This window comes from Synergistota bacterium, assembly GCA_021159885.1.
In the GTDB taxonomy this organism is placed as follows: Bacteria; Synergistota; GBS-1; order GBS-1; family GBS-1; genus AUK310.
Map to the genome: position 1 here is coordinate 1 of JAGHDO010000013.1, position 45,997 is coordinate 45,997.

Here is a 45,997-nt window from a genome sequence, read left to right on the forward strand (position 1 = left end):
CACCGAGAGAGCTCAGGTGGCAAATATCGTTGAAGTGCCTTAGACAGAACTTCCCATCCTCACTTATTGTTTCAAGGATAGAGAAACTTGCATTATCTTGCTTAAACCTCCAGAAATACGAAAGAGGGAGCTCAAGGAGCGCACAGAATATAACCTTGTTAACACCATCGTGCCCAGCTATCAGAATGGTTTCACTCCTATAGCGCTTTTTAAGCTCCTCAAGGAATGGGTTAACCCTATCGTATACCATTTTTAAGCTCTCGCCCTCAGGCATAACAACCTTCTCTGGTTCCCTCTTCCACATTTTATAGAGCTCACCGTAAGTCTGCTTAACCTCGCTTAAAAGAAGCCCTTCCCACCTGCCATGAGATATCTCCTTAAGCTCATCTCTCACAAATATGGGAGCACGATGTTCAAGATCAATGATTTTAGCGGTCTCAAGCGCTCTTTTTAAAGGACTCGAGTAGATGACATCTATTTTATAACTTGACAGAGCTTTAGCCAGCATCTCAGCTTGTCTTTTACCCTTATCATTTAGGGGGATATCAAGCTTGCCCTGATACCTGCCTTCCTTGTTCCAATCTGTCTCCCCGTGTCTAACCACTATAATCCTCATAGCGATATGAAATCCACCCTTTCAAAGCCATCTATGGATCTGATCTCCTCCAACACCTCAGGAGGTACCTTTTCATCAACACAGAGCGTCATGACTGCTTCCCCTCTTCTCTCCTTTCTCCCAACATACATGTTAGCTATATTTATGTTTCTCTCTCCAAGTATCATTCCTATCCTACCTATCATCCCAGGTCTATCATGATGACGCGTCAGAATTATATTCCCCTTAGGCTCCACATCAACCTTAAAGCCATCTATCTCTACTATCCTGGGAATGTTCCTCCCGACTAATGTTCCTGCTATTTCATAATACTCCTTTCCAACTTTAATCTCAACCTTCATGAGGTCGGTAAACTCTCCTCCGCCATCGCTTAAAGACTCGACCACCGAAATTCCCCTCTCATTCGCCATATGCACGGCGTTTATGTAGTTAACGGGTTCTCCCAAAACCGGATCAAGAAGCCCCTTAACAAAAGAAGCAGTGATAAGTGAGTATGGAAGCTTAGCCACATCTCCCATGTAAATGATGCGAATCTCATCAACGGGTCTCTTAATCCACTGACCGGCGAACTTCCCCATCTTTTCCGAAAGGTAAAGATAGGGCTTCAAGCAAGCATAAACTTCGGGAGGAACCGAGGGCATATTAACGGAGGATCTTACCGGTCCACCTTGAAGAGCCATCCAGACCTGCTCAACTACCTCAAGAGCGACTTTCTGTTGGGCTTCACAGGTTGCAGAGCCTATGTGAGGCGTAGCTATAACCTGTGGGAGCTTGATTAGAGACCAATCGATCGGTGGCTCTACCTCATGAACATCAAGAGCTGCTCCTGCTATATGACCCTCTGTTATTGCCTTGTAAAGTGCGCTTCCCTTAACTACCTTCCCTCTTGAACAATTTATAAGGTAAGCTCCTCTCTTCATCATCCTCAGTTCTCTCTCTCCTATCATGTATTTTGTCTCCTCGGTCAGAGGAACGTGAAGTGTCAAGATATCAACCTGGGCGAGAAGATCCTCAAGGGAAGGAAGAAGTCTAACATTGTATTTCTCAACATCCTCCTGCCTTATATACGGATCATAACCGAGAACTTTCATTCCAAAAGCATTAGCTCTTATAGCAACCTGTCTCCCTATCCTTCCAACACCAACTATTCCAAGAACCTTCCCATAAAGTTCAGTCCCCAAAAGCTCTCTTTTCGCCCATTTCTCACTTTTCATCAGAGAATCAGCCTTGGGAAGGTGTCTTATAAGAGCAAGCATAAGCCCCAGCGTGAGCTCAGCAGTTGATATCCTATAGCCATATGGAGCATTAAGCACAAGAACCCCATATCTGGTCGCAGCATCAGTATCTATATTATCCACCCCAACGCCAGCTCTACCTACAACCTTAAGCTTAGGAACTCCTCTGGAGAGAACCTCCTCGGTAACTCTGGTCGCAGTTCTAACGATAAGAGCATCAAATTTCCCGACCTTTTCAAGAAGCTCCTCAGGTGTTGGATGATTATACTCAACCTCCGCTCCCTTTTCCCTAAGCCACTCTATACCCACCTCATCGAGATCATCCGTTATCCATATCTTATACACCTTCAACTACCTCCTTTAAGGCATGCAGAAATGCCACCATCTCATTTTTCCCCACATATCCCATATGAGCAACCCTGAAGATCTTTCCCTTAAGGCGCCCCTGGCCTCCAGCAATCACGATATTTTTCTTAGCAAGACTTTCCTTTATATGGGAAAAACCGATTCCCTCTGGAATTTTTACCGCGCTAACCGTAGGAGAAGCACACTCCTCTGGGGGCAGAATTTCAAATCCCATTTCTCTGAGCCCGGTTCTCACGAACCGAGCAAGAGCATTATGCCTCTTCCAGGATTCCTCCAAACCTTCTTCGAGAAGAAAATCCAAAGCTACATCAAGCGCATAAAGGAGACTAACAGCAGGCGTATAGGGGGTCTGCATCGGCTCTTTTCTAAGATAGTCATCGGCAAGCTTGATATCCCAATAGTAGCTTGGAGAGGATATGGTCTGAGCTTTTTTTAAGGCTCTCTCGCTAATCGCCACGAACGCGAGTCCTGGCGGGGTCATAAGCGCCTTTTGCGAAGCCGTTAAAACCGCATCTATCCCCCACTCATCCATCTTAAGTGGGGCTCCTCCAAGAGAGCTAACCGCATCCACACAGATCAAGGTTTCAGGTAAAACTCTCCTTATAAGGAAAACAGCCTCCCTAAGCGGATTTAAGACGCCAGTTGATGTTTCATTGTGAGTCAAAAGAATTCCACTGTAGACAGCTGACTTAAGCTTTTTCTCAAGCGCGTTTAAGTCCCAGCCACTACCATACGGGAAATCTATAACATCAAGGTCAAGCCCCATTCTCCTAGCTATCTCAGCCCATCTTTCAGCGAAAACTCCATTAGATACCGATAATATTTTCTCTCCCTGCTTGAAAAGGTTAAAGAGAGCGCATTCAAGCACTCCTGTTCCCGTCCCCGGGAAGATATAAACGGGCCTCGATGTCATAAAAACCTTCTTAATTTTCTCCTGAATACCACTTAAAAGAGCGCCAAACTCCTTTCCTCTATGACTTATAACGTCCCTAAACATAGATCCTCTAACCCTCTCGGGCAGAGGTGTAGGACCTGGTACAAGCAGTATATCTCTCATTCCCCTCAGCCTGCCTTAAAGCTCAGGCTCTATAAGCCCATAGTTTCCATCTTTTCTTCTATAAACGACGCTAACCTGGTTAGTCTCAGCGTTTATAAATACGAAAAAGTCATGACCAAGAAGGTCCATCTGAAGAACCGCTTCCTCAGGAAACATAGGCTTTAAAGGAAATCTCTTAACTTTAACGATTTTGGGCTCTTCTTCAGGATGTTCCTCAACCGCTTCCTCTATAACTTCTGGTGGAATGCTCATTTTATACTTCTTAGAAAGTCTATCTTTATATCTTCTAAGCTGTTTTTCTATCTTATCGACTGCAAGATCAAGCGCTGCTTGAAAAGACTCCGCTCTCTCAACCCCTCTTAATATAACGCCATTCGCGTCCAAAGTAATTTCAACCGCAGGGGTATTACCCTCCATCTCGAGCACAACGCTCGCATCAAGTATCCTGTCAAAGTAGCGTTTCATCTTCGACAGCTTCTTTTCGACATAGTCTTTCAGTAAATCAGGCACCTCCACGCCTCTTGCGGTAATTCTAACCTGCATTGGGTTAGTCCCCCCCTTTCGAAACTATAAAACTGATTGGAAGTGTATAGTAGTATATCACAGAGAACCGCCATATTTAAAGATAACCCCTAAGGAGAGCGTTTGCTCTAAATCGGCGTTCATGATACCATAATACAAGCTTATTTGCAAAGGCATCGGGGGGAACCGCAATGGATATAGCTTTATTTGCTTTAACTTTGGCACTTGGAATAATTATAGGCAAAAAGAAATTAGCACCAGATTGGCTTATAAATAGAATAGACAAAGCCCTCACAGTAGTAATATATATTTTGATACTCCTTATAGGAATTGAAGTTGGTACCTATAAAGAAGTTTTGAAAAACATGGGAAGTATTGGTGTGAAAGCCATAGCGATAGCGCTTCTATCGATAGCGGGAAGCGCCTATTTCAGTAAGCTCATCAGCGGGAAGAGGGGAGAAGCATGAATTTAAAACCTCTTTTAGTCCTTGCTATCGGCATGCTCATAGGATATTCAGGTATCATATCTAAAAGCGTGATTGAGCTTAACTCGTCAGCCATAAGGTTAACTTTATTTGCGCTCTTCATCGTCATAGGAATAGACATGGGTAGAGAGAAAAGGCTTTGGGAAAGCCTAAGCGAGCTTAAGGGAAGGGTTTTCGCTATAGCATTTGCTGGACTTGCAGGAAGCATACTGGGAGGCACAATAGCTTCAATCCTCACGGGTACACCGTTTTCAACAGGAGTTGCCTCAGCTGCTGGAAGTGGATACTATAGCATCACCACTTTGATGCTAAAAGAGGTAGCGGGACCATCACAGGCCCTCGTAGGGTTCCTCTCAAATCTCTTGAGAGAGCTTATCGTCATCGTTGGTATGCCTATAATAGCGAAAATATGGGGTAAAGCGGGTTGTGTTGGAGCTGCTGGAGCAACGGCTATGGATACTGCACTTCCTTTCATAATAAAAAGCGTGGGTAAGGAAATAGGTGTGCTATCTTTTGCCTCAGGTGTTATAATAACCATACTTGTGCCTTTTTTAGTTCCAACTATTTACCGCCTTCTTTATGCCCTCGGCTGGTGAAGTACTCAGCGGTTGAGAGTAGGAGAGAAATAAGGTATAATCCCTCCTGAAAGGAGGAAAAAAGAATGATAAGTGTGGCGTTCTGGAAAAAGCTTGAAGGAGTGGATCCAAAGCTGCGCGGGCTTTTTCTTTCTCTTATAGAGGAAATTGAGCATCATCGTGAAGAATCCGTTACCAAAAAGGAATTCAGGGAACTTATAGAAGCACAAAGGAGAACCGAGGAAGCTATCAATAAGCTCGCTGAAGCCCAAAAGAAAACTGAAGAAGAAATAGCTAAACTAACCAAGCGAATGGATACATTCGAAGAAAGACTCGCTAAACTCGAAGAAGCCCAAATCAAAACAGAAGAAAGACTCGCTAAACTCGAAGAAACCGTCAATAAACTCGCTGAAGCCCAAAGAAAAACCGAAGAAGAAATAGCTAAACTAACACAAAGAATGAGTGCCTTCGAGAAAAGACTTGAAAAGGTGGAAGAAAGACTCGAAGGCATATCAAATTCTGTAGGCTACTCATTAGAAAACTCTGCCTACAAAGCCCTACCAAAGCTTCTTGTAGAAAGATTCGGAATCAAGATAAAGGATAGACTCATTAGACGCTATATCTCCATTAGAACCAAGGAAGTACAAGTAAACATTTATGGAGAAGCGAAAAAGAACGGCAGTGAGATCTTGATCTTAGGAGAATGTAAGGTTAGGCCATCGAAGAAGGAAATAGCGCGATTCGAGAAACATGCCAAGCAAATAGCAAGACATACGGGAAAAGAGGTATTTCTCATAATGGTGGCTCATGATTTCTCGCCTGTTATTGAAGAGCTGCTCAAAGAAAAGGGTATAGCGTATTTCTGGTCTTACGAGCTATGATATTAAGAAAGTTCCTTCATCTAACGGCAATAGCCACCATATTCACTCTTAACGCTCTCCCTTCGAATATCCATTTTCCCCTAAGCTATGGGACAAGAAGCTATGCTTGTCAAATACTCCCGTTAGCAAGCGGAGATATAAATGCTTTTATCTTAAAAGGATGGCTTTTTCCCGCAGGGGGATTATCGAAAACCCAAGGAGAGCTAACGATCAGGAAAATTGACTCGCAGGAAAGCGAAACAAGAACATTTCCTCTTATTCGAGAAAAGGCCTATTTAGAGATGAAACCAACTTTGGTTATTCTTCCCCCTGGAAACTACGAGCTAACCTTACGACTGGGAAGAGCTTTCCTGAGGTTCCACTATCCCCAAGAATAATCCCCCGCGATCAGAGACTGCCCCCGAGCATGCGGTTATCTTTGCTTTATGCACCATAAGCTCCATGAAAGTTCCTTTCAAAACCACCGGAGGAGGAACTACAATATCTCTTAGATCACGAGTTATATTTAGAGCGAGATTTTTCACCTCTGAAACTATCTCCCGCTCTCCCACAAGCGCTGGATCACATTCCAGCTTTTTTGAAAGAATCCGAGATATTAAATCCCTGGAAAAGCCAAGAATAAGCTCCTTTCCACCTTTTATACCCATACAGACCACTAAATCAGGAAGATTAAGTGCCAGCCCTTCCACGCTTGAAACGTTTTCCCATCTTACCTTTCCGAACGCTTCCTCAAGCTTAGATTTAAGCTCCTCAACCATTTTAACCTCCCTCCAAAAGCTCCCTTGCGTGCCTTAAGGCAGCATCCGATGCTCTGCCGGAGAGCATTCTCGCAAGCTCTCTTATTCTTTCCTCGCCGGTCAGCAACCTGACCCTGCTCTTAACGCTCCCTTCATCAACTACCTTATCCACAAAGTAATGATAATCTGCCTTAGAAGCTATCGAAGCAAGATGAGTAATACATATAACTTGCCTTCCCGAAGAAAGCTTCTTTATCTCCTCCGCGAGCATTTTCCCTACCTCTCCACCGATTCCTACATCTATCTCATCGAATATGAGTGTGGGAATCCCGTAGTTTCTTGATATAACACACTTTAAAGCAAAGCTTAATCGTGATATCTCCCCACCAGAGGCAATCTCACCTATGCTCTTCAACTTTTCACCCGAAGCAGGAGCCATAAGGAATCTCACCACATCAATACCGCGAGGGCCAAGTTCCCCCTGCTTAATATCTATCTTAAACAGGATTTCCCCCATGGCAAGCTTCCTTAAAACATCCTTAACCTCACTCTCGAGAAGCTTAGCAAGCTTCTTTCTCTCATACGAAATCTCACGGGCAAGCTCTCTAAGCCCTCTAAAAAGAAGATTTACCTCCTCCTCAATTTCCTGGGTCCTCTCCTCGACTTCCCTTAGCTCGCTTAGTTCCTCCTTCCATGCAGAAGCCAGCTTAAGAAGATCCGAAATGTTATCTACACCATGCTTCTTTTTTAATCTCCTTATCAGAGAAAGCCTCTCCTCAACCTCATTAAGATTCCCTTCTTCAAGCCCCAGATAATCGAGCTTTCTCGAAACAGCACTCTCAAGTTCCATCAAGAACGATAGAAAGGACTCCATTTCTTTTAAAAATGGGAGCATCTCATTCTCATAGTGGGCTATCTTCGAAAGCAACCGCTTAAGCTCGCCTATCCTCTCTATGATCCCTCCTCCCCATTCCCCCCCTTCGAGAAGAGAAAGCGCCTCTCTTAAAGAGCTTGCAAGCTCCTCAAGATTAAGAAGTCTTTCTCTCCTTGCAATAAGTTTTTCCTCCTCCCCCTCTTTAAGCGATGCCGAATCTATCTCGCTTAAGAAAAAGGATATCTCCTCTCTCTTTCGCCTAAGCTCACCTAGGTTATATAATATCTCTTCAAGCTCCCGCTTCTTTGCCAGATAAGCGGAGTAAAGCTCTTCATACCTCTTAAGCGTTTCCATAAATGCCTCTCCACCAAATTTGTCCAGAGAGCTAAGCTGATTAGATTCCTTCAGTATCCACCCATGCTCAAGCTGGCTGTGAATCTCAAACAGAGAAGAAGCCTTTTCCCTAAGGAACCCCACCGGAACCCCTCTTCCCTGATAGAACGCCCTACTTCTTCCCTCAGAATACACTTCCCGTCTTAAAATTATCTCTTCTCCGCTTTCATCCTCGAATAGTGCTTCTATCTCAGCTTTTTTAGCTCCGCTTCTAACGACCTCACCCCCCACCCTCTTTCCCAGAAGAAGAGACAAAGCCCCTACTATTATCGACTTCCCCGCACCCGTTTCACCTGTTAAAACGGTAAGATGAGGATGGAACTCTATTTCCAGCTCGTCTATTATGGCGAAATCCTTTATCCTAAGCTCTCTAATCACCCGGAACCACTCCCAGCTTGAGCTTTTTCCTTAGGAGCTTAAAAAAGCTTCTACCTTTGAATGTGATTATACACGCTGAAAATGGTGCTTTTGCTATATGTATCTCATCACCAGGGGAGAGCCTAAAACCAGCCTGCCCATCCTGAGTTAGCATTATATCCTCATGATCCGCCTCAACCTCTATTCTGACTGAGGAAGAAGAAGAAACGACTATGGGCCTGGCATAAAATGTATGCGCACATATCGGCGTTAGAACCACTGCGGGAAGACCTGGCTCAAGTATAGGACCACCCGCAGCAAGAGAGTAAGCTGTTGATCCCGTGGGAGTAGACACTATGACTCCATCAGCAGGATAAGAAGCGAGATATTCACCATTGACAAACACCTTAAGCGTTATTATCCTCGCGAATGCCCCCTTCATAACCACAAATTCATTGAGCGCATGTATTTTCTCCCCCTTGAATTGAGCTTCAAGCATCATCCTTTCCTCTATCTCATACTTTCCCTCTATAACCTTAGTAAGAGCGACCTCAAGTGTGGGAATACTCTCGGAAACAAGAAAACCAAGTCTGCCCAAGTTAATCCCCAGCATGGGAACCCCATATGGAGCCAGAAGTCTCGACGCTTTAAGAAACGTGCCATCACCACCTATAATAAGGGCAACGCTAATTGAAGAAGCAAAAGCTCTCTCTTCGAGGGAAATATCCTCCCTTTTTAAAAAAGCTCCTCCCTCTGGCAGAAGAAAGACGCTAACACCTCTTTCCTCCAGCCAAGATATTATACCGAGAGCTACCTCCCGCGCGGCTTCACCCTTCTGCGGATTTACTATTAACCCCCAAGCTGCTCGTGAGCTTCTTTTACAACCGATGTTATCATCTCCTCCTTTAAATGGGAATCTCTAAAACCTACATACAGCAGAAACTCTATATTACCCTTAGGGCCCTTTATAGGCGAGTAAGTGAGATCCAAGGGATTAAGCCTAAGCCTACATAAGACAAAACTCGCAAGATCCCTCACTACACTCTCATGAATCTCTGCACTTTTCACCACCCCACCCTTTGCCCACCTTCTCCCTGCCTCAAACTGGGGTTTAACGAGAATTACGCCTTCAGCATCCTCAGTAAGAAGCCCCTCAACTGCAGGAAGAATTTTCTTAACCGATATAAAAGATACATCTATGGCAAAAAAATCTATCTCATCGGGAACGAGATCGCGGGAAAGGTACCTTGCGTTGGTCCTCTCCATGAGTATCACTCGAGGATCGTTTCTTAATTTCCAGTGAAGCTGACCATACCCCACATCTACAGCGTAAACTTTGCGAGCTCCCTCCTTGAGCATGCAATCGGTAAAGCCACCAGTTGAAGCTCCGACATCAAGGCAGATCTTTCCCTCAAGCGATATTTCGAAGTGATCCAAAGCCCTCTTGAGCTTCAATCCTCCTCTGCTCACATAAGGGCACTCACTACCTTTAACCTTTATCTCAGCGTCAGGAGGTACCTTATCCCCTGCTTTCTCTATCCTTCTCCCATTCACAAAAACTAACCCCGCCATAAGCGCCCTTTGAGCCTTCTCCCTGCTCTCGAAAAACCCTTTTAAAACGAGGAGCTTATCTATTCTTTCCTTTTTCAGAGACGAGATACTCCTCAAGAAGCTCACTCCTCTCCCCATGCTCAATAAATTTATCAGGCAGTGCAAAGATCTCAAACTCCTTAAGCTTTATTCCCTTAGAGAGAATAATCGTCGCAATCTCTTCACCTATGCCCCCCATCCTCGCCCCCTCTTCAAAGACATAAACTCTCTTAAATCTCTCAGCCTCACTGATGATTAACTCCACGTCAAGAGGCTTCGCAAACCTAAGATCAACAACCTCAAAGCCTTCAAGACTCATGGCAAACTTATAGGTAGGCCCCAGGCAAAAGGCAACGCCTCGCGCTCCCTCCCTTAGAATTTCCCCCTTGCCAATTTCTACCTTCTCCGGAGCTTTCGTCCAATCAGGCGTTTCATCCGTTTTCCCGCGCGGATACCTTACCACAAAAGGAAGTGAGGAATCTAATGCCGTATGAAGCATATTCCTCAAAAGAACGCCATTTCTGGGACACGCTATAATAATATTTGGAACACATCTTAGGAAGACGATATCGAAAACCCCATGATGAGTAGGACCATCATCTCCCACCAAGCCCCCTCTGTCCACAGCGATAATTACAGGAAGCTTCTGAAGAGCTATGTCGTGTATAACCTGATCATAGGCTCTCTGAAGAAAAGTCGAATATATGGCAACCACAGGTCTTAATCCTCCTCTCGCGAGACCCGCTGATAGCCCGAGCATATGCTGCTCCGCTATGCCAACGTCAAAGAATCTTGAAGGAAAAGTACGAGCAAACTCCTCAAGCCCTGTGCCCTTCTTCATAGCAGCGGTCAGGCAAACTACTCTGCCATCACGAGAAGCTAGCTCCGTAGCAGTCTTTCCAAACACATGACTAAAGCTCTCCCCTTTCCCTCTTTCTATCTCTATCAGAAATGGAGGGGTACCGTGAAACCTCTCAGGATCACGTTCGGCAGGTTCATACCCCATACCCTTTTTGGTGAGAACGTGAACAACAACAGGCTTGTCAACTTGTTTGGTGCTTCTAAAAACCTCCTCAAGAAGTCCAATATCATGACCATCTATGGGACCCCAATGAATCAAGCCAAGTTCCTCAAATATAGAGCCCTTAAGAAGGAGTTTTCTCACTCTTTCTTTAATCTCCTCAAGCGCGCTTTCCGCCGCTTTTCCAAACGGAAGCCCCTCAAGAAGGGAGCGTATCTCCCCCTTTAGCTCAAGCCAGCGAGAGGCAGTCCGCAAGCGGGTCAAATGAGATGCTATAGCACCTACCCTGGGCCCTATAGCCATCTCATTATCGTTAAGTATTATTACCAGCTTCCTTTTTAAGCTTCCTATATGGTTCAACGCCTCAAGTGCCATGCCAGACATTAAAGAGGCATCTCCTATGATGGAAACTACTTCACGCTTCCCAGAAATGGCAAGCCCCAGTGCCCAAGAGAGAGAAGTTCCACTATGCCCTACGATAAATCTATCTGCTGAGCTCTCAGCCGGATTAGGAAAGCCGCTAAGCCCTCCTTTTTTTCTCAAGGTGTGGAAGGCTTCCTTCCTACCCGTTAATATCTTAAACGGATAGCACTGATGACCAACATCCCATAGAATATAGTCTTTAAATGGATCCCACACCCTCAAAAGAGCTATAGTGAGCTCCACCACTCCAAGATTCGGAGCGAGATGCCCACCATTCCTTCCCACAACTTCAACTATTAGCCTTCTTATCTCAAAGGCGAGAAGCTCAAGCTCTCCCCTGCTAAGTCTTCGTAGATCTTCGATCGTTCTCACGCTCTCCAATATCAACTTTCTCCATCCTCCTTTTTACCATAAGAGCGAGCTCAACGAGATCCTTACCCCCCTCTCCAAAGAGTTCCACCAGTGAAAGAGCTTCCTCAATAAGTCTTTCGGCTTCCGCCACTGAGTCAGAAATCCCATAAACCGCTGGATAAGTGAGCCTCTCCTCCTTACCGAAGTCCAATATATCATCCACTATTTGAAAGGCAATTCCAAGTCTTTCAGCATACTCCGTAAGAAGATGAAGTTCATTTCCGGAAGCCTCTCCCACTATTGCACCACATCGCACAGAAGCCCTTATTAAAGCCATCGTTTTCTTAGCGTGAATATCTTCTATCTTCCCTTCTGTGATGTCGAGAAGCTGACCCCCAACCATACCAGCAGGTCCCGAAGAGCTCGCAATTTCAATCAAAACTCGCTTAAGTGTACTTCCGGAAAGCCACTTCCCCAATACTTCGAAAGCATATGTTAAAAGAGCATCTCCCGCAAGAAGAGCAATTCCACATCCAAACCTTTTATGCGCCGATGGTTTACCCCGCCTAAAATCATCGTTATCCATACAAGGCAAATCATCATGAATGAGAGAGTAATTGTGAATAAGCTCTATCGCACATCCAACCGGAAGAGCCTTCGATATATCTCCCCCCACAGCTTCACATGCAGAAAGGGTTAGAAGGGGTCTGAATCTCTTACCCCCCGGGAAAACCGAATATCTCATAGCCTCAAGGAGAAGCGATGGAACAGCACTATCGCTTAACAGTTTCTCAAGAAAACCATTTATCATGGAGAGCTTTCTATCGATAGACAATCGGGCTCACTCCTCCTTTCAATAGCAATAAGGGCAATATGATTATAACAGTTTATGGTATACTTCTTAAAGAGACAAGAATAAAGGAGGGGCATTCCAATGGTAAGAATAAAGACAGCAATCTTAATCATGCTTATGCTGTCTTTAAGCATCGGTTTAGCTCATGCGATCGAAAATCCATTCCTCAAAGACGCAAAGATAAAGCTCGCTAATGCTGAGAGAATAGCGATTATTCCATTTGCAGACTATTCGCGAAATCCATTTGGAATCGGAAATAGAAGACTTCTATTCGCAATCAGGCAGAGATTCGAATCGCTCGGAAAGCTCGTGATACCAGATGAAGATGTATGGATGATCCTAAAAAAGATGGGAGTTATTCCGAAGGAAAATGAGCGCAAACTAATCCTGGAAGAACAGCTTAGGAGCTATGGCTTTAGCAGAGAGCTTGCAGAATTCATCGAGTCTCAGGACCTAAGGTACTGGAGCAAGCCATATATCCCATCTCTAACGGAGAAGCAGATTAGAGAAATAGGAAAAGCACTTAAAGCTGATATAATAGTAAGGGGCTGTATAGTAGATTATGGTGTAATAGATGTATCGAGTGGAAGCCCCATAAGCAACGTAATAGGGGGAATTGCTCCTCTTATGACAGCCCGCAGAATAGGAATTGCCCTCGCTGCCGGAAGCTACATACCATCTTCCGACAAGGAGGGCGTTGTTCAAATGACCATATATCTACAGGATGGAAGAACGGGAAGGCTTATATATGGCAAGTCTGTATTTGCCACCTATAAGCCTACCTTCTCGACTCTTAAAAGCAAGTTTGTGCTCCTAAGAGGAGCATTAAAGAGAGCGCTTGATGCCTTTTTTAACGACTTCTCAATGAATTAACGACTTTATACCGTTAAGATTGAAGTTATTGAGAAAAGACTCAGCCTCACTTAAAGACATGTTCTCAAAATTAAGAGCTACATAGGCTATCTGAGAGGGAACGGAAGCGGAGGATAAAACTACCCCTATAAAGCCTTTTTTCTCCTTCTTATAAATTTGAACAAATGCTTTAAATCCACGATACGTTGTTGTTTTAACTATAACCTCATCCGTCTCTTGATAAAACTGGGTAGGCAATCCTCCAAGCTGCGAAATATACCCTGCAACCGGTCCAAAAAGGCCAAATCCCACTATCAAGGTCGCCTTTTTACTTCCCTTTGTATATTCCCTCATGGCCATTGAAAAGGTGCTTCCGTTAAGGCTCATTGTCTGCCCCACAGGTTTCTCCGCCTTCCATCCAGCTACATCCTTAAGATATGGATAAATCTTGTCATATTTGGGAACCTTCCAAGCAAGCGCATTTCCACAAACGACTAATGAGAGAATCAAGGCAAATAAAAACGCCTTTCTCAAGTTCCATCTCACCTCCTTTCGTTAAACTCCTTCCACCGCTTATAAAGCTTGCGGTCATAAAGAGATGGGAAAAGCTTTCTTAAGAGGATATAAAACCTATATCGCGGAGGCCAGATAAGCTTTCTTTTCCCCCCAAGGTAAGCACGATAAACCGCATTTACAAACTTCACCGGGTCTTCTCTCTCTCCAAGGGGTGGATGCTTCATGGTTCCTAAAGTGTTTTCAGGAAAATCAGTCTTAATCCTACCGGCTTCTACGTTTAGAACGCTTATTCCTCTTTCTATAAGCTCTCCCCTTAAGCTTTCCATCATGGAGCTTAAAGCAGACTTGCTCGCACCATATCCTCCCATAAAGGGAACCGGAAGATAGGCGGTTATCGACGAAATGTTGATTATCCAGCTTCCTTCCCCCATATACTTTAAAGCCTCACGCGTCATTCTCCACGGGGAAAAGAAGTTTACCTCAAAGACCTTTCTCAGATCCTCCTCTCTCATTCTCTCAAAGCTCTCATATATGCCTATACCAGCGTTGTTTATAAGAACATCAATCTGTCCAAAGGCATCAAGTGCCCTCTCTACAACAATTCTTTCGTTACCCTGAAGAGCATCATAAACGCAAGTCTCAACCTCCGCTGAGGAGAGCTTCTCTTTAAGAAGAGCAAGCTTCCTCTCAGAACGTCCAGCGATAAGGAGAGAAAAACCCTCATCCTTAAACTTCTTGCTTAGAGCTCTTCCTATGCCTCCCGTTGCTCCAGTTACGATGCAAACCCTTGGTTTCATAGCATCTCATTCAAAAGGTCAAGGTAATCGACGATAAGGCGAGTTATAAGGAACCTCTTGCGAACGTACTCCTTAGCATTCCTTCCTACCTCTCTTGCCATTTCAGGATCCTTTATTATCTCCACTATCTTCCTCGCAAAGCCATCATAATCGTAAGGATCGAGAAGAAAGCCAGTTTCTCCATCCACTATTTGAATGGGAATTCCCCCAACCTTTGAAGCAACTACTGGTTTCCCCTTCCAGAGCGCCTCTGTAACGCTCAAACCAAAACCTTCCCTAAGCGACTTTTGAACGACCACTGCAGAAATTCTCTGAAGAATGTTAACGAGAATATTGTTTTCACTCGTGATAAGAATTACATCGCGCTTGCAATCGAGATTATTCCTGCAAATCTCATCTACCTTTCTCCTAACCCTGTTATATATCTCTACCCCTTCCGGATCATCGAGAGCCATGCTTCCACAAAGGATAAGCCTGCAATCCACCTCTTCCTTAACCTTACTGAAAATCTCAAGAACCCCTTCAGGATCCTTCCACTTATCGAAACGTGAAACCTGAAGAATTATGGGTTTATCCATTGGAATCCTGAATTTGTTAAGATACTTAGCCATGGTTTCCTCATTGAGATCCATATTCTTGGGAGAAAGCGGATCTATCGCTGGATGAATTATTTTTTGCTCGACGGGAAGGTCTGGGCTCTTATAATCCTCGCTCGAGACTATAACAACGTCATATCTAAGGATAAAACCCTTTAGAAAGTCCCACAGCTCCTTGTTAGGAGCTGAGAGATCCACATGGCATCTCCAGAACCATGGTTGTTTCTTCCTATAAAATGAGATCAGAGGTAGAGGTTGTGGATCATGTATCATAACAAAATCGTGTTCGATGGTGCAATAGCTCGCAAAGTCTTGATTAGTTCTAACATAAAGTTCCTTCTTTATTTCGGTCATGTTGATATCGTCCCCTTGAAGTGCGTTATGAAACTTCTTGGTGGTATCGAAAAAGTCAGGAGATCCGGGGATTATGCGCCAATCCGCCCTTATCCCAGCATCGTTTAAGAGAGGAACGAAAGATCGTAAGATTTCAGCAACCCCGCCCCCATAGTAGGTGGAGTTTATATGAAGAAATCTCGTACCGTAAAGCTTCCTCGCCTTTCTATAGATCTCAGCTATGGCTCGATCACCAACGACTCTCCTGTAATCAGAAAGCCTTCTATCCATCGAATATCACCTTCCCGATATCAGTTTTCTCAATATTCTTCTAACTTCTGTATAAGAATCAACGTAGTACTTAGCATTCGAAGCTCCAAAACCTACCTTTATGGTATAAGCCCTCTCGGGCATCGAAAAGAACATGTCCTCATCGGTCCAGTCATCTCCCATCGCAAGGATGAAATCCCAATCGGCATTAACAAGCCACTCATTAGCAGCCCTACCCTTATTCACTCCAAGATTTCTCACCTCTATTACCCTACTGCCTTCCAAAACCACAAGGTTAAAGTTTTCGGTGAGCTGAAGAAGAGCGCTTTTAAGCTCCCTCGCTCTAAATGAAGCGAGCCTTATGTCCGCTTTTCTGTAATGCCATGCGAGGGAAAATTCCTTCTCTTCGATGAAAGTACCGGGAGTTCTATCCACGTAAAACTCCAGTATGGGTTTTATCTCGGTCTTCCAGTCGTTTCTCAAAGCCTCTATCATACGCCAGCTTCCGCCTTTTTCCTTGATCCAAGCTCCATGCTCTGCAACGAGTGAGACACCAAGCTTCCCAAACCACTTCTCGAGGGTACCCCTATCTCTTCCACTTATTATAACCACCTCGTTTTTCCGCTCCGCTGAGAGTTTCCTTAATATATCTTTAAGTCTGGAATCCGGTTTCGCCTTCTCAGGTCTATCAGCAAATGGGACAAGGGTTCCATCATAATCGAGGAATAGAAGACGAGCTTCACCCGAGAGATAATCTTCAACCATCTTTTCGAGCACCTCATCTGAGAGCTTCCAAGACTGGTGTCTCTTTTGGAGATTTTTAGCATGAAAGAGTCTCTCCATAAAATCGTTAGCCCATCTTATAACCGTATATCTTCTTAATCTGTCCTGCATAGCACGGTTCCTTTCCCTCTGTTCGTCTTCTCCCATTTCAAGAGCGGTTTTTATCGCACTGATCACACACTCCTTATCCTCAGGGTTAACGATTATAGCCTCTCCTAACTCCTTAGAAGCCCCCGCCATTTCACTCAAGATAAGCACCCCGTGCCCATCAATCTTAGTGGCAAGATACTCCTTTGCAACCAGATTCATACCATCCCTTAAGGGAGTGATAAGCGCAATATCAGCTATGCTATAAAGGGCAACGAGACTATGAAACGGCAGAGACCTATAAAGATACCAAATTGGGACCCAGCCAATCGTTCCAAATCTACCGTTTATCCTTCCCACAACCTCGTCAACCTGTCTTTTAAGCTCCATATAGCGTTCTACCTTAGTTCTCGAGGGCACAGCTACCAGAAGAAAGGTAACCTTTTCCCTATAAGCGGGATATCTCTCAAGGAAAGCTTCAAAGGCAGAAAGTCTCTCCAAAATCCCCTTGGTATAGTCCAAGCGATCCATCGAGAGGACTATTATCCTATCCCCTATCTTATTCCTGAACTTTCTTATCTCTCTTTGAACCTCCCTTGTCTGAACCGCACTCGAAAATCTATGATAATCTATTCCCATAGGAAACGCATCAACCTTAACCGATCTATCCCCCGTCCATATCTGACCGAGAGTATGTTCGAGACCTAAGATTCTATGAACGCTATCTAAGAAATAAAGCGCATAATCATAGGTATGAAAGCCTACAAGATCAGACCCCAGCATTCCGCTTAAGATATCGCTTCTCCAAGGAAGAAGTCGAAAGACCTCATAAGATGGAAAGGGTATATGGAGAAAGAAGCCTATCGTTAAATCCGGCTTCCTCTTCCTGAGCATCTTTGGAAGAAGCATGAGATGATAATCGTGAATCCAGACTATATCATTATCTTTAAGTATCTTAAGAAGCTCCTTACAAAACTCCGAGTTAACCCTCTCATAATCCCGCCACATGGAAACATCGTAAATCGCATACTCAGGAAAATAATGAAAGAGGGGCCATATCGCCTTGTTTGAGAAGCCATAATAATATCCCTCTATATCTGCCTGAGAGAGAAAAACGGGATAACAGCCCTCCCTAAGAAGAAGCTCTCTAAGTTCCTCTCTCTTTCCTCTCTTCAGCCTATCAGAAGACACGCCAGGCCATCCCACCCAGAGACTATCACCAAAAGATTTATAAAATGAGGATAAACCGGTGGCAAGGCCTCCTACGCTCCTTTGAAGTTGAAACTCCCCCTTCCTAATCGACACGGTATAAGGCAATCTGTTTGAAACGATAACAAGCCTTTTCATCTAATTCCCCACCTTTCTCTAAAAGGCTATAACAATTTATAAATACAGTCAAGAGGAAATGAACTCGCTATGCTATAATAGGCATATGAAGATCGCGATCGAAAAATTAAAGGAGATTAACGCTCAGGAGATTAAGCGCGCTCTTAAGAGCATAATAGACGCGCTTGGAGGAGTTGAGAGGTTCGTCTCGCCTGGGGATAAGGTGCTTATAAAGCCTAATCTTCTTTCTCCCTCAAAGATAGAGGAGGCAAGAATAACAGATCCCCGACTTATAGAAGCAATGGTTCAGCTCATACACCCGATAGCCTCCGAGATTTGGATAGGGGATAGCTCTGGTGTTTCAACGAGGAGTGCCACACGCGAAACGATGAAAAGCGCTAAACTGGATGAACTTCCCAATCTATACCCCAAGGTAAAGCTAAGAAACTTCGATGAGGAGGAAAAAAGAATCACTAAGATAAGCCTCGGAAAAAGAGGAGAGACCCAAGTCGCTCTAGCAGAAGCGGTATTCCAAGCCGATAAGGTCATAAATCTGCCGAAGCTTAAAACGCATAACTTTACGATTATGACGTGCGCAGTAAAAAATACATTTGGGTGTCTTCCCGGGAGCCAAAAAGCGAGAATACACGCGGAAGCCAAGGATCCAATAAGCTTCTCACATGCTCTTATAGATATTCACTTAGAGGTTAAGCCTACTCTATCCATAGTTGATGCCACCCTTTCGATGGAAGGAGAGGGACCCGCTTGGGGAAAGCCCATTGAAACCGGGCTTATCTTCGGGGGAGAGAGCGCCTTCGCGGTTGACATGGTGGCTGCTAAAATCATGGGATTAAGACCGGAAAAGGTGCCAACCATAAAGGTCGCCCAGGAAAGAGGATTGAACCCCAGCGAGATAGAAATTGAGGGAGAGAGCTTAAGCAACATTAGCTTTAACTTTAAGACACCGAGAAGCGTCCTGTTTATAAGAACCCTACCTTCATTCATATGGAGAAGCTTTACTCCGAGGGTCAGAATGAATCAAGAAAAGTGTATCAAATGTGGAATATGTGCCAGTAATTGTCCTGCTAAGGCTATAGCGCTTGATCCCTTTCCCCAGGTCGATGACTCAAGATGCATTCTGTGCTTTTGCTGTCATGAGCTCTGTCCCGTTGGAGCGGTGTATATTCAGGAAAGACTATTATCCAAAATTTTACTGCGTGGGGTGATCTAAGCTGAACTTAGCTCTTAAGTTAACCTTTCTGAGAATGCTTCTCGCCATTCCGTTTATGGCATCCTGCTTATTGGAAAAGAGCGAGCTAAAGGTCATCTCTATCCTGATATTTGCGATAGCTTCCTTGACCGACTATTTAGATGGTAGGATAGCACGGGCTTATGGAATAGTCACGGATGCGGGAAAGATACTCGACCCCATAGCGGACAAAATTCTTATTACCTCCGCCTTTGTTAGTTTCGTACAAATAGACAAGATACCCGCATGGATAGCCGTAGTCATTATAGCCCGAGAGTTTCTGGTAACAGGCTTAAGAATAATAGCTGCGAAGCGAAGCTTGGTTATAGCGGCAAGCCCATTCGGCAAGGCAAAGATGGTTCTCCAAACCATTACGGTTTTCATAATACTCGGAGGATTAGGAGAAGCTATAGACCTTCTCTTTATATGGGCAACCGCCATAATTACCATACTCTCTGGAGCTGATTATTTCATAAAGAATAGAGCCATTTTGAAGGAAGCCCTCAAGGAGGGAGGATAAGCATTATGAGCGCGCTCCTTCTGGTAGTAATAGGTTTCCTTTGCGGTTCCTTTCCAACGGGGTATGTATATGCAAAGCTCACCGCAGGTATAGACATAAGAAAGTATGGAAGCGGAAATATAGGCATGGCAAACTTAAGGAGAACCTTAGGAAGAAAAGCCGGGTTGATAACGCTTGCTGGAGATCTGGCTAAGGGAGCAATACCCTATTTAATAGCATTGAAGTTAACCAGTTCATACTCTATAGCCTTATCCTCCGGCTTTGCAGCGATATGTGGACATATATGGACACCCTTTTTAGGGTTTAAGGGAGGAAAGGGAATAGCAACAACCTTTGGCGTTCTCGCAGCGGCGTGTTTACCCGTGGCTTTACTTTCGGCATTCGTTTGGTATCTCATAGTTAAGATAACGAGGTATTCCTCATTAGGATCCCTATGTGGCGTGGGCTCAAGTATAGCTTGGGCTTACGCAGTGCCTTTCTCTCCGAAGCTCCTTCCTTACTTTTCCATGATAGCTTTTTTGCTCTCTATTTATACACACAGAGCAAACATAAAAAGGCTTCTTAGGGGGGAGGAGCTAACTATAGATGGCAAACCAAAGGTTAGAAAAGCTTAAATCGCTTATCTCTCCCTGCAAGATCTGCCCTCTTAAATGCGGAGTGAACAGAAGCAAGGGAGAGGCGGGGTTTTGCAAGGTAGCAACGCTCAAACCGATGATAAGCAGTTACGGTCCCCACTTCGGTGAGGAAAGCTTCTTGGTAGGTAGGGGTGGCTCCGGAACGATATTCTTCACATACTGCAACTTAAGATGTGTCTTCTGCCAAAATTATGATATAAGCCAGCTTGGATCAGGTAGGGAAATAGAAGTAGAAGATCTCGTTAAGATAATGCTTATACTTCAAAAAGCCGGTTGTCATAACATAAATCTTGTGACCCCAACCCCACATGTCTATTCCATAGCACAAGCTATAGAAATCGCCCGAGAAAAAGGGCTTGAGATTCCCATAGTCTATAACACGGGGGGATACGACTCCGTTGAAACGCTTAGGGCTCTAAAAGGCCTTATAGATATATACATGCCCGATTTCAAGTATGGTAGATCAGATCTTGGTGAGATGTACTCCAAGGTGAAAAACTATACAGAAATCGCTCTGGGGGCTATTGATGAGATGCTATCTCAAGTAGGGCATCTGGAAATGGACCCCCGTGGGGTAGCCATCAAGGGCGTCTTTATAAGACATCTCATTCTACCCAACGATAGTGCCGCATCGTTCGAAGCTCTTAAAATCCTTGCAGAAAACTTTCCCAGAATAGCGGTAAACATAATGGATCAGTATTACCCAACTTATCTCGCAAGAAGCTACCCCTACATATCAAGAAGAATAAACGGAAGAGAATGGAGAGAGGTTTATAACTTCGCTAAGAGCCTTAATATAAGAATAGTAAGCTAACGCCTCTCACGATCATGGCTAAGATATAAGCCAAGACAGTAGTAAGCAAAACCACAAAGAGGGCTTTTCGCGTACCTATTTCCTTGAGAAGAGCTCCGAGCGTGGAGACGCACGGAAAGTAAAATACCACAAACACGGTAAATACAAGCATTTGAACCGCGCTTAGAATAGCGAGATTTCCACCGAGAGCCTGCTTTAGCATGAGCAGAGAGAGCTCCTTGCGCATTATACCGAAGATGAGGGTAACGCCCACCTGAGACGGAAGCCCCAAAGTTCCCGTTATAAACGAGAGAAAAGAGTTAAGCTTAGACTCAAGCCCATAGTATGTTAGAAGCGACAGGGCTATGCTTCCTCCTATAAGAAGAGGCCAAGCTATGACTATGAATTCTCGTAAGCGAAGCCAAGTTTTAGCCAAGACCGTCCTCAAGGTAGGAAGACGATATGGCGGGACTTCCATTATAAGCCCCTCACAGTATCCCGGCAAAAGCCTTGAAAAGATCCATCCTACAAGACCGATCATAAATAAGTTTAAAGCGTATATAAAGAAAGCCCAACCTCCACCGAGATAAAAACCAACGAGCCCCATTATTATGGTCATTCGAGCAGCACACGGAACCATAACCGCCAGAATGGATGCCACAAACCTATCTCGTGGGCTATCGAGAATCCTCACTGCCATTACCGCGGGAACATTGCAACCGTAGCCGAGAACCAGCGGTAAAACCGCCTTACCGTGGAGACCTATTCTGTGCATAAGCGCATCCATTAAAAAAGCGATTCTCGGAAGATAGCCAAGGTCCTCAAGGAAAGATAATCCCAGAAGAAAAGGTAAAAGATAGGGAAGAACTATTGCAAGACCGCCGGTGAATCCATCATACACGCCCTTAAAAATGAAAAAGGAAAGCCCCTTGGCACGGAACGTCGTTGAAATCCCGTTAAAAATAGATTCGAAAAGGCTTAACAGGGGTTCCTCAAGAAGCGCTCCGAACCTAAATACCAAGGAAAAGAACGCATAAAGGGTTAGAAAAAGAAAGGGATAGCCTATATACGGATTAAGGAGTATCGCATCTATTCTATCCCTGAAGGAGGGCTTCACTCTACGAACACGCGATACCTCCTCAAAAATAGAAAAGGCAAGCGAGTGCCTTTGTGAGGCTATTATCTCCTCAGGCGTTCTCTCATGCCCCTCGAAGAGCTTTTTTCTTACATCCTCCACAAAACCCTTAAGATCTGGAGAATATCTATAAACCATGGATGATATCTCCTCATCCTGCTCTATAAGCTTGAGAGCTATAAATCTCGAGGGAAACTTCCCAACGATCTCTATTTTCTTTAGCCTATCCTCAAGGCTGATAATATACCTTTCCACGCCCCTACAGAACTTTGGGGGAGATGTCTTAACGCCCTCCTCCACCGCCTTTAAGGCCGTCTCAAAGAGCTCCTTCACACCCTTACCTCTCTTGGCAATTGCCGGAACCACCGGAACACCAAGTATCTCAGAGAGCTTATCCACATCTATAACTATTCCCTTTTCAAGCGCTTCATCCATCATGTTTAAGCAAACTATCATAGGTAGCTCAAGTTCCATAAGCTCTATCGTAAATTCTAAGCTCCTTGAAAGAAGAGAGGCATCTATTACGTTAATATAAAGGTCTGCACCGGTTCGCAGTATAAACCTGCGTGATTCCCTTTCCGCCTCATCCGTGGGAGAAAGCGAATAGATCCCAGGCAAATCTATAAGCTCAAAGACTCTGTTGCCAAATCGAACATCGCTTATAGTATAAGAAACCGTTGTACCGGGAAAGTTAGATGTCACAGACCTGTACCCCGCTACCTGATTAAATATCGTGCTCTTCCCACAATTAGGTTGACCTACAAGAGCTATCCTCAGCTTATCCTTTCCACCCAAATTCTTGAAGCAACTCCTTTCCCAAGGGCAACTCTCGTGTTGTTAACCTCTATCATTATGGGCCCGCCAAAGAAAGCGCTTTTAGAAACGCGAACCTCTATGCCCGGCATAACGCCGAGCTGAATCAATCTCATCCTAAACCCTCTTCCTCCCATTATGCTAACTACCCTGCCTCTTTCCCCTTCACGAAGTCTATCGAGAGAAATGACGTCTTTCATCTTATCCTCACCCTCGCTCATAAACAAAGAGCGCAAAATGCTTTCCAAAAATCTTAGCTTCGTTTATTATAGCACAGAAGGTGATATAATAAGATGCATGAGCTTTGATATATTCCTGAGAAATATCCCCATTAGGATTAAAACTGACGAAGTAAGGAGGTATCTCGGAGAATACAGGGGAATAACGGTTGTCCCAGAGAGAATCAACGCGATAATAAAGAAGCTATCAGCCATAAGCAGAGCGTTCATTAATGCGTCAGCATCATCGAGAGCATTTAAGATAGCACTTTGGAGTGAAGACGGAGTTGAAACCGAAGCGATGTCTCTCCCAGGTAGGGATATATCCAAGCTTCTTAAGGAAGCAAGCGAGGTGATATTCTGCGCAACGACCATCGGAAGCAGATTAGAAAAGAAAATAAACGAGCTCCTTGAAGAGAAAAGAACGCTCGAAGCCATGATCTTAGATGCTATAGGTTCAACCGCTGCAGATACCGCCATGGACTACCTCAACAATCTACTTAAGGCCGAAGCCACAAGAAGGAGGCTAACGTTAACCAGAAGATACAGCCCGGGATACGGAGATCTTCCCTTAAGCATTCAAGGAAATCTTCTCCGAGCTTCTGGTGGAGATAAGCTGGGGATAAAAGTTTCTCCCTCCTATACGTTGATACCGAAAAAATCCGTTACTGCCGTTATAGGAGTGATGAAGATATGAAACTGAATCTTGACAGGATAATGATACTTGACGGAGCTATAGGAACGGAAATCTACAAAAGGGGACTTGATCCAACTGCCATACCCGAGGAGCTTAATTTGACGAACCCTGAAATAGTTAAAGATGTCCATGCCTCTTATGTAGACGCAGGCGCCGATATAATAACCACAAATACATTTGGAGGCAACAGAATAAAGCTACAGAGCAAGGGCTTAGAGAAAAAGCTATACGAGATAAACAAGAAAGGAGCGGAAATAGCCAAGGAAGCATCTCAGGGAAAGGCTTTAGTTGCAGGCTCAATAGGCCCCTTAGGCAGGATGATAGAACCTCTTGGGGAACTATCGTTCGAGGAAGCGGTGGAAATCTTTAAGGAGCAGGGCAGGGCTCTCTTAGATGGAGGCGCCGATCTCTTTCTTGTCGAGACGGCCATAGACATAATGGAGGTCAAAGCAGCGATATTGGGATTAAGAGAGATAAGCGAAAAAACACCTATAATATGCTCCTTAACCTTTACTGAAGGTAGTTCAACGGTAACTGGAACATCCCCATCTACGGGAGCGGTCACACTAAACTCCTGGAAGGTAGACATTCTCGGTGCCAACTGCGGTAATGATCCCTTCGTCTTTCCCGAGATAATAGGGGAAATGGCAGAATACACGGAGACCCCTATAATAGCTTATCCAAACGCGGGTCCCCCAGATAGATGGGATGAGGTCCCTCCAGAGAGATTCCTCGAGCTCGCCATTGATATATATAAAAGAGGAGCAAATATCCTTGGAGGATGCTGTGGCACGACTCCACTCCATATAAGGTTTCTATCGAGAGAGCTAAAGGGAAGAAAACCTGCTAAAAGACAGAAAAGGATAGGGATATTTTTCACAAGCAGATCCAAGCTTCTTACCTGCGATGGAAGCAGAACCATAATCATCGGAGAGAGAATCAATCCTACCAGTAGAAAAAAGCTCGCCAACGAACTTAAGGAAGGCAAACTCGAAACCCTGAAGAAAGATGCGATAGAGCAGGAGATAGCGGGAGCAGATCTCATTGACCTCAATGTAGGAGTAGCGGATGTAAATAGAAGAGAGCTTATGAAAAAAGCTACCATAGAGCTTCTAAAGATATTAAACGCCCCTATATCTTTTGATAGCGATGATCCTGAGGTAATAGAAGCCGGCTTAAGATTCTATCCCGGTAAGGCTCTTCTTAACTCAACGACTGCCAAGAAAGAATCCCTCAGAAGAACACTGCCAATTGCTAGAAAATATGGAGCTTCAATCATAGGACTTACGATAACGGAAGAAGGAATTCCAGAAACGATTACCGAAAGGCTTAAAGCGGCATACAGAATAATAGAGGAAGCTTCAAGCTATGGAATTCCCAAGGAAGAGGTAATAATAGACCCACTCACGCTTCCCGCAGGAAGTGCCAATCCGTCTATTACCTTAGAGGTCATAAGAAGACTATCGCAAGATGGAATAAGAACGGTTCTTGGCATATCTAACATATCTCACGGACTACCCTCAAGAGCGATCATAAATGCTTCCTTTCTCTCCATGGCCATAAATGCGGGACTCTCCTTCGCTATAATAAACCCCCTAAGAAATGAACTTATGGGAGCCATACTTGCATCCGATTTCCTCATCGGGAGAGATAAAAGGGGAGAAAGATTTATAAGCTTCTTTTCGCTGACAAAAGAAGAACCGAAGACGAAAGAGCAGGAGCTCACCCTAAAAGATCTCGTGATTAGAGGAGAAGCGGAAAGGGCTTCAAGAGAAGCAGAAAGGCTAATAAGAGAAAGAATCCAACCGTTTTCCCTAATAGAGGATCATGTAATACCTGCTTTGGAAGAGGTAGGAGATAGATACGAAAAGAAGATATTTTTCCTCCCACAGCTTATCGCATCTGCAGAGGCTGCGCAAGCAGTATTCGAGGTAGTCAGAAAAAACTCACCAAAGGCTGAGAAGAAAAAAGGCAGAATTTTAATGGCAACGGTAGAAGGAGATCTACATGACCTTGGAAAAAAGATAGTTGGACTCGTCCTTGAAAGCTTCGGTTATGAGATAATAGATTTGGGAAAGGATGTTCCGGCAGATAGGGTTCTAAAAGAAACCATCAGATTCAAGCCAGACATCGTTGGTTTGAGCTGTCTTATGACTACCATGCTTGAAAATATGAAGAAAACAGTAAGGCTCCTTAAGGAAAATCTTCCCGAAGTGAGAGTAATGCTTGGTGGAGCGGCAGTTAACGCGAACTTCGCGAGAAGATGTGGAGCTGATGCCTTCTCCCGTGACCCATTTCAGGCAGTTGAACTCGCAAAGAGGTGGATAGATAATGAAAAAGGAAAGAGAATTCACGATTTACAGGGGAACGCCCATGCACGCGGCATTCCCAGACGTGGAAACGGCGCCTAATGGAGATATTCTCGTCGTTTTCAGGCTTGGGAGATCCCATGTGTATGGTAGAGATGGAAGAATACTTCTATCACGAAGCCGAGATAAGGGAAAAAGCTGGCAAACTAAGGAAATCATCCACACTCCAGAAAGATTCGTGCGATACGAGGGAAGCTATGAGCTAGTCTCAGATGACAGAGACCCCTCCTTAGCAACGCTTTCAAATGGAGAAATTCTTCTCAACTGGTTTCACTGGGGAGATGGGGACAGAGACTCCCCAACAAGCTCAATATATATATCAAAAAGCAGAGATAGCGGAGAAAGCTGGAGCAAGCCCAAAATGATTTTCTTCAACGCTGCCACATCAGATGCGGTGCTTGAAATTGAGAGAGGCGTTCTGCTTCTCCCTGCTTACGGATCCTTAGGAGATGAATTCTCATCGAGCTTTCTTCTTAGAAGCGAGGATTATGGTGAAACCTGGCACGAAAAAGTTATAATAATAGCAAGAGGGAGGGATTTCGGTTTTGACTTCTACGAGCCCGCGATAACGAAGCTCAGAGAAGGAGAGCTTCTCTGCGTTTTAAGAACGAGTGTGGGATTTTTATACGAGAGTCGCTCCAGAGACGGTGGAAAAACATGGGAAAAACCAAATCCCCTTCCCTTTTATGGACACTGTCCCGATCTCCTAACGCTAAAGGATGGTAGAGTAATTCTAACTTTCAGGGATATAGAGCTATATGAGAAAGAAAAATGGTTTTGGGAAAAGCTTCTTTACAATCTTGGCTTAAGGGACATTGCACCGATATCACCGCTTCCGTATACGAGAACCCTCCCGGAAGCGGTAGCCATGGTAGAAGCCCTCCCTCCAGAATATTCTTTCACTAAGGAAGGCAAAATAATCGTATATGAACCACGGGGTTATAAAACTGAAAGTGGAGATTTATTACTTGGGGATGCTGGATATCCAAGTGCGATTGAGATTGATGAAGGTAGAGTAATGATCGTTTTCTATGAAGCTCCTTATGGATATGGAGGAAGATACGCTCCGTGGAGCGAGATCATGGGAGCTATAATAAAGCTTTAAAGGTCATCAGGGGGTGGTTCTCAATGAAGCTCGAGGATGTCCTAAAAAGCGAGGAAATCGTTGAAACGCTCGAAGCTTTTTCAAAAAGCCTTGAGATATCGGTCTGGCTTTCCGATCCCCAGATAGAGGAGGTGAATAAGATCTCCCCCGTCTGGGGTGAAAAACCGGGTAAGAAGGAGCTCACCAGGGCTGGAATGCTTAAGGCAGAGTGCAAACCTGGTAGAATCGAAATGAGAAGAAAAGCGGTCGCTCAAAGAAAGCCGATAATTGAGCTTTGTCCCCTTCAGCTTTATGTATTCACCGCCCCAATATTCATCGGCGATGAACTAATAGGTTTCTTCGAAGGGGACGGCGCTAAGGCGAGACCCATGGACGAAGAATGGAGAAAGATAGTTCAAGAAAAACAGAAGAAATATGGGTTTGATATTAAGCTTATAGAGGAGTGCGTAGGCGAAAAAACGAGGATAAAATCCAAGGAAGAGCTCGCCGGCATGATAGATGTCGTCGTAAGCAGCATCAAGCTCTATCTTGAGCTAATGAAAAAGCAAGAAGAGTTTATAAAACACCTAATAGAAATAAGCAGGGATATAACGAAAACCGCCAAAAACATTCAGACACTTGGTATAAACGCCGCGATAGAGTCAGCAAGGTTAGGAGAAAAAGGCGCTGGTTTTGCGGTAGTAGCATCTGAGATCAAGAAAGTAGGAGATCTCGTTTCACAGCAAGCAAAGAGGTTAAAGGAACATATAGACGAGCTTATGTTATAATTTCATGGGGGGGATGCCTCATGGAAAACGGCGTGGTTTTCGTCGGAGGAGGGCACGGGGCGCTAAGCCTCCTTAAGCACTTCCTCAAGCTTAACCTAAAAATCGCGGGGGTCATGGATATAAAGGAAGATGCTCCCGCCATGCTTGAGGCGAGAAAGCATGGAATATTCACAACGACGAGTTTAGATGAGCTTCTTTCCCGTCCCTTAGATCTCATAATAGAGGTAACCGGCAGAGAAGACGTGGCTGAAGAGATAGAAAGGAAAAAACCTAAGAAAGTTAGTTTGCTTCGCGCGAAGGATGCCGAATTTATCTACGATATAATAGAGCGTGAGGAGAAAGGAAAAGCCTTACTTTTAGAACAGATATCCCGACTTCAGGAAACCAAAGATAAGATAGAAAATACGCTTCCCTCATTGAATGAGCTCTCAGAAACGTTCTTCAAGGGATCAGACCAGATCAAAGGCCTCTCAGGTTCGTTAGCAAGCAGAATAGAATCACTCGTAAGTGAGGCAGAAAAGCTTAACGAAGTAACTCGATCAATCCAAAACATAGCGAAGCAAACTAAGATGCTCGGGCTGAACGCCTCCATTGAGGCAGCCCGAGCGGGGGAGCGTGGAAAAGGGTTCGCAGTCGTTGCAAGTGAGGTAAGCAAGCTCGCCGATCAAACATCAGACTCCGTTAAGGAAATAGGCGAAACCCTTGGCCAGCTTAAAGAAATGATAAACATGCTCCGCTCCCCTATAGAAGACATGACTGACACTATGGAAAAATGGATTGGTTTAACGGATAAGCTACATCAAACCGTAGGTAATTTAAATGAAGCTATAAGAGAGCTTCTTGAGATCCAGCAAAAACTCACAAGATTAGCCGAAAAAGGTTGCTAAAAGAAAAAGTGCATGATAAAATAACTTCCAGTCGGGGCGTAGCGCAGACTGGTTAGCGCGCCTGCTTCGGGAGCAGGAGGCCACCGGTTCAAATCCGGTCGCCCCGACCATTCTCTCTAATAACAGTTTACATAGATTACGTTTCCTTGAACGGAAGCAACGCTTATCGGAAGTCCCGCGCTTCTTAACGCACGCGCTATGCTTCTTAAATCTCCAGAATAGAGAAACTCTATTATCGCTTGTCCCCCTCCATATGATACTATTCTCACCTTTTTTGCCCTCGGAAAGCCAAGCACCCTCTCATATACGCTATTAACGATGCCATAGTCAGAGACTCCTCTTAAGACTATTTTCACTATCCCCCGAAAGGCTCCCGCGTATTCCCCACCTGTTAGATAAGCCCCAGCCTTAGAGGCAGCCTTAAGAAGAGCCTTTCTTTTTGCCTCGCTTGGTGTATAGCCTATAGCCTTAGCGGAAAATGCTTTGCTTAGTAAAAAGCGGGCATTTCGGGTTCTATAAGCCTGTATAGAAAGAGAAGCAGTAGCGGTATAAAGTCCAAACTCGTTCTCGCGAGCTCCGCCAATTATAGCCTTCCCCTTAACCAAGTAGGCTATTCTATAAAGTCTCCCCAGCTTCATGATAGCTTCCGCCTTACCCTGAAGCGCTAAAATCGCAGCACGACTTCTCCTTATTCTATCAAGCTGAGCCCTATCAACGACATTATAGCCGGCATTTATAAGCTTTTCCATAACCTTAGCTTCGGCAAGAGGATTATTAAACATCACTGCAACTCTTCCTCCATGAGGAAGAGTTGCAAGGGCAACCCCTCCGAAGTAGAGGATCAGAATAAGGGTTAGGGCTAATCTTCTTAGCATCAAAGGGCACCTGCCTTCGCAAGCTTCTCTCTTATGGGCTTATAATTCGGATTTATCTTCAAGCCACGCCTCCACCACTTTATAGCCTCGCTCCTTCTTCCTATCTCGTAATATATCCTGCCTATCCAATAACACGCAACATAGTTTCCCTTGTACATCTCATATGCAAGCTTATAGTTCCTTATTGCAAGCGAGTATCTTCTTTTTCTGTAGTTATAATACCCTGCCTTATGCAGTCTTATCAGATTATTCTTCAGAGATTCGCCTATAGGATAAAGCTTTATAACCTGAATGGTAGTAGAGGTATTCATTATTGACTCCGTCGGCGTAGAAGGCGGTGGTGGAGGTGGCGGTGGAGAGGACGTTCCTGCTCCTCCAGATGGAGGAGGTGGTGGAGGTGGCGGAGTGGAAGGCGTTGAGGAAGCACCTGCAAGTATTCTGGGCCTTATCTTTATCCTGCCTATAGAGGATTTATCGAAAATGGGCTCTACCTTATCCCCCCTGATAACTCCCTTGCCCTTAACTATCCTCGCTATTGAATAACGAGGATGGACCTCCTGAACCTGAAGTATGGCTATATAATACTTTTCCACGCCGAGAAGCTCTCCCTTAACGCCGTATATGGGCTCCCCCTCAACATAGACAGCGAAATAATCCCCAGGCGAAACCCCAGCATTAGATTCACCCGCATCAAGATAGACATACCCTGCCTCTCTCTTTATAACGTGATAGATCATTTTCCCGCCGCGAGCTCTCAAAGCCCTTATCTTCTTAACTATCTTCTCTATGCATTGACGTGTTGCAGCAGCAAGGAGTCCTTCCGCTTCGCTCTGGCCGTAGATCACTCCTCCAAAGGCGAGACCACCGACGCTGTGAGTTGCTCTTCCCGTTTCCTTTGCAACGAGCACTATCTCACCCGTTTCAACATTGATCATCCTGACATCGAGAGTAACAAACGCCTCCGCCTCCCCAAAAGCTATACCTCCGACGTTAGGAACAGGCAGAACCCCTCCTCTCTTTTTCAACGTAAATTGCGTTATGCTACCAGTTATTATCGCCTCAACGCCGAGAAGCTTTCCCAAACGTGCCGCTGTAGCCTCATCGACCAACCCCGACGCAGCCAACCTGTGTTCCCTCGCTATAGCCTCCAAGCGACTTCTTTCCACTATGGAAAACATTTGAGTTTTCCATAGCTCCGTTATAAACATATCAGTAATGGCACGTCTAACCGCTTCAACCTTTGGCCTCTCAGGTCCACTAACATTGTTCCTAAAGTCTATAACCGCAACTCTCATCCTACCGGCTAAGGCGAGAGCTGAAACCGAGCAGAAAAGCACCCCCATGATTACAATCAGCAAGACTACTTTCCTCATTGCCCAAATCGACCTCCTTTACTGAATCTCCACACTATACTCTAAAAGCTCTTTGAGGGGAATCTTAAGAACTATCTTATAGGTTCTTCCATCAAAGCTTTCATTCACGACATATCCCCCACCAACTATTCCCTTTATCTTAACCGTCGTATAGTTCTTGGGAATGGGATAATTAAGCTGATATAAAAGAAGAAGCGCATTTCTTTCCGCATCTATAAGCGCCGCTCTTCTCGCCAGAAGCTTAGCTTGCGCTTTACTCTCATAGCTTTTAGGGATCTTTCCCATCCCCTCTACTATAACTGCCCTCTCTTCCCAGTCTATCTTCCCCCAAGGAAATCCCTCAAGGGCTATGTTGTTTTTATTGGCCTTTTTAAGCAAAGATATGTCAACCTTATAGGGGATACCAAAGACCGGGGAGAGAAGGCAAAATATCAAAAGAACTGCTAAAGCTATCCTCACTTTGCTCCTCCTCCCTTAAACCTACAAACTATCTTATTCGCGGAAAAGTCCGTTATCTCTAAGCCAAGCCCCTCTAATCTTACCGCAAGATCCTCAGCATTTCCCTCAAAATTAACGTCAAGGGTCAGATTGCCCTCATGAAAACTTCTTTGGTAAACACCAACCACGCCCTTAAAATTTCCTATCTTCCTTTTCAGCATCATGGCACCTGTGAACTTTAATCCCTCTATCCTGACCTGAATGGTTCTACCCGGGATCCCTCTCCCGGTCTGCCCGAGCATCGCATAAGCCACCTCATAGACAAGCTTTTTAGCAGCTCGAGACGCGGCTATCTTAAGCGCCTTCATCGCCGCATCATTCACGCTTAATCCCACCTTCCTCACGGAGGGTATCGCTATCCCAAGCACCTTACCCGTCTGCGTTATAACCGCCTTTATCTGAAGTTGAGCTTGAACTCCGTAAAGCTTTTGCCCCGAGATAACCTGTGATGTGTAAGGGACCGCCATCGCTCTACCAAAGATCACGACATCCGCATCATGCCTTTTAGCAAGCTCGATTAGCTTCGTCCGATCCCCCCTCAGGCTCGCTTCAGTTGCCTCCCTTCTCCTATTAGCATCTATCTGTTTGGGGTCAACAACGTGATAGCCAGCGTTCTGAAATATGCTCAAGATAGTAGACTCACTGACCGAAAGAAACGGCGTTTTACCCGCTATATTCTCATCTATGCAGACCATAAGAACAGGATTTCCCAGGGTGTCTATCACCACGGGTCCGAGAACGTCGTTTAGCTTCCTTAAAGCAACCGTTGCGCGCATCTTCACCTTAATCACGCCATCTTCTTCCCATCTTTTTAAGATCTTATAGCTCGTTATAAGCCCCTTTGACTGCGCCATAACTTTATCCCTTATAACTTGAAAGTTTTCCATCTCAGTTATACCGTGAATCAGAACACCAAGTCCTTTCTCTATAGCGTTTCTAAAGGCGTCCCTTTTCGCCTCATCAAACGCCCTCTCCTTATCCCCTCCTATTATGGCTCCGGCTCCCTCAACCTCAACCGTTGTGGCGCTTCCCGCTGCGAGTGCGGGAAGCGCCATGTATCCAACTATAGTCGAAATCAGAAGAAAAATAAACGCAGTCTTAAAGCGCATTACCGATCACCGCTTAACCACTATTACCCTACATGCCGCTCTGAAATCATAGTTATTATGTCTTATAGCATCCGCATCTCTCTTGGATATAACGACGTCCACGTTATTTGGAGAAACCGTCTTTACCGCTTTCGCAACGAGGGGCTTGGGGCCTACCCTCGGATCACCCTTAGCCCAATTTATGTTGGTTTGATAGGCAGCCATTCCGCTTGCCATAAACCTCTCCCTATCCACATATTTGAGGGAATAAACCTCTCTACCATTTGGATCGAGTATTCTGAAGGTAGTAGCAGGAATAAGGGGAACATATCGCGCATCTAAAACCAAGCCCGTGTAATTAGCCCTCCTCGGAGGAGGAGAAACCCTTCTTCTCTTTACTCCTTTCATGTCTGCTACTATTCTTCTTATCTTCTTAAGATATATTCTTCCCCAAACGGTATAGATCTCTCCATCCCATTTCTCTCTAACTATCTCTATTCCCTTTATCCACCCGTGAACCTCGCTTCTGACCACATCGCTTTTAACCATGAAATTCTCCATCAAGGTTTCACTGTCTATTCTCACGCCCTTAATCGCCTCAAGCATATTCCTTTGAAGATCGAGAATAGCCCCTCTCTTAGCGAGAAGCTTTCCCTGAGCCTTGTTAACCGCCGTCGTGGGAGGAACCGCGGATCCGGAAGCCTCAATGTAATCATCAGTCCAATTTATAGATCCATGAGCCGTTTCCTCCACAACTTTCCCCACTTGGCTTGGCAGGTTAGCCGTGGGCTGCGATGACTGCGCGAAGGCACCTATCGTTATAATACCTACGCCCAGACATATAATCAACCAGCCTGCGATTTTCTTCAAATCCATGATCCTCTACCTCCTCTCAGTTTTATAAAATCAATTTTATCACATTCCGCCAAGTTTGAAAAACTTATTCGCGTTTTCATAAGTAATCTTAGCGAGCTCAGCCTCATCAACCCTCCTAACGCGTGCGATCTCCCTAAGAACGTGGATAAGATAAGCTGGCTCATTTCTCCTTCCTCTATACGGCTTGGGAGCGAGATACGGCGCATCAGTCTCTATAAGTAGCTTGTCTTCGGGAACAAGGCGCGATGCCTCCCTTAAATCAACCGCCTTCGGAAAGGTTACTATTCCAGCGAAGGATATGTAAAGACCAAGGCTTAAACTTCTCTCTAAGAACTTTGTTCCGCCGGAGTAGCAGTGCAGAACCCCTCCCCTCTGGGGCAAACCAACATCCCTTATGATAGAAAGAGCATCCTCGTATGCATCTCGCAGATGAATTATAACCGGAACGTTGAGCTCCTTAGCAAGGCAAAGCTGTCTCTCAAAGACCGATCTTTGAACATCCCTCGGAGAGTTATCATAATAGTAGTCAAGACCTATCTCCCCAAGAGCAACGGTCTTTGGTTGAGATATAAGTCTCTTAAGAAGCTGGATATGTTCCTCTTCTCTAAAAAACTTGGAGTCGTGGGGATGAAAACCACATGCTGCATATGCTCCATCCAGCTCCTCCGCTATCTTAACTGCCCTTTCGCTCGATGACGCATCCCAGCCAACCACTACCATCCTGCAAACGCCCACATCCTTAGCACGCTTATAAGTCTCCCTCCAATCATCTTTAAAATGCCTGATGTTCAAATGACAATGAGTATCAAACAGTTTCATCCACTAAGTCACCTTACTCCCGGGATCAACTTCCCTATCTGGCTTCAATATAATAGGCTTACCATCTCTATCGGTAGCGGCAAGTAACATACCTTGAGATATGATTCCTCTTATCTTTGCCGGCTCAAGGTTGGCTATGACTACGATTTCCCTTCCGATGATCTCTTCAGGGGAATAGACCTCGGCTATTCCCGCAACGATAGTCCTTCTTTCATCACCAATATCTATCTCGAGCTTAAGAAGCTTATCGGTCTTGGGAACTCTCTCCGCCGAGATAACCTTCGCTATACGCAGATCCATTTTTCTGAATTCATCTATGCTTATCATCTTCCTCTCCTCCTTTTTCTCAGAAGCTTTCCTTTCCGGTCTAAGCTCCACCCGGGGGAAGAGAACCTCATCAGGTTTTACCCTCACCCCAACGGGATACCTTCCCCAGACCATCTCGGAAAAGCCCGCTTCCTCAGGCGTTCCAGCTAAACCAAGTTGCTTCCAAGCCTTGGCTCCGCTCTCAGGCATAAATGGCGTTATCATTAAAGTTAAAAACCTTAACCCTTCAAGAAGCGTATAAAGAACGCTTGATAGCCTCTTCTTTTTGCCCTCTCTTCCCAAAATCCAGGGGTATGTCTCATCTATATATTTATTCAAGCGCGATGAGAAGGCAAAGATTTCCTTTAATGCTCTATCATAAGCAAAGTCGTCCATATAGGTAGAGGCTCTATTGAAAACCTCAACACCCAAGCTCGCCACCTCTTTATCTATGGGGTCTTCCTCGAAAGGCTCGGGAGCGATTCCGTCAAAATACTTCTTCACCATAACAAGCGTTCTATTAAGCAGATTTCCGTAATTATCCGCAAGCTCACCGTTTATCCTTCCTACGAGCGCCTCATAGGAAAAGTCTCCATCAAGCCCAAATGGAACCTCTCTTAAGAGGAAGTATCTGAAGGCATCAGATCCATATCTTGCAACGACCTCATTCGGATCAACCACATTGCCCTTAGACTTAGACATTTTCTCTCCTTCAACGGTCCACCAGCCATGTGCGAAAACCAGCTTCGGAGGATTAACCCCCAAAGACATAAGCATAGCAGGCCATATTATAGCGTGGAACCTTATTATATCTTTTCCCACGAGATGATGAACGACGGGCCAGTATTTATTAAACTTCTCCTCATCCTGAGAGAAACCTGCAACCGTGAGGTAGTTTATCAAGGCATCGAACCAAACGTAAATAACATGCTTTGGATCTCCAGGAAACGGTATACCCCACTTAACCGTAGTTCTTGTAACGCTTATGTCCTTTAACCCTCTCCTTATAAAACTATAAACCTCGTTAAATCGAGACTCCGGCTTAACGCAGTCTGGATGCTCGTCCATGAATTTAAGCAGCTTATCTTGATGCTTAGAGAGCCTGAAAAAGTATGTCTCTTCGCTGACCCTTTCTACCCCTCTTCCGCAGTCAGGGCATCTTCTACCCGGAAGAAGCTGAGATTCGCTCCAAAAGCTTTCACAGAAGACACAATACCAACCCTCGTAAGTCCCCTTGTATATATCGCCAGCATCGATAAGCCTCTTGAAAACCTCAACAACGACCTTTTCATGCCTCTCCTCCGTAGTGCGTATAAAATCGTCGTTGCTTATATCAAGCTTCCTCCAAAGCTCCTTAAAGTTCTCAACCACTCTATCAGCAAGCTCCTTAGGATGAAGCCCCATCTTCTCAGCGGTTCTTTTTATCTTCTGACCGTGCTCATCTGTACCCGTGCAGAATAGAACATCGTATCCCTCCATTCTTTTCCAGCGAGCCATGACATCCGCAGCTATGGTCGTATAAGCATGTCCTATGTGAGGAACATCGTTAACATAATATATTGGCGTAGTTATGTAAAAGCTCTTCAAACCTCATCCCCTCCCTTCACCCTTATAACCATCTGATAGATTTTTCTCCTGGATATTCCAGTCTCAAAGTGAATCCTCTCAGCTATGTCCTTAGCGCTTAAGCCTACATGTATAAGCCCCCTTATCCTCTCTAAGAGAAGACTCTCATCGTATTCTTCACTATCTCCGCTCTTTCCCTCCACTACTACAACCATTTCTCCCCTTAAGGTATCAGCTCTTTTCACGATCTCAGATACCTTCCCTCGAACGACTTCCTCATGAAGTTTGCTTATCTCACGAACCAGGCACACTCTCCTATTTCCAAGTATATCAAGTATATCATAGAGAGCTTCCGTTATCCTGTGTGGAGCTTCATAAAAAACGAGAGTAAACGGAAAATCGCGAATTAGTGCAAGAGCTTTTCTTCTCTTGCCCCGCTGAGAGGGAAGAAAACCATAAAACAGAAAAGGATGCGGGTCAAAAGCGGAAAGAAGAAGGGCAGGAACGAAAGCAGTAGGGCCCGGAAGAACCTCAACACGATATCCACATTTAACACACTCCCTTATAGCCTCAACCCCCATATCAGATATCCCTGGCGTGCCTGCATCGCTAACAAGCGAAACGCTCTTACCCTCTGAGAGAAAGGAAAGAAGAAAGGGTAGTCTCTTTCGCCAGTTATGCTTGTTATAGCTATAAAGCTTTTTTCCTCTTATATCGTATCTCTCAAGAAGTACCATCGTTCTTCTCGTATCCTCGGCGAATATGGCATCAGATTCTCTCAATATTCGAAGAACTCTCAGGGTTATATCCTCGAGGTTACCTATAGGAGTGGGACATATATAAAGAGGCATACTTATATCTCACCCATATATACCTTCTTGAGCTCCTCAGTATAGCTTCCATCCTCGTTGTAGAGGACGAGAGGAGCGAGAACACTAAGCGATGGAGAACCATCTCTAACTCCCTTAACCAGTATGAACTCAGCCTCGGACGCCGCACGGGAGTGCACGAATCTTAACTCCTTCGGTTCCAGCTTTAACCTCCTCATATTAAACATCAGATCCGCAAGCCTAAAGGGTCTATAGATAAGATAGAGTCTCCCTCCCGTCGAAAGCAAATACTTGGAAGCTCTCAGGAACTCCTCCAAGGTGCATCCCTCCTCAGTATAAGCCAACGATCGCATCTCATCCGATGGTAGTCTTCCGCTCCTTAAGGGAATGTAAGGCGGGTTTCCAAGAACCACATTGAAAGAACCAGCGGGAAACAGCTCCCCTATCCTTCTTATGTCCCCCTTAACTATATCTATCCTGTCCGAAAAACCATTGATTTCAACATTCTTAAGAGCGATATTATAAAGCTCTTCTTGAAGCTCAACCCCTACAAATTTAAGGTGAGGCACTCTTAAAGCCAGAAGAAGCAAAACTATCCCCGCTCCAGTTCCAAGCTCGATGACCCTATCCTTAGGTTTCAAAGTAAGGAAATGAGCGAGAAGAAGAGCATCAACACCAAATCGCGGTCCGCAAGCTGGCTGATATAGCTTGAGTCTGCCTCTTAAGATCTCATCAAGCGTAAGCTCACTCACCGCTTTCTCGCCTCGCGTATTTTCTCCTTAAGAGAGACTATAATTCCCCTTATAAGCTCTCTTCTACTGCTTAACTCAAGCATTGAAAGCTTTTCCTTTAGAAGTGATTCAATCGATGAAACGGGAACTCCATACTTCTTAACAGCAACGTTAACCAGCCAAGAAACCCTCTTAAAAGCAGGTGCTCCAAGATCCCTTATTATAAATCTCTTTACGATCTCACCTGCCCCTTCAACCGTGAAACCAAGCCATAGAAATCTGCCAAATCCCTCAAGCAGGAGCTTAACCTCCCTACCAGAAAGCCTCCATAGAAGAGAAGCCTTTATCACAGATTTAAGAGACTCCTCAAGCTTCTGAGGAGAAAGCTTCATATCCTCGGTAAGTTTGAGAGCTTCTTTCACTCCCCTGTTTACCCCATCAAAGAAAGATTTCTTGGCACCTTGAGACAAAGTAGAGAGATTTAAAAGCAACTCTTTGGTATACTCCATAACTCTATCGTAGACGGAGCCCTCATCAAAAGCGAGAGAGAAACCAGATAGGAAAAAGGCGAGTAAAACCGCACCCAGTATCGCTCTTCTCACCTTCCCACCTCCTTAAAATACCCTTTGACTATCACATATCCAAAAATCGCGGAAAAAAGAGCATCTGAAAGAAAATGATTTCCGGTTTCCAGTCTATTATAAACCACCGTGCCCATCGCAAATGGAAAGAGGAATCGATAGACTCCACCAAAGCGCATTAAAAGCCACGCAAACAAGACGGAAGCAACAAGCACGTGTCCAGATGGAAAGCTCTGATAATCGTTACTGAAAAAGGAAGCTGGAAAGTTAAAGAAGGAGTACACACCTACCTCCATATAAGGACGCGCTCTTCCAAAAAGGAGCTTAAGTAGGTCTCCAAAAAGCGCAGCCAGAACAATGAGAGATATCGCTTCCCCCACAAGCTTTTCAACCCTATCAAATCGACTAAGCAAAGCCAGGTAAAAGATCGATACAAGAAATGGTAGAACTATATCCGCATCTCCCAGTACGTTTCCCAACTTCGAGAGATAGAAAGAAAGCTTACCCCCTTCTTCCAAATGAAGAAGCGGATCCGTAAGAAGCGAAAGCAAAGAAAACCCCGCTATTTTTAACCCTACCGGGTTAAAAATAGCACGGAATACAAACCTTAAGCTTCCTCTCTTCCATTCTCTATAAAGAATTCCTATAAGTAGTAAAGCAAAAAAAGTTTTATACATCTATCAGAAGGAAATAGGGGGAGCCATGGGCTCCCCCTATTCAAAAGAATCAAAAATGAAAAAGGCTACTTGCTCCCCATAACTCTCGTTTTGAGCTCCTTGCCAACCCTGAATACGGGAACCTTTCTTGGCGGTATCTTTATCTCTTCACCGGTCCGAGGATTCCTGCCAACTCTCTCCGCCCTCTGCTTAACCTCGAATATTCCGAAACCCGCTATTTGAACTTTTTCTCCTTTAGTAAGCGCGTCCATAATAGTCTCAAAGACCGCATTAACGACCAAAGCGGTATCTTTCTTGGTCATGCCCGTTTTCTCCGCTACCTGCCTGACGAGCTCTGCTTTGGTCAAAACCTTCACCCCCCAAGGTTTTTTTCATATTATAAGCAAAAACTCCCTTGATATCAATAGCTTTCGCGTTATATCATGAAAAACCAAGAAAAAAATGATATAATTTTTAATCAAGGAGGTGAGGCAGAATGGGAACCAAAGGTAGAGAAATAGTTGGAATGGACCTCAGCGAGCTAATAGAGCTTCTTAACAAAGCTTTCGCAGATGAATGGCTCGCCTATTATCAGTATTGGATAGGCGCAAAGATAGTCAAGGGCCCCATGAAGGAAGCTGTCATAGCCGAGCTTACTCAACACGCGGGAGACGAGCTAAGACACGCAGGCATGCTTGCCAATAGAATAATCCAGCTTGGCGGAACCCCCATAGTGAAACCAGAGGATTGGTACAAGAAGACCAATTGTGGATATGACGCTCCAGAAGACCCATATGTCAAGAAAATACTTGAGCAAAACATTAAGGGAGAAAGGTGCGCCATAGATGTTTACAGGCGACTGCTTGAGATAACTAAGGATAAGGATCCCGTAACTTACAATATAGCTTTACAGATACTTCAGGATGAGGTAGAACACGAAGAGGATCTACAGACTCTGCTAGAAGATATGGAAGAAATGCTTAAGAGAGTATAGCCCCAAAAAGGACCGGCTTTTAAAAGCCGGTCCTTTTTACCTATCTACCATAACTCCGCAGGGTTTCTATCTTCCCGTTCCTCTCTCCAAGTATCCATACTCTATGCAAAGCCTGATGATCTTCGGGCGAGAATATAGCCCTGATTCCACCTAAATCAACATTTAGGTTCTGAAAAACCTTAAGAAGAGCATCCCTTGAGGGTTTTCCAAATTCACGGAGGGCTTTCCTAAGCCCCGCTATGAGAACCTTGCCCGCCATATACCCCTCGAGGCTTATTGGAGAGATTCTCACGCTTCCTATATTCTTTCTATACTCGGCTACGATAGAAAGGCTTTCATCATAGGGAGATGGAACACATGATACCCCATAAACTCGGTTTGATGCACAGCGAAGCCTTTTCATTATCTCAACGGGATTTGCGAAGGATATAACGCCAAACCTCATGTCTGCTCTCGTAAAGCATGTGTACCTTATAAAGTTCAGCGCCTGATAAAAGGTTCCTATATAGAGAACCGCATCGGGATTCAAATCAGCTATGTAGAAAGCCTCAGCCATAACCTCAGGGCTATTTCTTCCATAAATCGCTTCACCTACAAGCTTTAATCCCGTAATTTTCAAACCCTCTCTAACCCCACCAAGACCAGCCCTGCCAAAGGAATCATCCTGATAGAATACCGCTACTTTTTTAAGACCCATATCTTTAAAGAATTTGCATAAAGCAACCATCTCCTCAACATAAGAAGCTCTCAAGCAAAAAGCCACTTTGCTTTTTCTAAGAAAAGAAGCCCCAGAGTAAGGAAACAGGAAGGGGACTCCTTTTTTCTCCGCCAATGGAAGCGCAACTTTGGAGGTAGGCGTCCCCGTAAAGCAAACGAGAGCAAGCACCTTATCGTTATCAAGCAGTTTAATCGTGTTTATTCTACACTTGCCAGGCTCATAACCATCATCGTAAGCTATGAGCTTTATGTTATATCCCTCGATGCCTCCTCTTGCATTAACCAGATTTATATATGCTTTTAATCCTCCGACATATTCCTTACCAAGATACGAAGAGATCCCCTTAAGAGCACAGGAGGTCCCAAGCTTTATGACTCTTTCTGCATATGCAGAAGCTACAGAGCTCGTTGAAGAAGTTGTCACCTCTGTCCCTACATTCTGTGCAAGAGAAAATCCAACAAAAATAAGCCAATTAAGATTCAGAAGCAGGAGCGATACCAAGAGTTTCCTTTTCACCCTTTTTCACCTCCCCTACCTTAAACTCCTTAAGAGCAACCTCAAGCTCTCTTATCACAGAGGCTAAAGCATCCATCTTGAAGGAAAGCTCCTCAAAGCTCTTAAAGAACTCCCTTACCTCATCAAGACGGGAAGCTCCCTCAGACGAAACGCTCTCTACCTTCTCCATAACATCAGAAAAGGCCGATGTTATGCTCTCCAAGTTGATCTGGACTCTCTCTGCAAGGGAGCTCACCTTTTCGAGCGCTGAGGAAACTTCAGAGATTTTAAGAGAAACCTCCTCGAAAGCTGACTCTATTTCATCGAATGCTTCCCTATTCCTATCTATCGCTCCCTGAACATCTCTAAAAGATGCAACTACCTCCTCTACCTTTTCACCCATGCTTCTTAAAAGATCTCCAATATCTTGGGTTGCTTTCTCGCTCTGCTCCGCGAGCTTTCTAACCTCTTCAGCTACAACAGCAAAACCTCTTCCTGCTTCCCCAGCACGAGCAGCCTCTATCGCAGCATTCAACGCAAGCAGATTAGTTTGATCAGCTATAGAAGCTATGGTCTGGACTATCTCATTTATGCTTTGAGAAAACTCAACGAGCGCTCTGATCTCACCTGCTAAGCGCTCACCCCGAGCATTAGCCTCGTTGACCGCTCCTCTCCCCTCCTCAACCTTTCTCTTGACAAGCTCCGCACTTCTCATAACAGCCCTAACTGACTCAAGGCTACCTTCGACTTCCTTTTGAGTATCCTGAGAGAGTCTTCTTATATCCTCGGCGGAGGCAGAAACCTCCTGAACATGAGATACGAGTCCTGAGATCCCCTCAAACAAGTTCTCAAGGGAGGAAACTATACTCTCAAGCTTCTGATGAGCTTTCCTCAGAGAAACCGCATACTCCTCAACCTCCACGCTCGAGCTCGAAGCGACGCCAATTGCCCTCGCAATTGCCTCTCTTATATCACGTGCAAGCTTATTAAACGCCTCAAATGCTTCCGAAAAATCATTGGAGATTGCCGGTAAGCTAATAGTAAGCTCCTTTCCTGCCGCCTTAAGAAGAGCATTCGAAAGAAGCTTAACCAACTTGGACAGAGTTCTCCAGTAAAGAAATGCAAGGAGAAAAACCGCTATAGTAGTTATAATAGCCACAGCTATAGCCCTCTTTCTAACCGCAATCAGGGGCTTTAAGACCTCATCCTCGGGACGATATGCAGCCACAAAGATCTTTCTATCAGGGAGCCATCTATAGCAAAGGAAGCAACGCTTCCCCTCAACGGTAAACTCACCACACCCACCTTTACCGCTTAAGTTCGATACGGAAACTCCCTTTCTAATGATACTCCTCCCTTCAGAATCAAGGAGCTCTGCCTTCCCTCTCTCTCCCACAACTATCGAGAGGGTGTACTTATAAAGCTTGCGCATTATCTCCCTATCTATCTCAGCTCTTATATCTTCAAGATTCCTCTTAGAACGTATTAGATATCCCACATCCGTGCCCTTATAAGCCCTGCCCACGAAAAGATGCCCTTTCTTCTCACCGAGATTTCCCGAAAGATCACCAATCTTAACTCCGCTGGGAAGAGAATCTGTGTGGAAAACGAGTATCTCCATATCCCTCTCATGCTTTTTAGAAAGGGACCGAAGTTTCTCCTCGAAGGCATACCAAGTGAATATCTCATTTTCAGCAACTCCCGCCACGCCTACAACGTGACCATCCTCATCAAACAGAGGACCCGCAAAGATCAGATAATCGCGATCCCCCACTTTCATCCTACCAAAAGCCATTCTTCTCTCCTCAACTACTTTCCTGTAAAGAGACTCTGGAAGAAGAACTCCATACGCTTTCTTGCCATTTAAGAACATGGTCGTCGATATAACCTTCGCCTTCCCCTTATCAACGATAAATATCATCGCTTCCCCTCGTTTAAATCTAAGCCTGAGAGTCTCTGGTATCTCATCATTTTCGTTTATCTCGTAGAAATCGCCCAGCATCAGACTACTACCATCCTTATAAAGCGAACCATTAAGATATATGTACTTGTCAATGATATCGAAAAAAGAAAGCAACCGCTCCTTCAGGCTATATTCAGTGGAGTGATAGGTCTCCGCATAAAACAGGTCAAGGTTAGCTTTAACTCGTTGAAGATCCTTGGCTATGCTCTCCTTCCTGGTTAAAAGTAGTTTCCTACCCTCATCATCGAGGCTCCTTATTTCCATTTCTATCTGTTTCACGTAATTCGACAGAAACGCTTTTTCCCCTTCTTGAAGCTCCCCTCTCATGACATTCATCGACGTAAAATAAAGAAAACCGAATGGCAAGATAAAAGACAAAAATATGGATAAAGCCACTCCTATTCTCAATACATAGCGCATCTTCTATCCCTCCTTTCTTGTCATCATTTCCAGAAAACTTGCTCTAATGAACACAGTTCATTATAATAATATCAGGACATTGAACTATATTTCAAGAGGAAGTGATCTCAAATTGAAGCGGTTTCGTTCGCTAAGCTTGATTATAATTGCTTTAATCGTTTTACTCTCTATAACACCAGCCTTAGCGTATAAAAAGGCGAGCGATTTTGTAAAAGAGGCAAAAAAGGTCATAACAGAGATATCGCCTGAGGAAGCATACTCCTACCTCAATAAGAAAGGGTATGCTTTCTTGGATGTTAGGGAACCAAGCGAATATAAGAAGGAGCACATCCCGGGAGCAAAGAACTTACCGAGAGGCTTACTCGAGTTTAAAATAGGAAGAATGTTCCCCGAAAGAGAGGCTCAAATTATAATCGTATACTGCAAATCCGGAGCAAGGGGAGCCCTCTCCACCAAGGTATTACAGGAAATGGGATACAAAGCTATAAATCTAAAAGGTGGTATCGCTGCTTGGAAGAAGGCGGGGCTCCCAACGGAGAAGTATAAAAAGTCCCTCGCCCATGGGAAGGGCGAGGGACTTTTTATCACCCTTACTGCGGACGAGGCACACCGGACTCCTTGTAGATAAGGTCCATAAGCTCCTTTCCAACAAGCTTTTCCATCCTAGGCCAGACTATCTTTCTAACATAATTGGCTATCTTGTTCATCTGATCCTCATTGAAGGTAATGATCGTCCACCCATATTCCTTCTTAAGCTTCTGGCGGTATTCCTCATCAAGCTGCTTAGCTTTAGCCCACTGAATCTTGGACTCCTCGTGAGCAGCTTCCATTATGATCTTCTGATCCTCGGGAGAGAGCTTATCCCATATTCCCTTGTTAATGACGAACCACCAGGTTTCACAATAGTCGTTATACTGAATCCATACCTTCTGTACATCACGGAACTGCCATCCCTGGAACGGAGGTCCTCCCATCTGACCGTCAACCACACCCATCTGAAGGGCAGTGTAAACCTCAGAATAAGGTATGGGAGTCGGAATGTATCCCAGAGCCTCATAGGTCCATTCACACGGCTTTATGGGCATGACGCGAACCTTCATGCCCTTCTTGACCTTAGGATCAGCATAACCTTTGGGAAGCGACTTCAAGGAAAGACCCGCCATCCCAACGGGAATTATATCGAGAGCCTTAATGTTATGCTTCTCCCACAGCTTCTGAATAATCTTGTAAGCCCATCCACTCGGGCTATAAACCTTGGTTGCCTCATCAAAGTTCGTGAATATGTACGGGAAGTAGTAAGCTAAGTTGAGTTTGGGGTCAAAATTGGCGTTAGCCATCTGAAGCGCTACCTCAACGGTTCCTCGCATAACCATCTCAAAGATCTCCGTCCAGTCGCCCAATACTCCACCAGAGTAAACATCAATCTTAATTTTACCGTGAGTCCTCTCGTATATCTTTTTCGCGAATTCCCTTGCTCTAAGATCGAAGTCGCTTCCTACGGGATGAATTTCAGACATTCTCCAGTGGTACTTCGGCTCAGCAGCAACCCCGTGTTGGACGAAAACCGCAACGCTGATAAGAAGCATCAGACATACAACTATCCCCGCTACCACCCTCTTGTTACCCACTTTTCCTTTCACCCCCCATTTTTACTTGCTTTCTTTCCCCCTGACGCGCCTGCCTCCTTCACCTGATCCCCAGAATTAAACGAGGAAGAAACATGGACAAGGAGGGGAAGTAAGTGGTCAATATTATCACGGGAACGTTTCCGAAAAGCATGAAGACCAGTGCCGGCTTTATATACTGATCGAAGGAAACCTTCCCCACACGTCCTCCGAGATAGAGGATTGGCGCCGTCGGCGGAGTCACATTACCTAACCCGAGATTGGTACCCAGAATAGCAGCAAAATGCACGGGATGAACCCCTATCCGCACCGCTAACGGAAGAAGCAGAGGAGCAACAAGCATCGTCCCGCTTAAATCATCCATAAGCATACCGATTATTATCAGAAAAACGTTTATCATAAGCAATATAACATACTTATTGTGAGATATGGAAAGCAAGAAGTTAGCTATCTTCATGGGCACCTGCTCCATCGTATAAAGCCTGCCAAGTATTGTGAC

General features: G+C 44.8%; 47 protein-coding genes and 1 tRNA gene. 16 read left to right on the forward strand and 32 right to left on the reverse strand.

Annotation, left to right across the window (positions count from 1 at the left end; genetic code table 11):
• The 4 genes from cobC to raiA all read right to left on the reverse strand — a co-directional run.
• A partial coding sequence (cobC, locus tag J7M13_00950; protein ID MCD6362561.1) for an alpha-ribazole phosphatase occupies nt 1-616 on the reverse strand: 616 nt, incomplete at its 3' end.
• Nucleotides 613-2,196, reverse strand: a complete 1,584-nt coding sequence (locus J7M13_00955; protein MCD6362562.1) for a phosphoglycerate dehydrogenase — start codon at nt 2,194-2,196, stop codon at nt 613-615. The genes J7M13_00955 and cobC, both read right to left, overlap by 4 nt.
• Nucleotides 2,189-3,274 (reverse strand): alanine--glyoxylate aminotransferase family protein, encoded by a 1,086-nt coding sequence (locus J7M13_00960; GenBank protein ID MCD6362563.1) that lies wholly within the window; start codon nt 3,272-3,274, stop codon nt 2,189-2,191. Before J7M13_00960 ends, J7M13_00955 begins: the two co-directional genes overlap by 8 nt.
• A 15-nt stretch (nt 3,275-3,289) precedes the next feature.
• On the reverse strand, nt 3,290-3,817 hold the full coding sequence (gene raiA, locus J7M13_00965) for a ribosome-associated translation inhibitor RaiA (protein ID MCD6362564.1): 528 nt from the start codon (nt 3,815-3,817) through the stop codon (nt 3,290-3,292).
• A gap of 170 nt (nt 3,818-3,987) precedes the next feature.
• Between raiA and J7M13_00970 the strand changes: the two genes are divergently transcribed.
• The 3 genes from J7M13_00970 (at nt 3,988) to J7M13_00980 (ending at nt 5,737) form a co-directional block, all read left to right on the forward strand.
• Nucleotides 3,988-4,263: a LysO family transporter gene (locus tag J7M13_00970; protein ID MCD6362565.1), complete on the forward strand. Its 276-nt coding sequence runs from the start codon at nt 3,988-3,990 to the stop codon at nt 4,261-4,263.
• Nucleotides 4,260-4,877 (forward strand): lysine exporter LysO family protein, encoded by a 618-nt coding sequence (locus J7M13_00975; GenBank protein ID MCD6362566.1) that lies wholly within the window; start codon nt 4,260-4,262, stop codon nt 4,875-4,877. The genes J7M13_00970 and J7M13_00975 overlap by 4 nt, the downstream gene beginning before the upstream one ends.
• 65 nt (nt 4,878-4,942) lie before the next feature.
• A complete protein-coding gene (locus J7M13_00980; GenBank protein MCD6362567.1) occupies nt 4,943-5,737 on the forward strand; it encodes a hypothetical protein in 795 nt (264 codons plus the stop codon).
• A 329-nt stretch (nt 5,738-6,066) separates the two neighbouring features.
• Here the strand turns inward: J7M13_00980 and J7M13_00985 are convergent, their stop codons facing one another.
• From J7M13_00985 to J7M13_01010, 6 genes are read right to left on the reverse strand one after another with little or no spacing between them, the layout of a single operon-like run.
• Nucleotides 6,067-6,495: a hypothetical protein gene (locus J7M13_00985; protein MCD6362568.1), complete on the reverse strand. Its 429-nt coding sequence runs from the start codon at nt 6,493-6,495 to the stop codon at nt 6,067-6,069.
• 1 nt (nt 6,496) lies between these two features.
• Complete coding sequence (gene recN, locus J7M13_00990; GenBank protein MCD6362569.1) at nt 6,497-8,119, reverse strand: DNA repair protein RecN; 1,623 nt, start codon at nt 8,117-8,119, stop codon at nt 6,497-6,499.
• Complete coding sequence (locus J7M13_00995; GenBank protein ID MCD6362570.1) at nt 8,112-8,987, reverse strand: NAD(+)/NADH kinase; 876 nt, start codon at nt 8,985-8,987, stop codon at nt 8,112-8,114. Before J7M13_00995 ends, recN begins: the two co-directional genes overlap by 8 nt.
• A complete protein-coding gene (locus J7M13_01000; protein MCD6362571.1) occupies nt 8,948-9,748 on the reverse strand; it encodes a TlyA family RNA methyltransferase in 801 nt (266 codons plus the stop codon). Before J7M13_01000 ends, J7M13_00995 begins: the two co-directional genes overlap by 40 nt.
• Complete coding sequence (locus J7M13_01005; GenBank protein MCD6362572.1) at nt 9,726-11,519, reverse strand: 1-deoxy-D-xylulose-5-phosphate synthase; 1,794 nt, start codon at nt 11,517-11,519, stop codon at nt 9,726-9,728. Before J7M13_01005 ends, J7M13_01000 begins: the two co-directional genes overlap by 23 nt.
• Entirely contained in the window at nt 11,473-12,294 is an 822-nt protein-coding gene (locus J7M13_01010) for a polyprenyl synthetase family protein (GenBank protein MCD6362573.1), read from the reverse strand. Before J7M13_01010 ends, J7M13_01005 begins: the two co-directional genes overlap by 47 nt.
• 123 nt (nt 12,295-12,417) lie before the next feature.
• On the opposite strand from J7M13_01010, the gene J7M13_01015 reads away from it, so the two are divergent.
• Nucleotides 12,418-13,209 (forward strand): hypothetical protein, encoded by a 792-nt coding sequence (locus J7M13_01015; protein MCD6362574.1) that lies wholly within the window; start codon nt 12,418-12,420, stop codon nt 13,207-13,209.
• On the opposite strand, the gene J7M13_01020 is transcribed toward J7M13_01015, so the two are convergent.
• Genes J7M13_01020 through J7M13_01035 form a run of 4 tightly spaced genes read right to left on the reverse strand, consistent with a single transcriptional unit; the run spans nt 13,198 to nt 17,917 of the window.
• Nucleotides 13,198-13,722: a hypothetical protein gene (locus J7M13_01020; protein MCD6362575.1), complete on the reverse strand. Its 525-nt coding sequence runs from the start codon at nt 13,720-13,722 to the stop codon at nt 13,198-13,200. The two genes, J7M13_01015 and J7M13_01020, sit on opposite strands and share 12 nt — an antisense overlap.
• A gap of 8 nt (nt 13,723-13,730) precedes the next feature.
• On the reverse strand, nt 13,731-14,501 hold the full coding sequence (locus J7M13_01025) for an SDR family oxidoreductase (protein MCD6362576.1): 771 nt from the start codon (nt 14,499-14,501) through the stop codon (nt 13,731-13,733).
• Nucleotides 14,498-15,721: a glycosyltransferase gene (locus J7M13_01030; protein ID MCD6362577.1), complete on the reverse strand. Its 1,224-nt coding sequence runs from the start codon at nt 15,719-15,721 to the stop codon at nt 14,498-14,500. The genes J7M13_01025 and J7M13_01030 overlap by 4 nt, the downstream gene beginning before the upstream one ends.
• Before the next feature lie 6 nt (nt 15,722-15,727).
• The gene (locus tag J7M13_01035; GenBank protein ID MCD6362578.1) at nt 15,728-17,917 is read right to left on the reverse strand and encodes a bifunctional alpha,alpha-trehalose-phosphate synthase (UDP-forming)/trehalose-phosphatase; all 2,190 of its coding nucleotides are present in this window, start codon (nt 17,915-17,917) and stop codon (nt 15,728-15,730) included.
• Nucleotides 17,918-17,975: 58 nt separating this feature from the next.
• On the opposite strand from J7M13_01035, the gene J7M13_01040 reads away from it, so the two are divergent.
• The 4 genes from J7M13_01040 to J7M13_01055 are packed head-to-tail and all read left to right on the forward strand — an operon-like array spanning nt 17,976 to nt 21,114.
• Nucleotides 17,976-19,127, forward strand: a complete 1,152-nt coding sequence (locus J7M13_01040) for a DUF362 domain-containing protein (GenBank protein MCD6362579.1) — start codon at nt 17,976-17,978, stop codon at nt 19,125-19,127.
• 34 nt (nt 19,128-19,161) lie between these two features.
• Nucleotides 19,162-19,665: a CDP-diacylglycerol--glycerol-3-phosphate 3-phosphatidyltransferase gene (gene pgsA, locus J7M13_01045; protein MCD6362580.1), complete on the forward strand. Its 504-nt coding sequence runs from the start codon at nt 19,162-19,164 to the stop codon at nt 19,663-19,665.
• A 5-nt stretch (nt 19,666-19,670) separates the two neighbouring features.
• A complete protein-coding gene (plsY, locus tag J7M13_01050; protein MCD6362581.1) occupies nt 19,671-20,279 on the forward strand; it encodes a glycerol-3-phosphate 1-O-acyltransferase PlsY in 609 nt (202 codons plus the stop codon).
• Nucleotides 20,251-21,114, forward strand: a complete 864-nt coding sequence (locus J7M13_01055; GenBank protein ID MCD6362582.1) for a radical SAM protein — start codon at nt 20,251-20,253, stop codon at nt 21,112-21,114. Before plsY ends, J7M13_01055 begins: the two co-directional genes overlap by 29 nt.
• Here J7M13_01055 and feoB read toward each other — a convergent pair.
• The gene (gene feoB / locus J7M13_01060; GenBank protein ID MCD6362583.1) at nt 21,092-23,005 is read right to left on the reverse strand and encodes a ferrous iron transport protein B; all 1,914 of its coding nucleotides are present in this window, start codon (nt 23,003-23,005) and stop codon (nt 21,092-21,094) included. The genes J7M13_01055 and feoB overlap by 23 nt on opposite strands.
• On the reverse strand, nt 23,002-23,241 hold the full coding sequence (locus J7M13_01065) for a ferrous iron transport protein A (protein ID MCD6362584.1): 240 nt from the start codon (nt 23,239-23,241) through the stop codon (nt 23,002-23,004). Before J7M13_01065 ends, feoB begins: the two co-directional genes overlap by 4 nt.
• A 97-nt stretch (nt 23,242-23,338) precedes the next feature.
• On the opposite strand from J7M13_01065, the gene J7M13_01070 reads away from it, so the two are divergent.
• The 6 genes from J7M13_01070 to J7M13_01095 all read left to right on the forward strand — a co-directional run bounded on the left by J7M13_01070 (nt 23,339) and on the right by J7M13_01095 (nt 29,194).
• The gene (locus J7M13_01070; protein MCD6362585.1) at nt 23,339-23,956 is read left to right on the forward strand and encodes a hypothetical protein; all 618 of its coding nucleotides are present in this window, start codon (nt 23,339-23,341) and stop codon (nt 23,954-23,956) included.
• On the forward strand, nt 23,953-26,367 hold the full coding sequence (locus tag J7M13_01075) for a homocysteine S-methyltransferase family protein (GenBank protein MCD6362586.1): 2,415 nt from the start codon (nt 23,953-23,955) through the stop codon (nt 26,365-26,367). The genes J7M13_01070 and J7M13_01075 overlap by 4 nt, the downstream gene beginning before the upstream one ends.
• Entirely contained in the window at nt 26,288-27,430 is a 1,143-nt protein-coding gene (locus J7M13_01080) for an exo-alpha-sialidase (protein MCD6362587.1), read from the forward strand. Before J7M13_01075 ends, J7M13_01080 begins: the two co-directional genes overlap by 80 nt.
• A gap of 23 nt (nt 27,431-27,453) precedes the next feature.
• On the forward strand, nt 27,454-28,197 hold the full coding sequence (locus J7M13_01085; GenBank protein ID MCD6362588.1) for a PocR ligand-binding domain-containing protein: 744 nt from the start codon (nt 27,454-27,456) through the stop codon (nt 28,195-28,197).
• 20 nt (nt 28,198-28,217) lie between these two features.
• Nucleotides 28,218-29,084, forward strand: coding sequence for a chemotaxis protein (locus J7M13_01090; GenBank protein MCD6362589.1), 867 nt, complete (start codon nt 28,218-28,220; stop codon nt 29,082-29,084).
• Nucleotides 29,085-29,116: 32 nt separating this feature from the next.
• Nucleotides 29,117-29,194 (forward strand) — tRNA-Pro (locus J7M13_01095).
• Between the two features lie 6 nt (nt 29,195-29,200).
• Here the strand turns inward: J7M13_01095 and J7M13_01100 are convergent.
• The 12 genes from J7M13_01100 to J7M13_01155 form a co-directional block, all read right to left on the reverse strand.
• Nucleotides 29,201-29,959: a hypothetical protein gene (locus J7M13_01100; GenBank protein MCD6362590.1), complete on the reverse strand. Its 759-nt coding sequence runs from the start codon at nt 29,957-29,959 to the stop codon at nt 29,201-29,203.
• Nucleotides 29,959-31,332, reverse strand: coding sequence for a tetratricopeptide repeat protein (locus tag J7M13_01105; protein MCD6362591.1), 1,374 nt, complete (start codon nt 31,330-31,332; stop codon nt 29,959-29,961). The genes J7M13_01100 and J7M13_01105 overlap by 1 nt, the downstream gene beginning before the upstream one ends.
• Before the next feature lie 18 nt (nt 31,333-31,350).
• Nucleotides 31,351-31,791, reverse strand: a complete 441-nt coding sequence (locus tag J7M13_01110; protein MCD6362592.1) for a hypothetical protein — start codon at nt 31,789-31,791, stop codon at nt 31,351-31,353.
• Complete coding sequence (locus J7M13_01115) at nt 31,788-32,939, reverse strand: hypothetical protein (protein MCD6362593.1); 1,152 nt, start codon at nt 32,937-32,939, stop codon at nt 31,788-31,790. The genes J7M13_01110 and J7M13_01115 overlap by 4 nt, the downstream gene beginning before the upstream one ends.
• Nucleotides 32,940-32,945: 6 nt before the next feature.
• Nucleotides 32,946-33,794: a hypothetical protein gene (locus J7M13_01120; protein MCD6362594.1), complete on the reverse strand. Its 849-nt coding sequence runs from the start codon at nt 33,792-33,794 to the stop codon at nt 32,946-32,948.
• Between the two features lie 39 nt (nt 33,795-33,833).
• A complete protein-coding gene (locus J7M13_01125; GenBank protein MCD6362595.1) occupies nt 33,834-34,613 on the reverse strand; it encodes a TatD family hydrolase in 780 nt (259 codons plus the stop codon).
• A gap of 3 nt (nt 34,614-34,616) precedes the next feature.
• The gene (gene metG, locus J7M13_01130) at nt 34,617-36,506 is read right to left on the reverse strand and encodes a methionine--tRNA ligase (protein ID MCD6362596.1); all 1,890 of its coding nucleotides are present in this window, start codon (nt 36,504-36,506) and stop codon (nt 34,617-34,619) included.
• Complete coding sequence (gene rsmI / locus J7M13_01135) at nt 36,503-37,336, reverse strand: 16S rRNA (cytidine(1402)-2'-O)-methyltransferase (GenBank protein ID MCD6362597.1); 834 nt, start codon at nt 37,334-37,336, stop codon at nt 36,503-36,505. The genes metG and rsmI overlap by 4 nt, the downstream gene beginning before the upstream one ends.
• Before the next feature lie 2 nt (nt 37,337-37,338).
• The gene (locus tag J7M13_01140) at nt 37,339-38,067 is read right to left on the reverse strand and encodes a tRNA1(Val) (adenine(37)-N6)-methyltransferase (GenBank protein ID MCD6362598.1); all 729 of its coding nucleotides are present in this window, start codon (nt 38,065-38,067) and stop codon (nt 37,339-37,341) included.
• Nucleotides 38,064-38,648: a hypothetical protein gene (locus J7M13_01145; GenBank protein ID MCD6362599.1), complete on the reverse strand. Its 585-nt coding sequence runs from the start codon at nt 38,646-38,648 to the stop codon at nt 38,064-38,066. Before J7M13_01145 ends, J7M13_01140 begins: the two co-directional genes overlap by 4 nt.
• On the reverse strand, nt 38,645-39,304 hold the full coding sequence (locus tag J7M13_01150) for a phosphatase PAP2 family protein (protein MCD6362600.1): 660 nt from the start codon (nt 39,302-39,304) through the stop codon (nt 38,645-38,647). Before J7M13_01150 ends, J7M13_01145 begins: the two co-directional genes overlap by 4 nt.
• A gap of 65 nt (nt 39,305-39,369) precedes the next feature.
• Nucleotides 39,370-39,651, reverse strand: a complete 282-nt coding sequence (locus tag J7M13_01155; GenBank protein MCD6362601.1) for an HU family DNA-binding protein — start codon at nt 39,649-39,651, stop codon at nt 39,370-39,372.
• 128 nt (nt 39,652-39,779) lie between these two features.
• Here J7M13_01155 and J7M13_01160 point away from each other — a divergent pair, with 128 nt between their 5' ends.
• Complete coding sequence (locus J7M13_01160) at nt 39,780-40,277, forward strand: ferritin (GenBank protein MCD6362602.1); 498 nt, start codon at nt 39,780-39,782, stop codon at nt 40,275-40,277.
• Between the two features lie 40 nt (nt 40,278-40,317).
• Here J7M13_01160 and J7M13_01165 read toward each other — a convergent pair whose 3' ends face one another.
• A complete protein-coding gene (locus J7M13_01165; GenBank protein MCD6362603.1) occupies nt 40,318-41,511 on the reverse strand; it encodes an ABC transporter substrate-binding protein in 1,194 nt (397 codons plus the stop codon).
• The gene (locus J7M13_01170) at nt 41,468-43,873 is read right to left on the reverse strand and encodes a cache domain-containing protein (GenBank protein MCD6362604.1); all 2,406 of its coding nucleotides are present in this window, start codon (nt 43,871-43,873) and stop codon (nt 41,468-41,470) included. Before J7M13_01170 ends, J7M13_01165 begins: the two co-directional genes overlap by 44 nt.
• Nucleotides 43,874-43,985: 112 nt before the next feature.
• Between J7M13_01170 and J7M13_01175 the strand changes: the two genes are divergently transcribed.
• Nucleotides 43,986-44,501, forward strand: a complete 516-nt coding sequence (locus tag J7M13_01175; protein MCD6362605.1) for a hypothetical protein — start codon at nt 43,986-43,988, stop codon at nt 44,499-44,501.
• Here the strand turns inward: J7M13_01175 and dctP are convergent.
• Both dctP and J7M13_01185 read right to left on the reverse strand, forming a co-directional pair.
• Nucleotides 44,464-45,459, reverse strand: a complete 996-nt coding sequence (gene dctP, locus J7M13_01180; protein ID MCD6362606.1) for a TRAP transporter substrate-binding protein DctP — start codon at nt 45,457-45,459, stop codon at nt 44,464-44,466. The genes J7M13_01175 and dctP overlap by 38 nt on opposite strands.
• 100 nt (nt 45,460-45,559) lie before the next feature.
• A partial coding sequence (locus J7M13_01185; GenBank protein MCD6362607.1) for a TRAP transporter large permease subunit occupies nt 45,560-45,997 on the reverse strand: 438 nt, incomplete at its 5' end.

Excerpts from the sequence above, each read along its gene's own strand:
- J7M13_00975 (MCD6362566.1), top strand. The coding sequence starts at position 4,260 with ATGAATTTAAAACCTCTTTTAGTCCTTGCTATCGGCATGCTCATAGGA.
- J7M13_01015 (MCD6362574.1), top strand. The coding sequence starts at position 12,418 with ATGGTAAGAATAAAGACAGCAATCTTAATCATGCTTATGCTGTCTTTA.
- J7M13_01120 (MCD6362594.1), bottom strand. The coding sequence starts at position 33,794 with ATGGATTTGAAGAAAATCGCAGGCTGGTTGATTATATGTCTGGGCGTA.
- J7M13_01075 (MCD6362586.1), top strand. The coding sequence starts at position 23,953 with ATGAAACTGAATCTTGACAGGATAATGATACTTGACGGAGCTATAGGA.
- rsmI (MCD6362597.1), bottom strand. The coding sequence starts at position 37,336 with ATGCCTCTTTATATATGTCCCACTCCTATAGGTAACCTCGAGGATATA.
- J7M13_01085 (MCD6362588.1), top strand. The coding sequence starts at position 27,454 with ATGAAGCTCGAGGATGTCCTAAAAAGCGAGGAAATCGTTGAAACGCTC.
- J7M13_01035 (MCD6362578.1), bottom strand. The coding sequence starts at position 17,917 with ATGAAAAGGCTTGTTATCGTTTCAAACAGATTGCCTTATACCGTGTCG.
- plsY (MCD6362581.1), top strand. The coding sequence starts at position 19,671 with ATGAGCGCGCTCCTTCTGGTAGTAATAGGTTTCCTTTGCGGTTCCTTT.
- J7M13_01105 (MCD6362591.1), bottom strand. The coding sequence starts at position 31,332 with ATGAGGAAAGTAGTCTTGCTGATTGTAATCATGGGGGTGCTTTTCTGC.
- J7M13_01040 (MCD6362579.1), top strand. The coding sequence starts at position 17,976 with ATGAACTCGCTATGCTATAATAGGCATATGAAGATCGCGATCGAAAAA.
- J7M13_01150 (MCD6362600.1), bottom strand. The coding sequence starts at position 39,304 with ATGTATAAAACTTTTTTTGCTTTACTACTTATAGGAATTCTTTATAGA.
- dctP (MCD6362606.1), bottom strand. The coding sequence starts at position 45,459 with ATGCTTCTTATCAGCGTTGCGGTTTTCGTCCAACACGGGGTTGCTGCT.
- J7M13_00970 (MCD6362565.1), top strand. The coding sequence starts at position 3,988 with ATGGATATAGCTTTATTTGCTTTAACTTTGGCACTTGGAATAATTATA.
- J7M13_01115 (MCD6362593.1), bottom strand. The coding sequence starts at position 32,939 with ATGCGCTTTAAGACTGCGTTTATTTTTCTTCTGATTTCGACTATAGTT.
- J7M13_01160 (MCD6362602.1), top strand. The coding sequence starts at position 39,780 with ATGGGAACCAAAGGTAGAGAAATAGTTGGAATGGACCTCAGCGAGCTA.
- J7M13_00980 (MCD6362567.1), top strand. The coding sequence starts at position 4,943 with ATGATAAGTGTGGCGTTCTGGAAAAAGCTTGAAGGAGTGGATCCAAAG.
- J7M13_01065 (MCD6362584.1), bottom strand. The coding sequence starts at position 23,241 with ATGAAAGACGTCATTTCTCTCGATAGACTTCGTGAAGGGGAAAGAGGC.
- J7M13_01125 (MCD6362595.1), bottom strand. The coding sequence starts at position 34,613 with ATGAAACTGTTTGATACTCATTGTCATTTGAACATCAGGCATTTTAAA.
- J7M13_01070 (MCD6362585.1), top strand. The coding sequence starts at position 23,339 with ATGAGCTTTGATATATTCCTGAGAAATATCCCCATTAGGATTAAAACT.
- J7M13_01025 (MCD6362576.1), bottom strand. The coding sequence starts at position 14,501 with ATGAAACCAAGGGTTTGCATCGTAACTGGAGCAACGGGAGGCATAGGA.
- J7M13_01090 (MCD6362589.1), top strand. The coding sequence starts at position 28,218 with ATGGAAAACGGCGTGGTTTTCGTCGGAGGAGGGCACGGGGCGCTAAGC.
- J7M13_00985 (MCD6362568.1), bottom strand. The coding sequence starts at position 6,495 with ATGGTTGAGGAGCTTAAATCTAAGCTTGAGGAAGCGTTCGGAAAGGTA.
- pgsA (MCD6362580.1), top strand. The coding sequence starts at position 19,162 with ATGCTTCTCGCCATTCCGTTTATGGCATCCTGCTTATTGGAAAAGAGC.
- J7M13_00960 (MCD6362563.1), bottom strand. The coding sequence starts at position 3,274 with ATGAGAGATATACTGCTTGTACCAGGTCCTACACCTCTGCCCGAGAGG.
- J7M13_01055 (MCD6362582.1), top strand. The coding sequence starts at position 20,251 with ATGGCAAACCAAAGGTTAGAAAAGCTTAAATCGCTTATCTCTCCCTGC.
- J7M13_01170 (MCD6362604.1), bottom strand. The coding sequence starts at position 43,873 with ATGCGCTATGTATTGAGAATAGGAGTGGCTTTATCCATATTTTTGTCT.
- J7M13_01010 (MCD6362573.1), bottom strand. The coding sequence starts at position 12,294 with ATGATAAATGGTTTTCTTGAGAAACTGTTAAGCGATAGTGCTGTTCCA.
- J7M13_01030 (MCD6362577.1), bottom strand. The coding sequence starts at position 15,721 with ATGGATAGAAGGCTTTCTGATTACAGGAGAGTCGTTGGTGATCGAGCC.
- J7M13_01100 (MCD6362590.1), bottom strand. The coding sequence starts at position 29,959 with ATGCTAAGAAGATTAGCCCTAACCCTTATTCTGATCCTCTACTTCGGA.
- raiA (MCD6362564.1), bottom strand. The coding sequence starts at position 3,817 with ATGCAGGTTAGAATTACCGCAAGAGGCGTGGAGGTGCCTGATTTACTG.
- J7M13_01080 (MCD6362587.1), top strand. The coding sequence starts at position 26,288 with ATGAAAAAGGAAAGAGAATTCACGATTTACAGGGGAACGCCCATGCAC.